Annotated in this window: 51 protein-coding genes (2 of these 51 running past the window's edge); 22 read left to right on the forward strand and 29 right to left on the reverse strand. The window is 62.5% G+C overall.

The genetic code is table 11. From position 1 onward, the window contains the following. From ACODR6_RS04880 to ACODR6_RS04890, 3 genes are all read right to left on the reverse strand, one after another. A protein-coding gene (locus tag ACODR6_RS04880) for an ABC transporter permease (protein WP_203430325.1) crosses the window boundary here: on the reverse strand, window positions 1–815 show its 5' portion. The gene continues 847 nt to the left of window position 1, outside the view; the window shows 815 of its 1662 coding nt (coding positions 1–815); the start codon lies at window positions 813–815; its stop codon lies off the left edge, out of view. 52 nt (window positions 816–867) lie between these two features. Next, window positions 868–1872, reverse strand: coding sequence for an extracellular solute-binding protein (locus tag ACODR6_RS04885; protein ID WP_246777591.1), 1005 nt, complete (start codon window positions 1870–1872; stop codon window positions 868–870). Window positions 1873–1988: 116 nt separating this feature from the next. Further along, window positions 1989–3038, reverse strand: a complete 1050-nt coding sequence (locus tag ACODR6_RS04890) for an ABC transporter ATP-binding protein (RefSeq protein ID WP_203430326.1) — start codon at window positions 3036–3038, stop codon at window positions 1989–1991. 278 nt (window positions 3039–3316) lie between these two features. Here ACODR6_RS04890 and ACODR6_RS04895 point away from each other — a divergent pair, with 278 nt between their 5' ends. Beyond that, the gene (locus ACODR6_RS04895) at window positions 3317–4519 is read left to right on the forward strand and encodes an MFS transporter (protein ID WP_489021182.1); all 1203 of its coding nucleotides are present in this window, start codon (window positions 3317–3319) and stop codon (window positions 4517–4519) included. A 104-nt stretch (window positions 4520–4623) separates the two neighbouring features. Next, window positions 4624–6762, forward strand: a complete 2139-nt coding sequence (scpA, locus tag ACODR6_RS04900) for a methylmalonyl-CoA mutase (RefSeq protein WP_489021184.1) — start codon at window positions 4624–4626, stop codon at window positions 6760–6762. 6 nt (window positions 6763–6768) lie between these two features. Here the strand turns inward: scpA and ACODR6_RS04905 are convergent, their stop codons facing one another. Beyond that, window positions 6769–7692, reverse strand: coding sequence for a LysR family transcriptional regulator (locus tag ACODR6_RS04905; RefSeq protein WP_489021186.1), 924 nt, complete (start codon window positions 7690–7692; stop codon window positions 6769–6771). A 142-nt stretch (window positions 7693–7834) separates the two neighbouring features. On the opposite strand from ACODR6_RS04905, the gene ACODR6_RS04910 reads away from it, so the two are divergent. Next, window positions 7835–10006, forward strand: coding sequence for a TonB-dependent siderophore receptor (locus ACODR6_RS04910; RefSeq protein WP_489021188.1), 2172 nt, complete (start codon window positions 7835–7837; stop codon window positions 10004–10006). Window positions 10007–10056: 50 nt separating this feature from the next. Here ACODR6_RS04910 and ACODR6_RS04915 read toward each other — a convergent pair whose 3' ends face one another. Continuing rightward, window positions 10057–10938 carry an NmrA family NAD(P)-binding protein gene (locus ACODR6_RS04915; RefSeq protein WP_413712099.1) on the reverse strand — a complete coding sequence of 294 codons (882 nt, stop codon included), beginning with the start codon at window positions 10936–10938 and terminating at the stop codon, window positions 10057–10059. Between the two features lie 79 nt (window positions 10939–11017). On the opposite strand from ACODR6_RS04915, the gene ACODR6_RS04920 reads away from it, so the two are divergent. Further along, window positions 11018–11596 carry a TetR/AcrR family transcriptional regulator gene (locus tag ACODR6_RS04920; protein ID WP_489021191.1) on the forward strand — a complete coding sequence of 193 codons (579 nt, stop codon included), beginning with the start codon at window positions 11018–11020 and terminating at the stop codon, window positions 11594–11596. 3 nt (window positions 11597–11599) lie between these two features. Here ACODR6_RS04920 and ACODR6_RS04925 read toward each other — a convergent pair whose 3' ends face one another. After that, window positions 11600–11761: a hypothetical protein gene (locus tag ACODR6_RS04925; RefSeq protein ID WP_165402686.1), complete on the reverse strand. Its 162-nt coding sequence runs from the start codon at window positions 11759–11761 to the stop codon at window positions 11600–11602. A 43-nt stretch (window positions 11762–11804) separates the two neighbouring features. Continuing rightward, entirely contained in the window at window positions 11805–12962 is a 1158-nt protein-coding gene (locus ACODR6_RS04930) for a fumarylacetoacetate hydrolase family protein (protein WP_489021193.1), read from the reverse strand. Window positions 12963–13194: 232 nt separating this feature from the next. On the opposite strand from ACODR6_RS04930, the gene ACODR6_RS04935 reads away from it, so the two are divergent. From ACODR6_RS04935 to ACODR6_RS04955, 5 genes are all read left to right on the forward strand, one after another. After that, window positions 13195–13593 (forward strand): VOC family protein, encoded by a 399-nt coding sequence (locus ACODR6_RS04935; protein WP_199625718.1) that lies wholly within the window; start codon window positions 13195–13197, stop codon window positions 13591–13593. A 112-nt stretch (window positions 13594–13705) separates the two neighbouring features. Beyond that, the gene (locus ACODR6_RS04940) at window positions 13706–13975 is read left to right on the forward strand and encodes a DUF2934 domain-containing protein (protein WP_112714845.1); all 270 of its coding nucleotides are present in this window, start codon (window positions 13706–13708) and stop codon (window positions 13973–13975) included. Window positions 13976–14057: 82 nt separating this feature from the next. Beyond that, window positions 14058–15455: a c-type cytochrome gene (locus ACODR6_RS04945; protein WP_489021196.1), complete on the forward strand. Its 1398-nt coding sequence runs from the start codon at window positions 14058–14060 to the stop codon at window positions 15453–15455. Further along, window positions 15452–15946 carry a (2Fe-2S)-binding protein gene (locus ACODR6_RS04950; RefSeq protein ID WP_449097391.1) on the forward strand — a complete coding sequence of 165 codons (495 nt, stop codon included), beginning with the start codon at window positions 15452–15454 and terminating at the stop codon, window positions 15944–15946. The genes ACODR6_RS04945 and ACODR6_RS04950 overlap by 4 nt, the downstream gene beginning before the upstream one ends. Next, on the forward strand, window positions 15946–18186 hold the full coding sequence (locus ACODR6_RS04955) for a xanthine dehydrogenase family protein molybdopterin-binding subunit (RefSeq protein WP_489021198.1): 2241 nt from the start codon (window positions 15946–15948) through the stop codon (window positions 18184–18186). Before ACODR6_RS04950 ends, ACODR6_RS04955 begins: the two co-directional genes overlap by 1 nt. A gap of 7 nt (window positions 18187–18193) precedes the next feature. Here ACODR6_RS04955 and ACODR6_RS04960 read toward each other — a convergent pair whose 3' ends face one another. The 4 genes from ACODR6_RS04960 to ACODR6_RS04975 form a co-directional block, all read right to left on the reverse strand. Then, window positions 18194–18427, reverse strand: a complete 234-nt coding sequence (locus ACODR6_RS04960) for a DUF2934 domain-containing protein (RefSeq protein WP_203430335.1) — start codon at window positions 18425–18427, stop codon at window positions 18194–18196. Window positions 18428–18446: 19 nt separating this feature from the next. Further along, entirely contained in the window at window positions 18447–18974 is a 528-nt protein-coding gene (locus tag ACODR6_RS04965) for a sigma-70 family RNA polymerase sigma factor (RefSeq protein ID WP_112714855.1), read from the reverse strand. 182 nt (window positions 18975–19156) lie between these two features. Then, complete coding sequence (locus ACODR6_RS04970; RefSeq protein WP_489021201.1) at window positions 19157–24232, reverse strand: beta strand repeat-containing protein; 5076 nt, start codon at window positions 24230–24232, stop codon at window positions 19157–19159. A 470-nt stretch (window positions 24233–24702) separates the two neighbouring features. Then, window positions 24703–25431, reverse strand: coding sequence for a Crp/Fnr family transcriptional regulator (locus ACODR6_RS04975; protein WP_199625724.1), 729 nt, complete (start codon window positions 25429–25431; stop codon window positions 24703–24705). Between the two features lie 211 nt (window positions 25432–25642). Between ACODR6_RS04975 and ACODR6_RS04980 the strand changes: the two genes are divergently transcribed. After that, the gene (locus ACODR6_RS04980; protein ID WP_489021204.1) at window positions 25643–25876 is read left to right on the forward strand and encodes a hypothetical protein; all 234 of its coding nucleotides are present in this window, start codon (window positions 25643–25645) and stop codon (window positions 25874–25876) included. On the opposite strand, the gene ACODR6_RS04985 is transcribed toward ACODR6_RS04980, so the two are convergent. From ACODR6_RS04985 to ACODR6_RS05000, 4 genes are all read right to left on the reverse strand, one after another. After that, on the reverse strand, window positions 25877–26593 hold the full coding sequence (locus ACODR6_RS04985) for a Crp/Fnr family transcriptional regulator (RefSeq protein WP_489021206.1): 717 nt from the start codon (window positions 26591–26593) through the stop codon (window positions 25877–25879). A 3-nt stretch (window positions 26594–26596) separates the two neighbouring features. Beyond that, entirely contained in the window at window positions 26597–27319 is a 723-nt protein-coding gene (locus ACODR6_RS04990) for a metallophosphoesterase family protein (protein WP_489021208.1), read from the reverse strand. Continuing rightward, window positions 27312–28091 (reverse strand): nucleotidyltransferase family protein, encoded by a 780-nt coding sequence (locus ACODR6_RS04995; protein WP_130280960.1) that lies wholly within the window; start codon window positions 28089–28091, stop codon window positions 27312–27314. Before ACODR6_RS04995 ends, ACODR6_RS04990 begins: the two co-directional genes overlap by 8 nt. A 104-nt stretch (window positions 28092–28195) precedes the next feature. Continuing rightward, window positions 28196–28402 carry a hypothetical protein gene (locus ACODR6_RS05000; protein WP_130280599.1) on the reverse strand — a complete coding sequence of 69 codons (207 nt, stop codon included), beginning with the start codon at window positions 28400–28402 and terminating at the stop codon, window positions 28196–28198. Between the two features lie 163 nt (window positions 28403–28565). On the opposite strand from ACODR6_RS05000, the gene ACODR6_RS05005 reads away from it, so the two are divergent. The 6 genes from ACODR6_RS05005 to ACODR6_RS05030 all read left to right on the forward strand — a co-directional run bounded on the left by ACODR6_RS05005 (window position 28566) and on the right by ACODR6_RS05030 (window position 34290). Further along, complete coding sequence (locus ACODR6_RS05005) at window positions 28566–30113, forward strand: putative bifunctional diguanylate cyclase/phosphodiesterase (RefSeq protein ID WP_489021211.1); 1548 nt, start codon at window positions 28566–28568, stop codon at window positions 30111–30113. Window positions 30114–30260: 147 nt separating this feature from the next. Further along, on the forward strand, window positions 30261–31562 hold the full coding sequence (locus ACODR6_RS05010) for a hemolysin family protein (RefSeq protein ID WP_112714869.1): 1302 nt from the start codon (window positions 30261–30263) through the stop codon (window positions 31560–31562). Window positions 31563–31660: 98 nt separating this feature from the next. Further along, window positions 31661–32314, forward strand: a complete 654-nt coding sequence (locus tag ACODR6_RS05015; protein ID WP_489021213.1) for a lysophospholipid acyltransferase family protein — start codon at window positions 31661–31663, stop codon at window positions 32312–32314. Then, window positions 32311–33261 (forward strand): phosphatidate cytidylyltransferase, encoded by a 951-nt coding sequence (locus ACODR6_RS05020; protein WP_112714871.1) that lies wholly within the window; start codon window positions 32311–32313, stop codon window positions 33259–33261. Before ACODR6_RS05015 ends, ACODR6_RS05020 begins: the two co-directional genes overlap by 4 nt. Continuing rightward, window positions 33258–33644 (forward strand): hypothetical protein, encoded by a 387-nt coding sequence (locus tag ACODR6_RS05025; RefSeq protein WP_489021216.1) that lies wholly within the window; start codon window positions 33258–33260, stop codon window positions 33642–33644. The genes ACODR6_RS05020 and ACODR6_RS05025 overlap by 4 nt, the downstream gene beginning before the upstream one ends. Before the next feature lies 1 nt (window position 33645). Continuing rightward, window positions 33646–34290: a CDP-alcohol phosphatidyltransferase family protein gene (locus tag ACODR6_RS05030; RefSeq protein WP_489021218.1), complete on the forward strand. Its 645-nt coding sequence runs from the start codon at window positions 33646–33648 to the stop codon at window positions 34288–34290. Between the two features lie 3 nt (window positions 34291–34293). Here the strand turns inward: ACODR6_RS05030 and ACODR6_RS05035 are convergent, their stop codons facing one another. The 7 genes from ACODR6_RS05035 to ACODR6_RS05065 are packed head-to-tail and all read right to left on the reverse strand — an operon-like array spanning window position 34294 to window position 41014. Continuing rightward, on the reverse strand, window positions 34294–35217 hold the full coding sequence (locus ACODR6_RS05035; RefSeq protein ID WP_489021220.1) for a PfkB family carbohydrate kinase: 924 nt from the start codon (window positions 35215–35217) through the stop codon (window positions 34294–34296). Between the two features lie 8 nt (window positions 35218–35225). After that, window positions 35226–36281, reverse strand: a complete 1056-nt coding sequence (locus ACODR6_RS05040; RefSeq protein ID WP_489021222.1) for an ABC transporter ATP-binding protein — start codon at window positions 36279–36281, stop codon at window positions 35226–35228. Window positions 36282–36306: 25 nt separating this feature from the next. Then, window positions 36307–37128 (reverse strand): carbohydrate ABC transporter permease, encoded by an 822-nt coding sequence (locus ACODR6_RS05045; RefSeq protein WP_489021533.1) that lies wholly within the window; start codon window positions 37126–37128, stop codon window positions 36307–36309. Next, window positions 37128–38063: a carbohydrate ABC transporter permease gene (locus ACODR6_RS05050; RefSeq protein WP_489021224.1), complete on the reverse strand. Its 936-nt coding sequence runs from the start codon at window positions 38061–38063 to the stop codon at window positions 37128–37130. The genes ACODR6_RS05045 and ACODR6_RS05050 overlap by 1 nt, the downstream gene beginning before the upstream one ends. Further along, a complete protein-coding gene (locus ACODR6_RS05055; protein ID WP_489021226.1) occupies window positions 38063–39394 on the reverse strand; it encodes an ABC transporter substrate-binding protein in 1332 nt (443 codons plus the stop codon). The genes ACODR6_RS05050 and ACODR6_RS05055 overlap by 1 nt, the downstream gene beginning before the upstream one ends. A 54-nt stretch (window positions 39395–39448) precedes the next feature. Next, window positions 39449–40108, reverse strand: coding sequence for a GntR family transcriptional regulator (locus ACODR6_RS05060; protein ID WP_112714885.1), 660 nt, complete (start codon window positions 40106–40108; stop codon window positions 39449–39451). 24 nt (window positions 40109–40132) lie between these two features. Then, on the reverse strand, window positions 40133–41014 hold the full coding sequence (locus tag ACODR6_RS05065) for a dihydrodipicolinate synthase family protein (RefSeq protein ID WP_199625734.1): 882 nt from the start codon (window positions 41012–41014) through the stop codon (window positions 40133–40135). 161 nt (window positions 41015–41175) lie between these two features. Here ACODR6_RS05065 and ACODR6_RS05070 point away from each other — a divergent pair, with 161 nt between their 5' ends. After that, window positions 41176–41880: a GntR family transcriptional regulator gene (locus tag ACODR6_RS05070; protein WP_489021229.1), complete on the forward strand. Its 705-nt coding sequence runs from the start codon at window positions 41176–41178 to the stop codon at window positions 41878–41880. A gap of 125 nt (window positions 41881–42005) precedes the next feature. Further along, window positions 42006–42968: a dihydrodipicolinate synthase family protein gene (locus ACODR6_RS05075; RefSeq protein WP_489021231.1), complete on the forward strand. Its 963-nt coding sequence runs from the start codon at window positions 42006–42008 to the stop codon at window positions 42966–42968. A 268-nt stretch (window positions 42969–43236) separates the two neighbouring features. Here ACODR6_RS05075 and ACODR6_RS05080 read toward each other — a convergent pair whose 3' ends face one another. Together ACODR6_RS05080 and ACODR6_RS05085 are read right to left on the reverse strand one after the other, a co-directional pair. Further along, entirely contained in the window at window positions 43237–44277 is a 1041-nt protein-coding gene (locus ACODR6_RS05080) for an Ldh family oxidoreductase (RefSeq protein WP_489021233.1), read from the reverse strand. 29 nt (window positions 44278–44306) lie between these two features. Next, a complete protein-coding gene (locus ACODR6_RS05085) occupies window positions 44307–45485 on the reverse strand; it encodes a M20 aminoacylase family protein (RefSeq protein WP_489021234.1) in 1179 nt (392 codons plus the stop codon). Between the two features lie 174 nt (window positions 45486–45659). On the opposite strand from ACODR6_RS05085, the gene ACODR6_RS05090 reads away from it, so the two are divergent. Both ACODR6_RS05090 and ACODR6_RS05095 read left to right on the forward strand, forming a co-directional pair. Then, on the forward strand, window positions 45660–45995 hold the full coding sequence (locus ACODR6_RS05090) for a hypothetical protein (protein WP_489021236.1): 336 nt from the start codon (window positions 45660–45662) through the stop codon (window positions 45993–45995). A gap of 119 nt (window positions 45996–46114) precedes the next feature. Then, window positions 46115–47038 carry a DMT family transporter gene (locus ACODR6_RS05095; protein WP_199625739.1) on the forward strand — a complete coding sequence of 308 codons (924 nt, stop codon included), beginning with the start codon at window positions 46115–46117 and terminating at the stop codon, window positions 47036–47038. 4 nt (window positions 47039–47042) lie between these two features. On the opposite strand, the gene ACODR6_RS05100 is transcribed toward ACODR6_RS05095, so the two are convergent. Both ACODR6_RS05100 and ACODR6_RS05105 read right to left on the reverse strand, forming a co-directional pair. Further along, window positions 47043–48653, reverse strand: coding sequence for a DHA2 family efflux MFS transporter permease subunit (locus ACODR6_RS05100; RefSeq protein ID WP_489021239.1), 1611 nt, complete (start codon window positions 48651–48653; stop codon window positions 47043–47045). Window position 48654: 1 nt separating this feature from the next. Next, on the reverse strand, window positions 48655–49818 hold the full coding sequence (locus ACODR6_RS05105) for an HlyD family secretion protein (protein WP_489021241.1): 1164 nt from the start codon (window positions 49816–49818) through the stop codon (window positions 48655–48657). Window positions 49819–50016: 198 nt separating this feature from the next. Here ACODR6_RS05105 and ACODR6_RS05110 point away from each other — a divergent pair, with 198 nt between their 5' ends. After that, window positions 50017–51027: a Gfo/Idh/MocA family protein gene (locus ACODR6_RS05110; RefSeq protein ID WP_489021243.1), complete on the forward strand. Its 1011-nt coding sequence runs from the start codon at window positions 50017–50019 to the stop codon at window positions 51025–51027. A gap of 11 nt (window positions 51028–51038) precedes the next feature. Continuing rightward, window positions 51039–52106, forward strand: coding sequence for a Gfo/Idh/MocA family protein (locus tag ACODR6_RS05115; protein ID WP_489021245.1), 1068 nt, complete (start codon window positions 51039–51041; stop codon window positions 52104–52106). A 44-nt stretch (window positions 52107–52150) separates the two neighbouring features. Here the strand turns inward: ACODR6_RS05115 and ribB are convergent, their stop codons facing one another. The 3 genes from ribB to ACODR6_RS05130 form a co-directional block, all read right to left on the reverse strand. Then, window positions 52151–53254 (reverse strand): 3,4-dihydroxy-2-butanone-4-phosphate synthase, encoded by a 1104-nt coding sequence (gene ribB, locus ACODR6_RS05120; protein WP_489021248.1) that lies wholly within the window; start codon window positions 53252–53254, stop codon window positions 52151–52153. 11 nt (window positions 53255–53265) lie between these two features. After that, window positions 53266–54363 (reverse strand): chorismate synthase, encoded by a 1098-nt coding sequence (gene aroC / locus ACODR6_RS05125; RefSeq protein ID WP_199626303.1) that lies wholly within the window; start codon window positions 54361–54363, stop codon window positions 53266–53268. 162 nt (window positions 54364–54525) lie between these two features. Continuing rightward, window positions 54526–56950 carry the 3' portion of a bifunctional diguanylate cyclase/phosphodiesterase gene (locus ACODR6_RS05130; protein ID WP_489021535.1) on the reverse strand. The gene runs 734 nt beyond the window's last position, so the window shows 2425 of its 3159 coding nt (coding positions 735–3159); its start codon lies off the right edge, out of view; the stop codon is at window positions 54526–54528.

Consider the following 56950-nt stretch of genomic DNA (forward strand, 5'->3'; position numbering starts at 1 on the left):
CGCCTCGCCCAGCGCTCGATGGCGATCAGCGCCACGACGATGAAAAGCAACGCCAGCGCAATCTGAGAGGCGCCGGGCAGGTCGGTGCGGGTGATCCAGGTCGTATAGATCGAGACGGTCAGCGTTCGCACACCAAGGAATTCGGCGGCACCCACATCGTTCAGCGTCTCCATCAGCGCCAGGCTGACGCCGACGGCAACGGCCGGGCGGGCGAGCGGCAGAGCGATGTGCCAGAAGACGCCGCGCCTGGTTATGCCGAGCATCCGCCCGGCCTCGATGAGATTAGCCGACTGCGTCAGGAACATCGCCCTGACGGGGATGTAGACATAGGGATAGAGAACGATGCCGAGCAGCAGGATGCAGCCGGTCATCGAGCGGATATCCGGCAGGCGGAACTGCCGCGGGCTCTCGTAGCCGAGCATCCAGCGGATCGCGCCCTGCACGGCGCCGATCGGGTGCAGGATATCGAGATAGGCATAGGCGATGATGTAGGTCGGCACCGCGAGCGGCAGCAGCAGCGCCCATTCGAGAATGCGGCGGCCGGGAAAATCATAGGCCGTCACCAGCCAGGCCGTCAGCGTGCCGATTGCTGCCGTCATCAGCCCGACGCCGGCAAGCAGGATCACGGTATCGGCAAGCGCGACCGGCAGGATGGTGGAGAACAGATGGCTCCAGAGCGATGGCGAGCCCTTGAAGGCCTCGAAGGCAAGGCCGCCGAAGGGCAGCAGCACGAGAAATGCAACAAGCCCGGCTCCGGAAAGCCAGGCGCTGACGGGCCGCCTCGCCGGGCGGTTTGCCGCTGATATCAGGGACATGCGATCATCCGGGAAGGGAAGGGGCGCCACTTAAGCAGCGCCCCCGATCGCCTTAGTTGTCGAAACCGACCTTGTCGACGAGCGCGCTCGCCTCCTTGCGGTAGCCGACGATCTCGGCAAGCGGCTTGCTGTCGATCTTCAACTCGCCGAAGGAGGCGATGATCGGATCGACCGAGGCGCCAGCCTTGACCGGATATTCGTAGTTGGCTTCAGCATAGATCTTCTGCGCCTCGTCGGAGACGAGATATTCGAGAAGCTTCACGGCTTCGGCCTTGTTCGGCGCGTGCTTTGCAACAGCCGCACCGCTGATGTTGACCTGCGTGCCGCCGTTCTTGAAGGTCGGCAGGACAACCTTGATCGCCTCGCCCCACTTCACCTGATCCTCGCCGCCCTTACCGGAGCGCATGAGGCCGACATAGTAGGAGTTGGCGATTGCGATGTCGCAGACGCCGCCGAGGATGTCCTTCGCGCCGTCGCGGTCACCACCGGCCGCCTTGCGGGCGAGGTTGTCCTTGACGCCGGAAAGCCACTTCTCGGTTTCGGCTTCGCCGTAATGGGCGATGTAGTCGGCAAACAGCGCCGTGTTGTACGGATGCTGGCCGGACCGGATGCAGATCTTGCCCTTCCACTTGGGATCGGCGAGATCTTCATAGTTGAAGGCGGTCAGGTCGACATCCTTGGCCGCGTAGAGCACGCGGGCGCGCATCGACAGGCCGAACCAGTAGCCCTTCGCATCGCGAAGCTGTTCCGGAATGGCGGCGTTGAGCGTTGCGGATTCGATCGGCTGGGTGACGCCCTTTTCGGCGAGATCGACCAGATTGCCGGCGTCGACGGCCATCAGGATATCTGCCGGAGAGGCTTCGCCTTCGCTTGCCACGCGTTCGGCAAGACCATCCTTCAGGAACACGGTGTTGACCTTGGTGCCGGTCTTTGCCGTGTAGGCTTCCAGAAGCGGCGCGATCAGCGCCGGCTCTCTTGTCGTGTAGAGATTGAGCTCGGCGGCCGAAACAGTGACCGGAAGAGCGCATAGAGAAACAGCGGCGAATGCCGCAGACATTTTAACTTGCATCATATCTACCCCCGTAAATGAATGCGCCCCGTAGCTGCAGTTCTTGAGGATAATAGTCAAGTTTTAAGCCGAAGCATCACGAAGACGTGATGTGCGGATGGCTCTCAGATGGAAGCGAAGACGCGGGCGTTTTCGACCGAAATCGTCACCGCACGCGCTGTCTCCGGCAGGCGCCGCATGGTCCGCGCCTTCAGTGGTGCGGCAAGGCCATCGACCGCAAGCGTCAGTTCCTCGACCTCGCCGTGGAAGGCCCGTCCCTCGATCCTGGCGGCGATGGCGCCGTCGCCGAGCGAGACCGCGACGTCCTGAAGCCGGATAAAGACCATGGCCGCGTCCTGCTCTTTGAGATCGAGCTCGTGGGCAAAGCTGCCGATCGCCGTTTCCATCCGCCCGTTCCTGTTGACCCCGGGGATCTTGTTGGAGGGGGAGAAGAAATCGGCGGCATAGGCGCAGTTCGGCCGGTCGTGCAGGTCGTAGCCGGAGCCCTGCTGGACGATCTCACCGGCGCGCATCAGCACGACACGGTCACCGGCCGACAATGCTTCCTGCGGATCGTGGGTGACGATGATCGCGGTGGTGCCGAGCGAGCGGATCAGCGCGATCGTCTCGCCGCGCACCTGGTCGCGAAGACCCTGGTCGAGATTGGAGAAGGGCTCATCCATCAGAAGGATACGCGGCCGCGGGGCAAGCGCCCGGGCCAGCGCCACACGCTGCTGCTCGCCGCCCGAGAGCATATGCGGATAACGATCGGTCAGATGGGCGATCCCGGCAATGCGGACGACCTCGTCGGCCATCGCTGCTGCCTCGGCCTTTGGGCGCTTGCGCAGACCGAAGAGGATATTCTCCATCGCCGTCAGATGCGGAAAGAGCGCGTAGTCCTGAAACACGAAGCCGATATTGCGTGCCTCCGGCTCGACGAAACGCTGCGGCCCGGATACTTCCTCGCCGTCGAGCCGCACGGAGCCGGCATCCGGCCGTTCGATCCCGGCGATGACGCGCAGCAGGGTCGACTTGCCGCAGCCGGAATGGCCGACCAGCGTGACGATCTCCCCGCGATTGACAGTCAGCGACAGTCCGGAAAGGGCAGCTTGAGCGCCGAAGCTGCGGCTGATGGTGCTGACTTCGAGAGCGGGTGAAGACGTCGGTGCCTGCATGCGGTTCCCTGAATTTGCGTTTCGATACCCCTTACTTCAGGAAGGCCGCGACATGCAAACCGCGCGCCGGCGAAACAGCCGAAGCAAAAATGGCGCAGCCGCGCAAAATTTAGGCATCGGCGTACCGCTCCTGCCCAAAGCGGGCTGTGCCGCAAAGAGAAGTTGCGATACATGCTCTGTCAGCGAACGCCATCGAGCCCATCAGCCCCCGATCCCGAACGCTTCCATTTCTTCAGCACATGACCGCAGCACAAATCTTTGCTGCAGGAGGAATACCTATGGCCGTAGTGAGCGAAACCGCGCCGCGTTTCCAGAAGACGACAATGTCGATCCTGATGGCAGTCAGCTTCTGCCACATGCTGAACGACATCATGCAGTCGCTTCTTGCGTCGCTCTATCCGCTCTTCAAGGCCAATTATAACCTCGACTTCGTGCAGATCGGCCTGCTGACGATGACCTTCCAGGTCACGGCGTCGCTGCTGCAGCCCTTCGTCGGCATCTTCACCGACCGCTGGCCGATGCCCTATTCGCTGCCCGTCGGCATGGCGAGCACGTTCTGCGGCCTGATCCTGCTCGGCAATGCCGGCAGCTTCGAGCTGCTGCTGGTTGCCGCCAGCCTTATCGGCTTCGGTTCGGCCGTCTTCCATCCGGAATCCTCGCGCGTCGCGCGCCTGGCCTCCGGCGGTCGTCACGGCTTCGCGCAGTCCTTCTTCCAGGTCGGCGGCAATGCCGGCCAGGCGATCGGCCCGCTGATTGCCGCCTTCATCGTCTTCCCGCTCGGCCAGCACAGCGTTTCCTGGCTGTCGGGCATTGCGCTGATCGGCATGATCGTGCTCGGTTGGGTCGGCAACTGGTACATGAGCCACCGCCGCCAGAATGCCGGCAAGCCCGCCGTCAGCCGCACGCTGCCGCTGCCGCAGAACAAGGTCGTCGTCGCCCTGCTCATCCTCGTGCTGCTGACCGCGACCAAGAACGTCTATATGGCAAGCGTCTCCAGCTATTTCACCTTCTATGTGATCGACCGCTTCCAGCTCGGCGTTCAGCAGGCGCAGCTGATGCTCTTCCTGTTCCTCGGCTCCGTTGCCGTCGGCACCTTCCTCGGCGGCCCGATCGGCGACCGTCTCGGCGCCCGCTTCGTCATCTGGTTCTCGATCCTCGGCGTCATTCCCTTCGCACTGCTGCTGCCCTATGCGAACCTGTTCTGGACCGGCGTGCTCAGCGTCGTCATCGGCCTGATCTTCGCCTCCGCCTTCTCGGCAATCGTCGTTTTCGCGCAGGAGCTGGTGCCGGGCCGTGTCGGCTTGATTGCCGGTGTCTTCTTCGGCTTCGCCTTTGGCGCCGGTGGTCTCGGTGCGGCCTTCCTCGGCGACTTTGCAGATAGCCACGGCATCGAATTCGTCTATCGCATCTGCTCCTACCTGCCGCTGCTCGGCCTGCTGACGATCTTCCTGCCGAAGATCCCGAAGCACGCCCACGCATGACCGGGAGCGTGACGCAGAGCCCGGCGTAAATTATCCTAAGGCCCTATCGCGCCGCATGCGTTCCAGGTGATAGCGTGCGGCGCAATGACATGCCGGAGGATGACATGACGAAGAAGACGGTTGGCGATTGGCAGGCTTTGGCCGAGAAGGAACTGAAAGCCTCGCCGGAGACGCTCGTCTGGAAGACGCCTGAGGGCATCGACGTCAAGCCGCTCTATACCGCAGGCGATCTTGCCTCCGCCGATCATCTGGACAGCATGCCGGGCCTCGCGCCCTTCACCCGCGGACCGCGCGCCACGATGTATGCGGGGCGGCCCTGGACCATCCGCCAGTATGCCGGGTTCTCGACGGCCGAAGCCTCCAACGCCTTCTACCGCAAGGCTCTCGCCGCGGGTCAGCAGGGTGTGTCCGTCGCCTTCGACCTCGCCACGCACCGCGGCTATGACAGCGACCATCCGCGGGTCGAGGGCGATGTCGGCAAGGCCGGCGTGGCGATCGACAGCGTCGAGGACATGAAGATCCTGTTCGACGGCATTCCGCTCGAAAAGATCTCGGTGTCGATGACGATGAACGGCGCCGTCATCCCGATCCTCGCCTCCTTCATCGTTGCCGGCGAAGAGCAGGGCGTGTCGCGTTCCGAGCTCTCGGGGACCATCCAGAACGATATCCTCAAGGAGTTCATGGTCCGCAACACCTATATCTATCCGCCGGAACCCTCGATGCGGATCGTGGCGGATATCATCGAATATACGGCCAGGGAGATGCCGAAGTTCAACTCGATCTCGATCTCCGGCTATCACATGCAGGAAGCCGGAGCGACGCTGGTGCAGGAGCTCGCCTTCACGCTGGCCGATGGGCGCGAATATGTGCGCGCCGCGATCGCCAAGGGCCTGAATGTCGACGACTTCGCCGGCCGCCTCTCCTTCTTCTTCGCGATCGGCATGAACTTCTTCATGGAGGCCGCGAAGCTGCGTGCCGCCCGTCTGCTGTGGACGAAGATCATGGAGGAATTCGAGCCGAAGAAGGCGTCGTCGCTGATGCTGCGCACGCACTGCCAGACGTCGGGCGTCTCGCTGCAGGAGCAGGATCCCTACAACAATATCGTCAGAACCGCCTTCGAGGCGATGTCGGCAGTGCTCGGCGGCACGCAGTCGCTGCACACCAATTCCTTCGACGAGGCAATCGCGCTGCCGACGGAATTCTCCGCCCGCATCGCCCGCAACACCCAGCTGATCCTGCAGCACGAGACCGGCGTCACTAAGGTCGTCGATCCGCTCGCAGGCTCCTATTATGTCGAGAGCCTGACGAAGGAACTTGCCGACAAGGCCTGGGCACTGATCGAGGAGGTCGAGGCGCTCGGCGGCATGACGAAGGCCGTCAACGAAGGCTTGCCGAAGCGGCTGATCGAGGAGGCCGCGACGCGCCGCCAGGCGGCTGTAGACAAGGGCGACGAGGTGATCGTCGGCGTCAACAAATATCGGCTGGAAACCGAGGAAGAGCTGGAAATCCTGGCGATCGACAATGCCGCGGTGCGCGCCGCGCAGGTCAGACGGATCGAGGATACCCGCCGCCGCCGCAACAGCGGCAAGGTAAGCGATGCGCTGGAAGCGCTCTCCGAAGTCGCCCGCACGGGCGAGGGCAATCTGCTTGCCGCTGCCGTCGAGGCGGCGCGGGCACGCGCCACCGTCGGCGAGATATCGGATGCGATGCGCCAGGCTTTCGGCGATCATGCGGCGGTCCCCGAGGTGATCAGGGATGTCTATGGCGAGGCCTATCGCAACCAGCCGGAACTCGAAATCCTGAAGGCGCGTATGGCGGATATCAGCGCCGGCCTTGGCCGCAAGCCTAAGATCATGGTCGCCAAGCTCGGCCAGGATGGACACGATCGCGGTGCCAAGGTGATCGCCTCGGCCTTCGGCGATGTCGGCTTCGATGTGCTGGCCGGTCCGCTCTTCCAGACGCCTGATGAGGCGGCCGGCATGGCGCTGAGCGAGAAGGTCAATGTCATCGGCGTCTCGTCGCTGGCCGCCGGCCACAAGACGCTGCTGCCGCAGCTGGTCGATGCGCTGAAGGCCAAGGGCGGCGGCGATGTCATCGTCGTCTGCGGCGGCGTCATTCCGCGGCAGGACTACCAGTTCTTGACCGACCACGGCGTCGCCGCGGTCTTCGGCCCCGGCACCAATGTGCTCGACGCCGCAAACTCGGTGCTCGATCTGCTGCAGGGGATCAGGCGCAATACCTGATCCGTCTCAGAAGCTGTCCTCGTCGCGCGACAGGCTCTTCTTGAAATGGGCGATGAAGCTCTTGATGATCGGCGAGGGCTCGACCTTCCGGTAGGCGATCGCTAGGTCCGAGGTGACCGAGCAGCCCTTCAGCCTGGTATAGGCAATTCCCGGCAGCTGCACGCATTGGAACGAGCGTGGCACCAGCGCCACGCCGGTGCCGAGCACGACCATGCTCGCGATGGTAATGAAGTCGCGGCCGGAGCTGTTGATATCCGGCTCGAAACCTGCTTCCCGGCAGGCGGCGATCGTATTGCGGTGAAAGCCGACATCGGGCGGCTGGCGCGGCGTGATGAAGACTTCGCCGGCCAAGGATTTCAGCGTGACGGACGGCGATGCCGCGTGAGCGTGGTTCGCCGGCAGCGCCACCACGAATTCCTCGCGCATGGCGATCTCGGCCGCCAGCCCCGCTGGCAGCGCAATCGGTGGGCGGATGAAGCCGAGATCGAGCGTCTTGTCGGCGATCTTTTCCAGCTGCTGGCGCATTTCGATCTCGATCAGCTGAAACTCGACGCCGGGCCGCGATGCCTTGAATTTCGACAGCGCATCGCCGAGCACGCCGGAATAGGCCGCCGAGGCGACATAGCCGACGGCAACGCGCTCCAGATCGCCCTTCGCCGCCCGGTGGACGGCCTCGACGGCGCTTTCCGCAAGCCCGAGAACACGCCGGCCCTGCTCGGCAAGCTCCAGTCCCGGCCGGGTCAGGCGCAGCGAGCGGCGGCTGCGATCCAGAAGCGATACGCCTAACAACGCCTCGAGCTTGATGATCTGCTGGCTGAGACCCGGCTGCGCAATCCCGAGCCGCGCCGCGGCACGCTCGAAATTCTGCTCCTCGGCGAGGGCCACGAAATATCTCAGATGCCTGAGCTCGAGAGCTGCGCTACTGACCAAATGCCACCTCTTTTCATAATCCGCGCTTCTGAAAAACGCTGATGACCTTATTGGATCATCGAAATGAATCCGTCTAGTAACGTGACTGAAATTGTCAAGTTTTGAGACGGATCGCCCCCGTCCGGGTCCCCATGAGGTTGCCGTGCGCCTGAAGAATGTTTCGCTCGTCCTGCTGTCCACCGTTTGCTCAGCAGCGCTTCTTCCGGCCGCGGCCTTTGCACAGGAGGCCACCGAGCTTGCGCCGATCACCGTGCAGGCGCAGACCAAGGAAGATCCGAAGGCGCCGGTGAAGGGCTTCGTCGCCAAAACCAGCTCGACGGCGACGAAGACGGGAACGCCGATTCTCGAAACGCAGCAGTCGATCTCGGTGATCACAGCCGATCAGCTGAAGGCGCAGAACGCCCAGACCGTCGGCCAGGCGCTCGACTATACCCCCGGCGTCGTCAGCCAGCCGGGCGGCTCGGATCCGCGCTTCGATGCGCCGCGCATTCGCGGCTTCGATGGCCGCCAGTCGCAATATCTCAATGGTCTGAGACTGATGCGCACGGCCGGCGCGCCGGCGATCGATCCCTACCAGCTGGAGCGCATCGAAGTGCTGCGCGGCCCTGCCTCCGTGATGTTCGGCCAGGGTAATCCGGGCGGCATCATCAACCTGATCAGCAAACGCCCGACCTTCGACAGCTTCGGCGAGGTGGGTCTGCAGTTCGGCAGCTACGATACCTACGGCACCTATTTCGACGTCGGTGGCCCGGTCACCGACGGCTCGGACTTCGCCTATCGCGTCACGGGTCTGGCCCGCACCGCAAGCGCCCAGGTCGACGAGCTCGACAACGACCGCTATTTCATCGCCCCCGCTTTCACCTGGCAGCCCGACGAAGACACCAAGCTGACGATCCTGACGAGTGTGCAGCACGACAATCCAAGCACGCCGTCCGGTGTCCCGGCGCTCTTCGCCGATACGCTCGGCCGCGACTTCTATGTCGGCGACAAGAGCTTCGATCACTCCAACCGGACGCTAACCAATCTCGGTTATGAATTCGAGCACCGCCTCAACGACACCTGGACCTTCCGCCAGAACCTTCGCTACTCGAATTTCGACTGGAACTATCAGGCGCTGGGGATGTCTTCGACAGTTGCAAATCCAGCCTACGGTCCGGGCGTCGGTGCGGATGGCCATTCAATTCTTCGCAACGCGACCTTTCAGGACGAATTGCTCAACACGTTCAACGTTGACAACAACCTTCTTGGTGAGTTCGAGACAGGCGATTTGGAGCATAAGCTCCTGGTGGGGCTCGACTACCGATATTTCAGCAACAACGTTCACACGCGATTCTTCCGGGCGACGCCGCTCGATATCTTGAACCCGGTCTACGGTGGTCCGATCAGTCTGCTCTCGCGAACCACTGACACGATAGTGGACACTAACCTCAGTCAGGTCGGCATCTATATCCAGGACGAGATGGCCTACGACAACTGGCGGGCGACGTTCGGGCTGCGTCAGGATTGGGCGAGTACCGAGGGCGACACGACCAATTTCCTGCCGGCAACGCCTGTCAGCAGATCACTGGATCAGAACGACCACAAGCTGACGGGCCGCGCGGGTCTGGGCTATGTCTTCGATAACGGTATTGCGCCTTACATCAACTATAGCACGTCGTTCGAACCGGTCGCGCCGTCGACCAGCTTGGCGAACCCTGTGCCGACCGAAGGCAAGCAGCTCGAGATTGGCGTGAAATATCAGCCTGATGGTTGGGACGGATTTTTCTCTGCAGCGGTCTACGATCTCCGCCAGAAGAATGTTTCGAACACCCAGAGCATTGGCGGCACTTCGGTGACCAATCAGATCGGCGAAGTCCGTGTCAGAGGTGTTGAGCTCGAAGGTGTAACGAGCCTGACCGATGGCCTGAATCTTCGCGCAGCCTATACCTACACGGATGCCAAGGCTGATGCGCCCGGGACATTGCTGAACGGCCTTCCGCTCGACAACGTTCCCGAACACGCCGCCAGCCTCTGGGTCGATTACAGCTTTGCCGAAGGCTCTCCGCTCGAAGGTGTAGGCATCGGTGCCGGTGTTCGCTATGTCGGCGAGCGCTATGGATATGCCACATACGGCAGCCCTGCAGCGCTGCATATCTACGACCTCGACGCCGTCACCCTCTTCGATGCGGCGCTGACCTACAAGAAGGAAGGCATCACCGCCTCGCTCAATTTCCGCAACCTTGCCGACAAGGACTATATCGCCAGCTGCAGCTCGTTCGGCTGCACCTATGGCGACGGGCGCACGGTGATGGGCAAGCTGACGTTCAATTGGTAACCAGCAGCCGGCTGCGATCTGCAGCCGGCCTAAGCCTCGTCGAGCGCAGCTCAGCGGAAGGCGGCGAGGTTTTCCTTCAGCCATTGCGGCAGGCTCTTCGGCGGCGTGCCGGTCAGCGCCTCGACGGTCGAGGTCGTCTCGCCGAGAACGGATTCGCGGAAGACCTGGTCGAGACCGAGCAGCAGTTCGGCGACGAAGGGCGGCAGACCGCCTGCCAACAGTGCCGCATGCTGTTGTTCCGGCGAGCGATGTCCGTAAGTGACTGGCCGTCCGAGCTGGGCGGAAAGCTCGGCGGCGACTTCCGCCATCGTCCAGGCGCGCGAACCCGTCAGGTGATAGGCGCGCTGCGACCACGGCCAGACTTCTTCCAGCAGGGCGGCGCGTGCCGCTCTTGCAATGTCGGCGGTGTCGATGAAATTCACCCGGCCGTTTCCGGCCGCGCCCGCCCATTGTCCGGTAGCGATCTCGGCCGCCGACCGTTTCAGGATATCGGGAAAGGCGGATGGCCGCAGCACGGTGGAGGCGACCGGCTGGCGCGCGAGATGCGCCTCGATCTCCATGTGCCAGGCGAAGGGGTTGAGCCGGGTTGCCGGGCCGAGTGCCGAGAGCTTGACGATATGGCGCACCCCGGCGCCAACGGCGGCATCGATCAATGCGATCTCGTTGGTCACCTGCCGCGCAGAGGTGCCATGCGAGAGAAACAGACGGTCCGCACCCGAAAGCGCTGACGCCAAAGTCTCCGGCCGGTCGAAATCGATGACGGCGATCTCCGCGCCTTCGGCTATGCCGGTGGCGTCGGGCCGGCGGGTCAGCGCCACCGGGGTCATGGGATCAGCGGTCAGAAGCCGGGTAAGTTCGGCGCCGACGCGGCCGGTGGAACCGGCGATTGCGATGCGGCTGGTCGAAGCGGATTGCAAAGATTCGTTTGGCATGGAGGCACAACCTATGTATCTTGGAACGACTGTTCCATTATAGTTGAGCCGATCGTTCCAAGATGTCAAGCGAGGATGCATGAGCGGAAAACCGCAATTCGACGAGGCTGCCGTTATCGATGCCGCCCTGATCGTCTTCTGGCGCCAGGGCTATGCGGCGGCCTCGATCAGCGACCTGACGGAGGCGACCGGCCTTTCACGCTCAAGCATCTATCAACGCTTCGGCGACAAGGACGGACTGTTTCGCGAGGCGCTGGCGGCCTATACGCGGCGCGTGCTTGCGCGCATGAACGGCGCCGAGGCGCCCTCCGCACGCGGCGCCGTCGAGGCGATCCTGCGCGGCTTCTTGCCGGAACAGCCGATAAGCCGTCCGGCCGGCTGCCTGATTGCCCGAAGCTGCGTGGAAAAGGGTGAGTTGAGCGCAGAAGGGCAGGCGGCGGCCCTGCAGGCGGCAGCCGATCAGCGGCAGATCTTCGCTGCGCTACTGCGCCAGGCGATTGCCGCGGGCGAGCTCAGTCGGGATGCGGATGTGGAGGCGCTCGCCTGGTACTATCTCGGCGTGCTGCAGGCAGTGCTGAATTTCCCGAATGCCGGCGCAGACAGCAACGCGCTCCATCATATGATCGATGTCGCGATGATGGCCTGGCCGCGCCCGTGAATCTCAAACGCCCGGCTGGGCGCCGAAATAGTTGAAATAGGCCCAGGCGATAGCGAAGAGGACCACGATGGTCAGCACCACGATCAGCTTGCGCAGCGCCGGGTTTATCTGGCGCGGGGGCTTCGGCTTGTTCGGCTTTTTGAATTTGATGACGTTGTCGTTCATGGCACGGTTCTAACCCGATTTTCTGGCGCAGGGCAATCGGCGGTCAGAGGAGACGGCGCTTTGCGAGATTGCCCATCAGCGCCGAGATGCCGAAGGTCCAGGGCGGGCATTCTGTGGAGAGGCGCACGGTATTGGCCAGCGTCCCAAGCCCCGCCGAGGAGATCTCGACGATATCGCCGATCTTGTGGGTAAAACCCTGGTTCTTGGCGTCGCGATCCTGCGTCGGTGCAAACAGCGTGCCGAGAAACAGCATGAAGCCGTCAGGATACTGGTGATGGGCGCCGCAGGTCTGCTTGACGAGATCGGCCGGGTCGCGGCTGATCTTCGACATCGAGCTTTTGCCGTGCAGCACGAAGCCGTCCTCGCCGGTTACCTTGAGGTCGAGTTCGGCCTTGCGCACGTCATCCAGCGTGAAGCTCTGGTCGAACAGGCGGATGAACGGGCCGATCGAGCAGGAGGCGTTGTTGTCCTTCGCCTTGCCGAGCAGTAGCGCCGAGCGGCCCTCGACATCGCGCAGATTGACGTCGTTGCCGAGCGTCGCGCCCTTGATCTCGCCGCGGCTGTTGACCGCGAGCACGATTTCCGGCTCCGGATTGTTCCAGGTGGAGATCGGGTGCAGGCCGACATCTGCGCCCCAGCCGACCGAGGACAGGACCGGCGACTTGGTGAAGACCTCGGCATCCGGGCCGATGCCGACTTCCAGATATTGCGACCACATGCCCTCTTCGATCAGCGCCTGCTTGACCTTGGCGGCTTCCGGCGAGCCGGCCTTGATATTGGCAAGGCTGCCGCCGATCAGCGCGCCGACGCGGTCACGGATCGAGGCGGCGCGGTCAGGATTGCCGGCCGCCTTTTCCTCGATGACGCGCTCGATCATCGACTGCGCGAAGGTGACGCCGCAGGCCTTGATCGCCTGCAGGTCGGCGGGCGCCAGGAGATAGGGCTTCGATGCATCGGGCTTGCCGATGCTGTTCTTGGAAACATCGTCGAGCGTGCCGATCGCTTCACCCTTCGCGGCGCGCACGAAGGCGGCCGGATCGTCCCGCTCGAGAAGCGAGCTCAGCGTCGGTGCATCCCTGGAGGTGATGTCGATCAGCTGTCCGTCGCGGATGGTGACGATCGACGGGCCTGAAACCTTGGGGTTCCAGACACGGCCGACGAAGAGACCGGCCGAGGCGGTGGCGTCGAGAAGCTGAGACATGATGAGCCCTCCAATGCTGATGAGCGATCGCTCATTTTATCATCTGATTGCCGCCCTCCAGCAGCGCCGGAAATCGATCACATTCGCTCCGCGGCGGCAAGGCCGGTTGCCGGAAAAACAGACTGCACGTTTGGTTGAAAGGCTAGATTTCGGACTTGCGGCAGAGCTCTCAGCGGCTAGGGTCGAGACCGGCTTTCAAACATGGACCCGGGGAGAGGAGGCCCCGTCCACAATGCTGAAATCTTTCGAACATGTCGGCATGACCGTCAGCAATATGGACCAGGCCGTTGCATTCTATTGCGATCTTCTCGGCCTGACGCTGCATCTCAGGAAAAAGACCGATGACGGCTCGGATCTCGCCTTTCTCGATGCCGGCGGCGGCATGCTGGAGATCATCGCGCCGGTGAACGGCGCCAAGCGGGCGGTCGATGTGCCCGACGACACCGCCGGGCTCCGCCATCTGACTTTCCTTTACGCAAGCGTCGACGAGACCTTTGCCAAACTCGAGGCGGCCGGCGTCGATCTCAAGGAGCGGCCGCGCTTCACCTACAATCCCGAAGTGCTGCACAAGGTGGCCTTCGTGCGCGATCCCGACGGCATCATCATCGAGCTTGCCGAGCGTAAAAACTAAAGCCCCGCGACAAGCAATTCTTGCTCGGATTTTACATGCGCAAGTAACGACTCCGTAAGTCTGCTCTGGCAGTCTCCTCTGTAGATTAAATTACATATTTCAGTTGGATACCATGAGCCGTAGCAAAGACGATTGGATCAATCAGCGCGCCTATTCCATCTGGGAAGAAGAGGGCCGCCCGCATGATCGCGGCGGCGCTCACTGGCAGCAGGCCGCCGCCGAATACGAGCAGCTGGAAAGAACACGCGCCTCGGCGGATGGAAACGAGCTGATCGAGATGCTGCGCCGCACCGGCCGGCTGATGCGCGCTGCCGAAAACGATGCTCTGCGCGTGGTCCGGCCGGAGCAGAAGCCGGCGCGCAAGGCCATCAAGCGCGCATAAAAATTCTCATATTGCGGGAACTTTAATTCTTCCTCCGCGTTTGACCGGATCGGTTTGCGCGGCTGGGAGGGCCTGATCCGCAATGCGAGCCATTCGCGTTCTCTCTACGATCATCACGCTTTTCATCATTCTCGGCCTCGCTTTCTTCTTCCTTGCCTGGAATTCGGAGATCGCGCCGCAGAAAGTCGCCGACCGGCAGCCGTTCGATCCCGCCTTGGTCGCCCATGGCGCCAGCCTTGCGGCGGTCGGAAACTGTATTGCCTGTCATACGGTTCCCGGGAAGGAGGCGTTTTCCGGGGGCCTGAAGCTGCCGACGCCTTTCGGGACGATCTATTCGACGAATATCACCCCGGATGAAGAGACCGGCATCGGTCTCTGGAGCGAGGCGGCCTTCCAGCGCGCCATGCGTCATGGCGTCGACCGGCAGGGGGAACACCTCTATCCGGCTTTCCCCTATGATCATTTCACCCGGGTCACCGACGAGGACAACAAGGCGCTCTATGCCTATCTGATGACGCGCACGCCGGTGAAGGCGACGGCGCCGAAGAACGAACTGCCTTTCCCGCTCGATGTCCGCCCGATCCTTGCCGGCTGGAAGCTGCTGTTCTTCGATGACGGCGCCTTTGCGCCCGATCCGCAGCAGAGTGATGAATGGAACCGCGGCGCCTATCTTGCCGAAGGTCTCGGCCATTGCGGCGCCTGCCATACGCCGCGCAATTCGCTCGGCGCTGAAGACAAGGCGAAGCATTTCGCCGGCGGCGAGGCCGAGGGTTGGCAGGCCTATGCGATCAATGCCGATAGCCGCGCGCCGATCCCCTGGGACAAGGATGCGATCGCCTTCTATTTGCGCCACGGCTATCACGAATTGCACGGCGTCTCGCGCGGCCCGATGGCGGAGGTCACCGGCAATCTCGCAGCGCTTCCGGATGCCGATGTCGAGGCGATCGCCACTTATGTTGCGTCCGGCATGGGCGAGCCGTCCGCCGATCGCGCCGCCAAGGGCGAGGAGCTGAAGAGGCAGTTCGGTTCGGAGGCCGATGGCATCGTCACCGCGGCCGTCGACGCCAAACCATCCGGCGATCTCGCTTCACATCCCGGCGCGCAGATCTACACGGCCACCTGCGCCAGCTGTCACGAGGCGGGCAAGAAGCCGCCCTTCGGCGGCATGAACTTCCACCTCAGCACCGCAGTCAACGCGCCGAACCCGCAGAACATCATCAACGTCACCCTGTTCGGCCTGCCGCCGGCCGATGGTCAGGCAAGCGCGGTCATGCCTGCCTTCGGCGGTGCATTGAACGACCAGCAGGTTGCCGATCTGCTCGGCTATCTCCGCCAGCGCTTCGCCGATGGCAAACCGGCCTGGGCCGATCTGCCGCAACAGGTGAGCCGCACCCGATCCGGCGATTATTTCGTCGCCGTCCGTCCTTCCGAAGGCATTGAAAGGGCGCCGTCCAATGTCGGCGCAAAGGCAGCGCAATGACGACACTCAATGTGAATGGACAGAGCCATCAGATCGACAGCGAGCCGGATACGCCACTGCTCTATGTTCTCAGAAATGATCTCGAGCTCAATGCCGCCAAGTTCGGCTGCGGTCTCGGCCAATGCGGCGCCTGCACCGTCATGGTCGATGGACAGGCGGTGCTTTCCTGCGTCACGCCGCTGATCGCGGTCGAGGGCAAGGAGATCGTCACCGTCGAGGGTCTCGGGACGATCGATAAGCCCGGACCGCTGCAGGCCGCCTTCATCGAAAAGCAGTCGGCGCAATGCGGCTACTGTATCGCCGGGATGATGATGAGCGCTGCGGCACTCCTGAAGCAGAACGCCAAGCCGAGCGACGACGAGATCCGCAACGCGCTGCGCACCAATCTCTGTCGATGCGGCACGCATATGCGCATTCTCGCCGCCATCCGGCGTGCGAGCGAGCTCATGGAGGCCGCCGAATTGCCGGCCGCAAACAGGAGTGCCGGCTGATGGATATTCTCACCAGGGACGAAATCACCCGCCGCGGCCTGCTTGCCGGAACCGGCGCCCTCGTCGTCAGCTTCTCCGTTGTCCGGGCCTTTGCGCAGGACGCGCCCGCTGCGGCACCTGACAAGCCGAAGCTGCCGGGCAGCCTTGATGACGACCGTTATCTCGATAGCTGGATCAGGATCGATGCCGACGGCAAGATCACCGTGTTCACCGGCAAGGCCGAGCTCGGACAGGGCATTCGCACGCCGCTGATCCAGGTGGCTGCTGAAGAGCTCGATGTCGAGCCTGGCGACATCACGCTGGTGACCGCCGATACGGGCCGCACGCCCGATGAAGGCTTCACGGCCGGCAGCCAGTCGATGCAGAACAGCGGCACGGCGATCCGCAATGCGGCGGCGCAGGTGCGCGAGATGCTGATCGCCGAAGCCGCGCGCCGCTTCTCGCTGCCGCCTGAGCAGCTGAAGGCGGAGAAGAAAGCGATCACCGGTCCCGATGGAAAATCGGCGACCTACGGCGAACTCGTCGCCGGGCAGTTTCTGCATGTCGAAGCGCAGCCAAAATCGAAGCTGAAGGCGCCGGATATGCTGCGCGTCATCGGCCGGGATGTGCAGCGCGTCGATATTCCCGGAAAGGTCACCGGCGGCGTTGCCTATGTTCAGGATCTGAAGCTGGAGGGCATGGTGCATGCCCGCGTCATCCGCCCGCCAAGCTATGGCGCAACGCTGAAGGAACTCGATGCGACGCCGATTGAAGCCATGCCCGGTGTCGTCTCGGTGATCCGCGACGGCAATTTCCTCGCCGTCGTTGCCGATCGCGAATGGCATGCCGTCAAGGCGATGCGCGCGCTGGAGAAAGTAGCCCACTGGGATGAACCGGCGACGCTGCCGGATCAGGCCGATCTCTACACCGTTCTTGTCGGCATGGAGAAAGAGGTCGGTACCGTGGCGGAATCGGGGGCACCCGCCTTCCCCAATGGCGCAACCTATGAGGCGACCTTCACGCGGCCCTATCATATGCATGGCTCGATCGGCCCCTCCTGCGGTGTGGCGCATCTGAAGCAGGACGGCACGATCGAGGTTTGGTCGCATACACAGGGTGTCTTTCCGGATCGCACCGCGATCGCTCAGATGATCGGCCTGCCTGAGGACAAGGTACGGGTCATCCATATGGAGGGCTCCGGCTGCTACGGCCATAACGGCGCCGATGACGCTGCCGCGGATGCGGCGCTGATCGCCATGAAAATCCCCGGCCGTCCGGTCCGTGTCCAGTGGATGCGCGAGCAGGAGCATGGCTGGGAGCCTTATGGGCCGGGTATGGTGACCAAGGTCAGGGCATCGCTCGACGCTTCTGGCAAGATCGACAACTGGACCTACGATCTCTGGAGCAACTCGCATGGCACCCGTCCCGGCGATGCCGGATCGCTGCTTGCCGGGCGCACCAAGGCCGATGCGGTGCCGCTGAAGCTGCCGAAGCTTTCGATCAATCCGAACGGCAATGGCGACCGCAATGCCGATCCCCTCTATGCGATCCCGAACAGGAAAATCCTCTGGCATTTCCTGCCGGATATGCCGATCCGCGTCTCGGCGCTCCGGGGGCTCGGCGCCTATGCCAATGTCTTTTCGATCGAGAGCACGATGGATGAGCTTGCGATCGCCGCCAAGGCCGATCCGGTCGAGTTCCGCCTGCGCCACCTTCAGGACAGCCGCGCCAGCGATGTCGTGAAAATGGCCGCGGAGAAATTCGGCTGGGGGCAGGGGGAGGTGCCGCAAGGTCATGGTCGCGGCTTTGCCTTCGCGCGCTACAAGAACCACGCCGCCTATCTGGCGCTGGCGCTCGAAGCGCGCATCGAGCCCGAAACCGGCCGCGTGCAGGTGCTCCGTGCCGTTGCCGCCATCGACAGCGGCCAGGCGGTCAACCCTGATGGCATCCGTAACCAGACTGAAGGCGGCATCCTGCAATCGATCAGCTGGACGCTCTATGAGCAGGTCACCTTCGACCGGACACGGATCACCAGCACCGACTGGTCGAGCTATCCGATCCTGCGCTTTGCGAGCGTCCCTGAAAGTATCGAGGTGCATGTGATCCACCGCCCCGGCCAGCCCTTCCTCGGCACCGGCGAGGCGGCGCAGGGGCCAACCTCGGCAGCCGTCGCCAACGCCATCCGCAACGCGACGGGCAAGCGCCTGACCGATCTGCCGCTGTCGCGCAGCCGCGTACGTCAGGCGGCGGGTTTGGGATAATAAGAGCTCAGCGGCCCGTGCTGCGATAGCGGTCGCGGGCCGAAGGCTTGGCCGTCGGTGATTTCAGGCGAAAGCGAACCAGAACCTCGGCGCCATCGAGCGAGGCGCGCGTGCGCTCCAGCTCGTCGCGTTCGCGGACGGCCTGTATCCAGTGTTCGGCATCATGTCCGCTCAGGTGGCCGGAAAGTTCCCAAAGCGCATAGGCGCGCTTGGCGATCCACTCGTCTCTGGCATCGGCCATCACGTTCTCCAGCAATGATTTAATGAATGGATGTCGCTTCCGAAAATTCGGTCTCGCCGAGCATTTCCAGCAGATGGCACCGGGCGCGATTGACCCGGCTCTTGATCGTGCCGATTTCACAATTGCAGATGACCGCCGCCTCTTCATAACTAGCGCCCGAAACGACGAGGAGAAGGGCGACGCGATGCGTGTTGCGCAGTTTGGCGATCGCCGCCTGGACATCGAGCGCCCGCATCGCCCAGTCCTGCGTCGATTTCACCGGCAGCTGGTAATCGCTGAGATCGTCGACGGAGCCGACCGGCTCGCGCCGGCGACGCCGGTAGGCGCTGCAATAGGTGTTGCGCATGATGGTGAAAAGCCAGGATTTCAGGCTGGTGCCATCGTGAAACTGGTCCATATGCCCGAGCGCCCGCGACAGCGTCTCCTGCACAAGATCGTCGGCATCGTTCTCTCCGCGCTCGAAGCGCCGGGCGAAAGATTTGAGGGCGGGAAGAAGAGAGACGATTTCGGCCTGGTGGCCGGACAAGGCAACTGCAGTCTGGGTCATGGCGGTTTCCTTCTGGTGGAAGGGTAATGCCGCTTGATGGGCCGCGTTCCGGGGGATGTGCCGTTGGGTACGAAAGCGTACTGCGATTTATTGGCCGGCGGCCGAAAATGACGGCTGCAGGCCGGAAAACAAGAAAGGCGCGGCTTGTGGCAGCGCCTTTCCGTTGTCCCTAGGGGACGTTCTTAGACTTCGCTGTAAGCAGCGAGTGCTGCAGCAACTGCCCCGACCTGAGTGTCGTTCATCGCCTGAATCTGCCCCGAGGTGAAGGCCTTCAGCGGGTCTTCGTCGAGGGCGGCAATATCCTCGGCGGCGATGCCGGAGATTGCCTTGACGTCGATTGCTGCGATGTCTTCTTCGGAGAACTCCTTGAGGTCTTCAGGCGACATGGCGGCGATCTGAACAGCGCTGAACTTTCCAGTCTGTTCCGACGTGAAGCCGCCGATCTGCTCCGCCGACATCCCGGTGATCTGGGAAGCCTTGAGGCCGGTGACAGCCGTTGCACTGAGCTTGCCGATCTGGGCTGCGGTGAGGCCAGCGATCTGCGTATCGCTCAGGGCGCCAACCTGGGCAGCGGACAGCTTGCCAAGCTGCTCGTCGCCGAATTCACCGAGCTGTTCGGCCGTGAAGCCAGCCATCTGCTTGACGGTGATCGCGCCGATCTGATCGAGCGTCAGCTTGCCGATCTGGGCGGTGCTCAGCTTGCCGATCGCCTCGTTGGTCAGGCCAGCGACCGCGGTCTTGGTGATGGCAGGCAGTGCTTCTTCGCTAAGGCCGGTGATGTTGTCGGCGTCGAAGCCGGCGGCCTGTGCCGCCGTCAGGAGACCTGCCTGCGTTGCCGTCAGGCCACCGACCTGTTCATCGTCCATGGCAGCGATCTGCGTTGCCTTCAGACCCGCCGTTGCGGTGTTGCTCAGCTGACCGATCTGTTCAGCGGAGAGACCACCGATCTGCGTAGTGTCCAGAGCGCCGACCTGTACCGCAGAGAGAGCGCCCATCTGCGTGCTGGTGAACTTGCCGAGCTGCGCGTCCGAGAAGCCCGCCATCTGGGTCGACAGCAAGCCGGCGATCTGTTCGGGGGTGATTGCGCCGATCTGTGCCTCGGTCAGAACATTGATCGCATCCGTCTTCAGGCCGTTGATGGCTTTCGGGCTGATCGCACCAATTTCATCGGCCGAGAATTTCTTGATGTCGCCAGCCGTCAGTGCACCGACCTGAACCGCAGACAGCGCGCCGGCTTGAGCCAGGCTCAGTCCTTCGAGCTGGAGGTCGGTCATGGTGCCGATCTGGGTTGCCTTCAGTCCAGCAAGAGCGGTGTTGTTGAGCTTGCCGATCTGTGCAGGCTTGAGGGCGCCGATCTGCTCGTCGGTAAGAGCACCAACCTGAGCGGCAGTCAGAGCGCCGATCTGCTCGTCGCCGAGCTTGCCGATCTGGTCCGCCGTGAGGGCGGTGATCTGCTTCACCGTGATCGCACCGATCTGTCCAGGCGTGACCGCCGCAAGCTGGTCGTCGTCGAGCTTTGCAAGTGCCTCGTTCGTAAGGCCCGGGATGGCCTTTGTGCTGATGGCGGCCACGCCAGTTGCAGAGAGACCGACGATGTTGTCGACGTTAAAGCCGGCAGCCTGAGCGGCCGTCAGCAGGCCAGCCTGGGTGTCGGTGATGCCGCCGACCTGCTCATCGTCCATGGCAGCGATCTGGGTTGCCTTGAGGCCCCCGAATGCCGTGTTGCTGAGATAGCCGATCTGATCATCAGTAAGGCTGTCGATCTGACCGGTGGTCAGTGCGCCGGTCTGAGCTGCAGTCAGTGCGCCCATCTGCTCTTGGTTGAACTTGCCGCCGATCTGACCTGCCGTGAAGGCAGCGATCTGCTGGGTCGTCATCGCGCCGATCTGGCCGGCGGTCAGCTTGCCGACCTGGCTTTCGGTCAGAGCTGTAACGGCGTCGGTCTTCAGACCGCTGATCGACTTGGTGTTGATCAGTGCAACGGCCGTGTCAGAGAGCTTGGTGACATTGGTAGCGGTGAAGCCACCGACCTGAGCCGCCGTCAGCAGGGCAACCTGGGTGTCGCTGATGCCACCGACCTGAGTGTCGGTCAGTGCAGCGATCTGCGTCGCCTTGAGGCCGGCAACAGCCTTGTCGCTGATCTTGCCGATCTGGGCAGCAGTGAGATCGCCGAACTGCTCGTTCGTGAGCGAACCGACCTGAGCTGATGTCAGCGCGCCGAGCTGCTCATTGCTGAACTTGCTGAGCTGATCTGCGGTGAAGGCGGTGATCTGCTTGGTGGTCAGAACAGCAACCTGGGCCGGCGAAAGCGCGCCAATCTGTTCTTCGCTGAACTTCGCGAGGGCCTCGTTGGTAACGCCAGTGATCGACTTCGTGCTGATCTTGGCAATGGCCGCTTCAGACAGGCCAGTGACGTTGCTGGCGGTAAAGCCGGCGGCCTGAGCTGCCGTCATGACAGCAGCCTGGGTGTCGCTGATGCCGCTGACGACCTCATCCGACATCAGGGCAATCTGCGTTGCCTTGAGACCTGCGAAGGACTTGTCGCTGATCTTGGCGACCTGGTCATTCGTCAGCTTGCCGATCTGGCCGTCCGTCATGCTGCCAACCTGAGCGGCCGTGAGGCCCGCCATTTGATCGTCACCGAAATCCTCGATCTGGCTATCGGTGAAGGCAGCGATCTGCTTGGTGGTCATTGCACCGATCTGGGCGCTGGAGAGCTTGCCGACCTGATCACCTGTCAGCGCGGCAACTGCCTCATTGCTCAGGCCGGTGATCGACTTGGTGCTGATCGCGGCAATTTCGTCGAGCGAGAACTTCTTGATGTCGTCGCCCGAGAAACCTGCGAGCTGAGCGGCCGACAGAGCGCCGGCCTGAGAAATGCTCAGGCCTTCGAGCTGCGTGTCGGTCATTGCCGAGATCTGCGTCGCCTTCAGACCGGCGACAGCCTTGTCGCTGATCTTGCTGAGCTGTTCGGCAGAAAGCTTGGCGACCTGCTCGTTGGTAAGCGAACCAACCTGAGCAGCCGACAGAGCGGCGATCTGTTCGTTGCCGAGCTTTTCGATCTGGCCCGGCAGGAGGCCGGCGATCTGTTTGGTGGTCAGAGCAGCGATCTGGCCGGGGGTCACTGCGGCGAGCTGGGTGTCGCTAAGCTTTGCCAGTGCCTCATTCTTCATGCTGCCGATGACCTTGGTGCTGATGGCAGCGATAGCGTCACCTGACAGGTCGGTGATGTTGGTATCGGAGAGGCCCGTCACCTGGGCTGCGGTCAGCAACGCGGTCTGTGTTTGCGAGAAGCCCGAAACCTGTTCGGCAGTCATCCCGGTGATCTGCGTTGCCTTCAGACCAGCGATGGCCTTGTTGCTCAACTGACCGATCTGCTCTTTCTTCAGGCCATCGATCTGGGTGTCGGCCAGTACGCTTACCTGAGCAGCCGACAGAGCGCCGGTCTGATCGGCATCGAGCTTGCCCAACTGTGCAGACGTAAAGCCGGCCATCTGCTTGGTGGTCAGGACGGCTATCTTCTCTTTGCCGATCTGTGCGAGCTGATCGTCAAGCAGAGCGCCAATCGCATCGGGGGTCAGGCCCACAATCGCCTTGGCGGTGATCGCACCGACTTCGTCAGCCGAGAACTTCTTGATGTCTTCGACCGACAGAGCCGCGACCTGAGCAGCCGACAGCGCGCCGGCCTGAGAAATGCTCAGACCTTCTAGCTGCTCGTCGGTCATGGCAGAGATCTGCGTTGCCTTCAGACCGGCAACGGCCTTGTCGTTGATCTTGCTGATCTGCTCGGCGGAAAGCTTGGCAATCTGGCCGTCGGTCAGCGAGCCAACCTGGGCGGCCGACAGGGCGGCGACCTGGTCGTTGTCGAGGCTGCCGATCTGCTCGTCTGTCATGCCCGCGATCTGCTTGGGTGTCAGAGCAGCGATCTGCGCGGTGGTCACCTTGGCGAGTTGGTCTACGCCGAGAGCGGCCAGCGTCTCGGCCTTCATGCTGCCGATGACCTTGGTGCTGATGGCGGCAATGGCATCGCCCGCCAGGTCTGTGATGTTGGTGGCGGTGAAGCCGCCAACCTGCGCTGCCGTTAGAAGCGCGGTCTGCGTTTGAGAGAAGCCGGAAACCTGTTCGGCAGTCATGCCGGTGATCTGCGTTGCCTTCAGGCCGGTGATGGCCTTGGTGCTCAGCAGGCCGATCTGCTCGTCCGAGAGGCGGTCGATCTGGGTGTCGCTCAGCGCGCCGACCTGTGCGGCTGACATCGCGCCCATCTGGTCAGTGGTAAACTTTTCGACCTGGGCCGGGATGAAGGCCGTCATCTGCTTGGTAGTGATGGCGGCGAACTGTTCCTTGCTGATGGCGGCGAGCTGGTCTGTGCCCAGAGCGGCAATGGCATCGTTGGTCAAGCCGGGGATCGCCTTGGTGGTGATCTTGGCGATGGCGTCTTCGTCCAGGCCTGTGACGTTGGTTGCGGTGAAACCAGCAACCTGCGCCGCGGTCAGGAGAGCAGTCTGCTCCGGCTTGAAGCCTGCAACCTTGGTTGCATCAAGCGCGCCGATCTGCGCTGCCTTCAGGCCGGCAACAGCCTTGGTGCTCAAAGCGCCAATTTGTTCAGCGGAAAAGCCGACGATCTTGGTGCTATCGATAGCACCAACCTGCGCTGCCGTCAGTGAAGCCGTCTGTGTCGGATCAAGTTTGCCGAGCTGCGCGGAGCTCAACGCGCCGATCTGCTTCGTGGTCAGGGCCGCGATTTGGTCGGTGGTGAGCTTGGCGATCTTGTCGTCCGTGAGGGCTGCGACCGCGTCGGTGTTGAGGCTGGCAATGGCCTTGGCGCTGATTGCGCCGATGTCGTCAGCCGAGAACTTGGCGATGTCGTCCACGCCGAGCGAACCGATCTGAGCGGCGCTCAGGCCCTTGATCTGGTCGGAGGTCAGGTTTTCGACCTGGTCGGGAGACAAAGCGGCCAACTGCGTCGTGCTGAAGGCGGCGATCTGGGCGTTTGTCAGATCCTTGAACTTGGCGGCATCGATTGCTCCGAGCTGAGCGGCGCTGAGGCCGCCGATCGCTGCTGTCGAGATGGCGCCGAGCTGGCTGGAGTCGAGCTCGCCGACATCTTCGGCTTCGAAGGCAGCAACCTGGGTCTTGTTGAGAAGTTTCAGCTGGTCGACGGAAAATGCTGCGACGTCGTCCTTCGTGAAGGCTTTGATGGTCGTCGCGGAAAGAGCTTTGACTTGATTTGCGGTGAGAGATGTAACGATCGAGGTCATGAAACGTGCCCTTGCACTGGCGTTAGCGGTGACAGTGTTTTCGTCCGCGCGTCGCTCCCAAGAAGCTGACACATTCCCCAAACTGCAAACACGAGGGTTCGTGCCGTGCACAACTGCAAGGCCGATCGGCTAAGACGAAATTTTTCGGAAGACATCGCTCGAAAGAGCAATTGCTTAGGACAAGCATCATGCACCGGCGACTTCAATAAAGTCGTCGTTTCCTAAACCGGTGATGTCCGGCAGGGTTGCCGCACATCTCTAGCCTTGGTTTTTCAGAAGACCCCCACGGCCGAAGACACGATTACGGCTCAACCACTAATTATGGGTTAATGCGCACTTAATGCTAGTAGGGATTGGGAGGCCCAAAAGTCTAACTTCTTGGATTACCCCAAAAAAGGGCAGTATAAATTCTTGTGTTATTTTTATAACACTGAAAAGGATATGGATATTAATATCTATTGAATTATGAGCTACTGATTCAGCCGCGACAATGCCACTCCGAGCAACCTGCGGTACTCCTCTTCCGCCGCGCCATAGGAGCCGTTCGCCTCTTCCATCAGGCCGCGGCGGCTGAGGATGGTGATCTGGCCGCGATTGGCGCGAACAAGGCCTTTTCCCTCGAGAATATGGAGTGCGACAGTGATGCCGGGGCGGCGGACACCCAGCATGACGGCGAGGAATTCGTGGGTCAGCGAGATGGTATTGCCGTCCATGCGGTCATGGACCATCAACAGCCAGCGCGCGAGTCGTTCTTCGAGTTTCGCATGGCCGTTTGCCAGCACGGTCGACGACATTTGCGCCAGAAAGGCCTGAACATAAGCAAGCAGCTTGGCGCGCAGCGTGGCGCTCGTGTCGATTGCCGCTTGCAGCGCTGCAGAGGTGATTCGGTAGCCTGTGCCGGAGACCTGCATGAAGGTCATGTTCGGGGATTGCTCGCCGCCGAGGACGATCGCGGCCCCGGTCATTCCCTCGCGTCCGGCAATGCCGACCTCGATGTCCCGCCCGCCCGAGAGGCGGGCGACGATCGAGGCGAGACCTGATTCCAGGAAGATGACGAAATCGACCGGCACATGCGCCTTTTCGATCTGGTAGGGGATATCGAGCGTCACGAATTCGAGATGCGGGGAAAGAAGTGCCAGATCGCTGGCATCGAGGCTTTTCAGCAGTTCATTGCGGTAGTGGCGCTCTTCAGTCGGCATTCTCGTCCCCACGGCCGGCGGGGTAAAGCCGACTCGATTGAAAAGGAACCTACCGCCTTGAAATTGCAGTACAACCGACTGTCTCTTACCGTACAAAGATGAGCGATCGCCGGAATGGAACAACATCACCGGTTTTGAAGTTCGACACCCAAAGAACGGAGTGTCCGGCGTGGCGGCGAGAACGTTCCATCGATATGCGCGATCACAGGATGTGCCTAACACAGCCGTGCGCCTGATCCTGCGGGTCATCGAGGATAGTGTCGTCGCCGATGTCGAATGGCCGGCAAATGCCGAGACGGATGGAGGAAACTATCTCTACCCGACCTATGTGCCGCTGGCGATCGAGCGGGCCGAGGATGTCCGTGTGCACTACGGATTCATCGAGGTCGCGGTCGTGACCGGCAATCCGGATCTCTGGAACGAAGCTTGGGGCAGCCTGGTCTGATCAACGGATTTTCCAGCCTAGCACGCGCTCATATTCGGCTTCCGTGCGGCCATAGCTGCCATTGGCCTGCTGCTTCAGGCCCTCGCGGTCGATGATGGTGATCTCGGAGCGGTGCGAGCGGATCAGCCCCTTGCCCTCCAGCATATGCAGCGCGACGGTGACACCGGGGCGGCGCACGCCGAGCATGATCGACAGGAACTCATGGGTCAGCGCCAGTTTCTGCCCCTCGATGCGATCATGAACCATGAGCAGCCAGCGGGCCAGCCGGTTTTCCAGCACGGTATGGCCGTTGGTCCAGGCGGTCGAGGCGACCTGCAGGTTCAGCGCCCGGGTGAAGCGGCCGAAATGGCGGCGCATCTGCGGCCGGGCGTCCATCAGTTCCATGAGCTCCCCGGACCGTATGCGATAGGCCTCGCCGGGGATCTGGATATAGGTCTTGAATGGCCCCTGGTCGTCCCAGAGCACCAGTGATGAGCCGACAAAGCCTTCCCAGCCGATGACGCCGACTTCGATATCGCGGCCGCGCGACATCGAGGCGATGGTCGAGGCGAGGCCGCTTTCCATGAAATAGGCAAATTCCAGCGGCTGGTTGGGCTTCTCCACCTCTTCGCCGAGCGGCAGTAAGACGCGCTCCAGCAGCGGCTCCAGCTTGGCGAAATCGGCGGCTGGCAGCGTCGAAATCATGAAATTCCGGAAGATCGCTTGCCGGGTATTCACAGTTCAAAGCTCCAGAAGTGCGTAGGCCTTGCCCGTCGGTTTCTCGATATGGGCAGCAACGTTGAAAACAGGGGCACCGCCCGGTGTGCGGCCCTCATAGGTGCCGCGATGGGCATGGCCGTGGACGACGGCATCGACCTTGAAACGGTCGATGGTCTCGGCAAGACGCGAGGAGCCGAGGAACGGATAGATTTCCAGCGGCTCTCCGGCCACAGTCTCGGCGATCGGCGCATAATGCAGGATCACCATGGATTTTTCGGCGCGCACCTGGCGCATGGCGTTTTCCAGCCGCATCGATTCCTCGACACTTTCGGCCACCATCGCCTTGATGGCGCTTTCGCCGAAAGAGCCCAGCATGTGGCGGCCGAAGCCGCCGGCAAAGCCCTTGACGCCGACGAAGCCGACGCCCGAAATCTCGGCGGCCTGGCCGTTGAGAAGCTTGACGCCGGCACCCGTCAGGATCTGCGTCACGTCATCGACCGAGCCGCTTTCATGGTCGTGATTGCCAAGCACGGCGACAACGGGAACGGTGCAGCTGCGCAGGTCGGCTGCAAGCAGTTCCGCTTCCTTCGGTTTGCCGAGATCGGTCAGGTCGCCGGCCATGACGAGAACGTCGGCGACGCTCGATATTTCGCCGAACAGCTCCTTGTAGGATTTCCCGCCGTCTTCCTTCACGTGCAGGTCGGCGACGGCGGCGACGCGGACCTTTCTATTCTTCTCAGCCATCTCGATCTTCCCATTCGCCACGGGGCTGGCCCTCGCCGCCGACATCGGCAAAGCCCCATTCCTTGACGTCTATTTCGAAATCGACGCGCGAATACATGCGGCCGCGGCAGATGCGCATCTGCGGCAGGGGCAGTTCGCGCTGGGCGGCCAGACGCTCCAGGAGTTCGTCGAGCAGCCATTGCGGAACCTTGTCGCGCTCGGTCGGGTAGATCCAGCGGAAGTTCAAAATGGCGATCAACAGCACTTCCCAGTGCACTTCCATGTATCCGAGCAGCTTTCGCCAATCGATCTTGTCATGGGCGCGCAGGATGACATGGGCGATGTCGGCGCCGTCATAGCGGTGGCGCAGCTGCACGAAGAATTTCGACCATAGCAGCTCGGTCGGACTGATGATCCAGACCGGAGAACCGCACATTTCCACCTGCCGGGCATCCTGAAACCAGTCGTCGCCGACCGGCATGGTGCCGTTGGTCGAGGCGAAGATCACGTCGAAGAAGTGCTTGCCCTTGAAGACCTTGCCGAGCCAGCGCTCGTCTTCGACCTCGACGACATAGCCCTTCTCCTTGAAATGTCCGAGGATACGGCCGTAGTCGCCTGCCTTGCAGAAGATGTCGAAATCCTTCGTCTGCCGGGTAATGCCGGTATAGGCGCAGACCGCATAGGTGCCGGCGACCAGGAACGGGATCTTGCAATCGACAAGTTCGCGCACGGCATCGGCGACGAAGGGCTCTGCGTCCGGATCGATCAGCTGCGGAACGGCCCGCGCCTTCATCAGCGCCGGGTTCGCCTTGCCTTTCTTTGTCGCTGTCGCCGTGGTGTTCATCACCCGTCCTTTGCGTCACAAACCGGCATGTCCGGCCGAACGGAAGGCCCGTCTCAGAGCAGGACCTGTTCAAGGCGGATCGGAGGACGGCGCTTGGCAGCCATCAGCAGATCCAGTTCGATCGACGACGGGCCGAAGCGCGAGAAGAGGTCTTCTGCCTGGTCATCTTCCAGGCCATATTTTTCCGCAAATTCGCTCAGACTGTAGGGACGGCCACGCAGGGTGCGGCCGCGGCGTTCGGTTTCACGGATCTGTGTCATGAGATAATTCTCCCCAGGCTCGTTGAGGAGAAGGAACCGGCGAGGCGGACAAAAGTTCCCTGTGGATGACGCGTCGAGTTGTGCCGGGGTGAGGCTGCACGTGCAGGAAGCGTTAACGCGCAGCCCCGATAATCGCGCAGGTTTAGGCGCTTGGAGACAAGACGTGAAGCGCAGTGATATCAGGCAGTTCTACATGCGGCATCGGGTTTCGATACACGATCTTCTCATCCTCATAGCGGCGATGTTCGTCGTCGCCTATGTCGCCTTCGAGGTCGATATCTTCGTCACCGAAGGCGCGGTCAGCGCGGCCGAGGAGACGATCGAGCTCGATGAGGCGCTGATGCTGGGCGGGCTGCTCGCCGTCGGCATGCTGGTCTTTGCCGTGCGCCGCTACATCGACCAGAAGCGTGAGACGGCGCGCCGCATCGTTGCCGAGCGCAAGGCACGCGAACTGGCCTTTCAGGATCCGTTGACGGGTCTCGCCAACCGGCGCCAGTTCGACGACGCGCTGCGCGTCGCGGCTTCCTCGCCGCCGGCGGCCGGCCAGCAGCACGGCATTTTCCTGCTCGATCTCAACGGTTTCAAGAAGATCAATGACAACTATGGCCACGGCGCCGGTGACGAGGTGCTGCTGATCGTCGCCCAGCGCCTTCTTTCCGCAGTGCGGCCCGGCGATCTCGTCGCCCGTCTCGGCGGCGATGAATTCGTCATCCTGGCGCCGCATCTCTTGGGCGCCGAAGCCGCGACGACGCTCGCGATGCGCATCGTCCAGGCCTTTGCCGATCCGATCGCCACCGGCACGATCATCCACCAGATCGGCACCGGGATCGGCATCTCGCTCTATCCGCGGGATGGCGAACAGCCGAGCGAACTGGTGCGAAAGGCGGATGTCGCGCTCTACCGCGCCAAGGGCGAGCAGCGCTCGGCGATCCGCTTCTTCGAAGAGGAAATGGATCTGCTCCTGAAGGAGCGGGGCCGCATGGAAGTGGCGCTACGCAAGGCGATGGCGGACGGCGCCATCGAACCGCGCTTCCGGCCCTCCTTCGATCTCAACACCGGGGAAGTGACCGCTTTCGAGGCCGTGCCCTATTGGGAAATGGAAGAGACAGAAGTGCCCGTCGAGCGCTTCCTGGCAATCGCCGAAGAGACCGGCATGATCCATGCGCTGTTCGAAAGCGTGCTCAAACGCGCCTGCGCCGGAGCGCGCAACTGGCCGCCCGAAACCAGGTTGTCGATCGATATCTTCCCCGGTCAGCTGCGGGATGCCAATCTCGGCCAGACCATCCTGTCGATCCTGAAGACCTGCAATTTCGATCCCCACCGGCTGGAAGTGGAAATCGCCGAGGCAACGCTGGTGCGCGATTTCGAGACCGCCAAGCAGGCGCTGGCGCCACTGCGCGAAACCGGCGTGACGATGACGCTCGACCATTTCGGCACCGGCTATTCCAATCTCTACCACATCCAGGAATTCAAGCTCGACAAGGTGAAGATCGACCGGCGCTTCACGGAAAATCTGAACGACGACCGTTCGGCGCGGATGATGCGGGCGCTTGCCGGTCTCGGCCATGGATTGGGGCTGACGGTGACCGCCGATGGCATCGAGGGCGACGCCTCGCCGCTGATCTCCTCGGGCATCGAACATGGCCAGGCGGTGACCGCTCTGGTGACCGTCGACGAGGCGGCGATGCTCTTCCGCAAGGCCAGCGTGTAGCGGTTCGAAGGCGTCCCGGTACACGCCTTCCTCCCGGAAATGTCAGAAGAGAACTGAAAAATATCCGCAATTCCGCGGATCGTTTGCTTTCATTGTCAGCGCTTTGCCCTTATCTTGGGCCATCCTTGTCGATGTTATAGGCTTCTTTTGTTAGTCGAAATCATTATCGTGGTATTGCTCACCGTTCTGAACGGTGTGCTCGCCATGTCCGAACTTGCTGTCGTTTCTTCCCGTCCCGCCCGTCTTAAAGTTCTCGCCGATCACGGAAGCCGGGGCGCTACCCAAGCTATCAGACTTGCTGAAAATCCCGGACGCTTTCTGTCCACCGTGCAGATCGGCATCACGCTGGTCGGCGTTCTCTCGGGTGCCTTTTCGGGCGCCACCCTCGGTGGCCGCCTGACACAGTGGCTCTCCGAGCAGGGCGTTGGCCCCGCACTCTCCGATGCGCTCGGCGTCGGTACCGTCGTCGTCGCCATCACCTATCTGTCGCTGATCGTCGGCGAACTCGTGCCGAAGCAGATCGCCCTGCGTGAGCCGGAAGCGGTTGCCGCCAAGGTGGCGCCGGCCATGGTCGTGCTGTCGAAATTCGCGCTGCCGCTCGTCTGGCTGCTCGATGCATCGGGCAAGCTGGTGCTGAGGCTGCTTGGCCAGTCCGGCAAGGTCAGCGATGGCGTGACCGACGAAGAGATCAAGACCGTTCTTGCCGAGGCGCAGAGCGCCGGCGTTATCGAGAGCGAAGAATCGGCAATGATTTCAGGCGTTATGCGCCTGGCCGACCGCACGGCGCGCGCGCTGATGACGCCGCGTCGCGATGTCGAGGTCGTCGATATCGACGACACTCCGGAAGAAATCCGCAAGCAGCTGCAAGAGACGCGCCGTTCGCGCGTTCCGGTGCGCCGCGGCAGTTCCGACGAAGTCTTCGGCGTGCTCTTCGTCAAGGATTACTATGACGCGATGAACAGCAACGGCCATGCGGATATCCAGGCGCTGGCCCACGAAGTCCCCGTCATCTCGGACCTGTCGACCGCCACCCACGCGATCCAGGCGATCCGCAAGTCGCCGGTTCATATGGTGCTCGTCTATGACGAATACGGCCATTTCGAAGGCATCATCTCGTCCGGCGACATCATGGAAGCGATCATGGGCGCGTTGCTCGAAGGTCCGTCCGAAGAGCAGGCGATCGTTCGCCGCACCGATGGTTCCTACCTCGTTTCCGGCTGGACGCCGATCGACGAATTCGCCGAGTTCATGAGCTTCAAGCTTGATGACGACATCGAGTTCCAGACGGTTGCGGGCCTGATCCTCGAGGAACTGAAGCACCTGCCGGAACTCGGCGAGAGCTTCGTCAAGAACGGCTGGCGCTTCGAGGTCATCGATCTCGACGGCCGCCGCGTCGACAAGATCCTCGTCTCGGCAGAGGTCGAGGAAAGCGAAGCGCGGTCGGCCTGACGCCGGCCGCCTGTGGAAATCTTACCCGGCTTACCGCGCTGCTTCACGTCCGCCTAAAACGCGGCTAGGTTTCTGCAACCCTGAATGCAGGAACCTCGATGCAAGACTTGCGACGTTTCTTAGCCAAGCCTGCAGCGGTGGCGATCGTGCTCTTTGCGCGCGCCATCACCGCCGTGCGTGCCATCTGGTCGGGCGAGGGGCTGCCGCCCCGCCGCTGCGTCTATTTTGCCAATCATTCCAGCCATGGCGATTTCATTCTCGTCTGGGCGGTGCTGCCGCCCCGGATGCGGCGGCGCGCCCGGCCGGTCGCTGGTGCCGAATACTGGCTGAAGTCATCGCTCAGCACCTTCATCGGCCGCGATGTCTTCAACTCGGTGTTGATCCAGCGTGACAGGGAGCACCGGACCGAGGACCCGATCGAGCAGATGGCAGCGGCGATCGACAGCGGTTCGTCGCTGATCGTCTTTCCCGAAGGCACGAGAAATCAGACCGAGGAGCCGCTCCTGCCCTTCAAGAGCGGCATCTTCCATCTCGCCGAGGCGCGGCCGGAGCTCGATTTCGTGCCCGTCTGGATCAACAATCTCAACCGCGTCATGCCGAAGGGAGAGATCGTGCCGATCCCGCTGATCTGCACCGTCACCTTCGGCAGCCCGATGCGGCTTGAGCCGGGAGAGGCCAAGGAGGCATTTATCGAGCGGACGCGCGCGGCATTGCTGGCGCTGTCTCCCAAACATGCAGGGGCTGCGGAATGAACGAGGCTCAATCCGATCTCATCACCCTGGTTCTCGGCATCTTTGGCATCCTGATCGTCGCTTCGGCGGTCGGCTATGTGCTGCAGAAGAAATTCTCGCCCGACGGTGCAAACAGCGCCATCGAAAACCTGAATGCCCGCATCAAGGCCTGGTGGATCATGGTGATCTTCATCGGCATCGCCTTCCTGGCGGGCCGGGCGGGCGTCATCATCCTTTTCGCCTTCTGCTCGTTTGCGGCTCTGCGCGAATTCATCACACTCACGAACACCAAACGGGCTGATCACTGGGCGCTGGCGTCGGCCTTCTTCGTGGTCCTGCCGATCCAGTACTATCTGCTTTGGGCGGAGGAATACGGCATCTATTCCATCTTCGTGCCCGTCTATGCCTTCCTGCTGATGCCGATCGTCTCGGTGCTGCGCGGCGATACCGAGCGCTTCCTGATCCGCATTGCCGAAGTGCAATGGGCGCTGATGATCTGCGTCTTCTGCGCCTCGCACGTGCCGGCACTGCTGACCTTGACCATCCCGGGTTACGAGGGCCGCAATGTGCTCCTCATCGCCTTCCTGGTCATCGTCGTGCAGCTTTCCGACGTGCTGCAATATGTCTGGGGCAAGCTGTTTGGCCGCACCAAGATCGCCCCGAAACTCTCGCCGTCGAAGACGGTCGAGGGCTTCGTCGGTGGCGTGGCGAGCGCCACGCTGATCGGTGCGGCGCTCTGGTGGATTACCCCGTTCACGCCCTTCCAGGCCGGCCTTCTGGCGCTGATCATCACGCTGATGGGCTTCTTCGGCGGCCTCGTCATGTCGGCGATCAAGCGTGACCGGGGCGTCAAGGACTGGGGCCATATCATCGAGGGCCATGGCGGTCTGATCGATCGTCTCGATTCCGTCGTCTTCTCGGCGCCGATCTTCTTCCACCTCGTCCGCTACTGGTGGTCGCTGACATGAGCGGCCTCGTCGCGCGGCTTGGCCGAAGCAGCGCCGTCCATGTTGCCTTTGCCTTCGTGGCGATGGGGAGCTGGGCGCTGTTTGCCAACCGCGCCTATCCACTGCCGCGCATGCTCCTGGCAGGTCTGGTGCAAGGCGCACTGTCGGGCTGCCTGACGCTGTTTCTGAAGCGCGTGGTCGAGAGACTGTCGGCGATATTCTCCGGCCCGCTTCGCCTCGTCGCGCCGCCGGTGATCGCCTTGTTGGGTTCGGCGACGCTGCTCGTCACCTTCCACTCGCTGAGCGGCACGCCTGAAATTCTGAAGACGATTACCGTGCCGCTTCTCGTTTCGACGAGCTATGCCGCGCTCTATAATTATTCGATATCGAAAGGGAGGAGCTGACGTGACCGAGACCGGAGACCGCCGTCCGCTGACGAGCCGCAACAGCTGGTGGGCGCAGTCGACCGCGCGCTGGCTCGCCGGAAAATCGGTCACGCCTAACCAGATCTCGCAGGCGAGCATCCTTGCTGCGGCGCTCGCCGGTCTGTTCTTCTATTTCGCGGGACAGGAGACGGGCTCCGCCCGCATCGTCTTCCTCGTTCTGGCAGCGCTCTCCTGCCAGCTCCGCCTGCTCTGCAACCTGTTCGATGGCATGGTCGCCGTCGAGGGCGGCAAGGCAGCGGCCGACGGGCCATTCTGGAACGAGTTTCCGGACCGCGCCGCCGATATCCTGATCTTTGCCGGCATCGGTCTCGGCATCGGCTATCCCGGCCTCGGCTGGGCTGCGGCCGCCTTCGCGGTGTTGACCGCCTATGTCCGCGAACTCGGTCGCGCTTCGGGGCAGGGCGCCGATTTCTCCGGCCCGATGGCCAAGCAGCACCGCATGGCAACGGTCACCGCCGCCGCCGTCCTGTCGATCTTCGAACCGTTCGCCGGGCTTCACAACGACATCCTGTGGGCAGCGCTCTGGATCGTCGCCATCGGCGCCGCATTCACGGCGCTGAGACGCAGCCGCAATCTGATTCGGGCGATGAAGGGCCGGGTCTGAGGGCTAGTGGCCGTTCATCAGCGCGAGCACGGCGGCCCGATCGGGTGCACCGAGACGTCCGCCGAAGATGGTGCATTTCAGCGCTGCCGCGGCCGATGCCATCCGGATCGACTCCTGCGTCGCCAATCCCTCGGCGGTCAGCAGTGCATAAGCGCCGTGAAAGATATCGCCCGCTGCGAGCGTGTCGACAGCCTTGACCGGGAAGGTCGCAACATGCGCGACCCTCCTCGTCGCCTTGTTCCACCAATAGCACCCATGCTCGCCTGCGGTGACCGCGACCAACGCATGCGGATAGCGTCGCTTGAGGATCGCTGCTGCTTCGCCGGGATCGGGGCTATCCGACAGCAGATGCGCGGCGGGCTCGGAGAAGAGCAGGTGGTCGCCTTCGGCTGCCAGCATATCGAGCGTGGCCGCGGGCGCGACGTCGCCGTCGAGGATTGCGGGTATTCCCGCCTGTCGGGCCGCGCGCAATACCTTGACAGCCAGCGCAGGCCAGCGGACGTCCACCATGACGGCATCGAAGCCGGCGAGGTCGCCGGGCGTGACGTCGCGGATCTCGTGGCGAAGGCGCTTGTCGTAAAAGGGTACGATCAGCCGCTCGCCGTCATCGTCGATCAGGATCGTCGACACCGCCGAGCGCGCTCCGGCCGCCTGCAGCACGCCGCCGACATTTATGCCGGCATCCGCAAGCTCCGATGTTATCTGCTGACCGGCGGCATCATCCCCGACGGCGGCCCAAAGGCTTGCGATGCCGCCAAGCTTCACGGCGGCATAGGCGGCGCTCGAAGCCATTCCCTCCGCGACCTGAAGCATTTCATCAGGCAGCACCTTGCCGGGTCGCGCCGGAATGGAGCGCACGCGAAACAGCGTGTCGAGGACGGCAGCGCCGACGAAGAGCACATGGCGGGCGTTGGCCGGGTGGTTCATCGCTGAGGTCAGATCCGGTGGCCGGTGGCTTTGTCGAACAGGTGGATATGAGCAGGATCGATCGAGACCGTCAGGCGATCACCGAAGCCGATCGTCAGCCGCTCGCGGAACAGGCAGGAGATTTCCTCGTCGCCGCAGTCGAGCTTGGCGAAAATCTCCGATCCGGTGCCTTCGACCAACCCGACCGTTCCGGCAATGCCGGTTGCGGTGCTGCGGATATGTTCCGGGCGGACACCGTAGACCAGGGGGCCGAACGATGGGGACTGCTTGATGCTTTCAGGGAGCGGCAGGACAAGACCCTTGTCCGTGCGGAATACGCCTTCCTCGATCCGGCCGTCCAGAAAGTTCATCGACGGCGAGCCGATGAAACCCGCGACGAAGAGGTTGGCGGGGCGGTCGTAAAGCTCCAGCGGTGCGCCGACCTGCTCGATCACGCCGTCATGCAGGACGACGATCTTGTCGGCCATTGTCATGGCCTCGATCTGGTCGTGCGTCACATAGATCGTCGTCGTCTTGATGCGCTGATGCAGGGACTTGATCTCGGCGCGCATTTGCACGCGCAGCTTGGCGTCGAGGTTTGACAACGGCTCGTCGAACAGGAAGACCTGCGGGTCGCGTACCAGGGCGCGGCCCATGGCAACGCGCTGACGCTGGCCGCCGGAAAGTTGCTTCGGATAACGGTCCAGCAGCTTTTCGAGACCGAGGATCGCCGCCGCCTTGTTCACCCTGCCGGAGATCTCGGCCGCGTCGGCCTTCTTCAGCTTCAGCGCAAAGCCCATGTTGTCGGCAACGCTCATATGCGGATAGAGCGCGTAGTTCTGGAACACCATGGCGATATCGCGGTCGCGGGCCGGCAGATTGCTGACGTCACGTGCGCCGATGCGGATCTCGCCGTCGCTGGTCTCCTCGAGGCCGGCGATCATCCGGAGCAATGTGGACTTGCCGCAGCCCGACGGTCCCACAAGCACAACGAATTCGCCGTCGGCGATATCGACATCGATGCCGTGGATGACGTTGACGGAGCCGAAGCGCTTCTGGACATTCCTGATATTGACGGTTGCCATGTAATCGTTCCCTGTATGCGGCCTGTCAGCCGCCCTTGACTGCGCCGGCCGTGAGGCCCGCAACGATCTGTCTCTGCGCGAACAACGTCAGCACCAGCACCGGCAGCGTGACGATCAATGCGGCGGCGGCGAGCGGCCCCCAGCTGACCTGCTCGAAGGACAGCATGTTGTAGACGGCGACCGGCAGCGTGCGCGTCTCGCGGCTTGCCAGCACGATGCCGAAGACAAAGTTGTTCCAGGAGAAGATCACCGAGAGAATGAAGGCGACGACGATGCCGGGCTTGGCGATCGGCAGCGCGACCAGCCGGAAGACCTGCCAAGGCGTGGCGCCATCGATGCTGGCGGCTTCCTCGAGCTCCATCGGCGTCGTTTCGAAATAGCCGATCATGATCCAGACGACGATCGGCACGGTGACGACGAGATGGATGATGATCTGCGGCCAGAGCGTGCCAAGCAGGTTCAGCCATTGAAACAGCAGGAAGAGCGGGATCAGGAAGGAAAGGCCCGGCGTCATGCGGGCGATCATGATCACCATCGCCGAACGCTCGGCCTTCAGCCGCGCGATGCCGTAGCCTGCCGGAACGCCGATCAGCAGGGCAAGCAGGGTCGCGCCGCCCGTCACCAGGATCGAATTCCAGAAATACAGGAAGAAATTATTCTCCTGAAAGACCTGCAGATAGTTCGACCAGGCGAAGCGTTCCGGGATCAGGATCGGCGGATAGGCGCCGTTGTCGATCTCGTATTTCAGCGACAGCGAGATCATCCAGAGGAAGAACAGGATGACGGGCGACACCATGACCAGTGCCACGAAGAACAGCCCGATGCGATCGATCGTCTTGCGCTTCATCATCGTGTCTCCACATCGGACCAGTTGGCGCGCTGGCGAACCATCATCAGCACGAAAGATAGGGCGACGATGATGACGAAAAAGATGACGGCCATCGCCGACGCATAGCCAATGTCGTAGTAGGAGAAGGCGGTGTTGTAGAGGTAGATATTGATCGTCTCCGACGCCGTGCCGGGACCGCCCTGGGTCATCGCGTAAATGATGTCGAAGCTCTTCACCGCATCGATCGAGCGGATGATGACGCCGATCATCAGGAAAGGGGCGATCATCGGCAGTGTCAGATAACGGAATTTCTGCCAGGCATTGGCGCCATCGATTTCTGCGCTCTCGAAGGGTTCGCGCGGCACGGCGGCAAGCCCGCCGAGCACGATCAGCATGATCAGCGGCGTCCACTGCCAGGTCTCGACGAGAACGAGCGACGGGATGACGCTGGTCTGGTTATATATCCATTCCTGCGGGCCGATGCCAACAAGCGACAGGAGATAGTTGAGCACGCCGAGCTGCGGATGGAACATCATCGTCCAGACCAGCGCGATTGCGACAGGCGTTGCCATCATCGGCATGACGAAAATGCCGCGCAGGAAGCCACGCAGCGGAAACTGCGCGTCAAAGATCAGGGCAGCGAGCGTGCCGAAGAAGAGAGGCGCCACGACTGCAAGCAGCGTGTAGAGCGCTGTGTGCCAGAGGGACTCCCAGAAGCGGAAATCGGTAAACAGCCTGACGTAATTGTCCAGACCCGCAAAGACGGCTGGCTGGCCAAGCGTCCAGCTGTTCACGCTCATCCAGAGCGTGAAAACCCACGGAAAGACGATGACCGCGGCAATGACGACCAGTGCCGGGATCACGAAGGGCCAGTAATTGGGAGCAAGCCGCAGCTTGCCCCCGTTCTTGGCAGCGCTATCGCTCCGCGCGGTTTCCATGCTCACGGCTGCCATTATCCCTCGCTTCGTGCCAGGACCGGCTCGAACTGCGCGGTTGCGGTCTTCAGTTCGGCAGCCGGATCGGCGCCGCCGATCATGTTGGTGAGGCCGACGCCGTAGATGTCGCGGAACTCGGTGACCGGGATGATGACCGGCAGAGCCAGCTGCGAGACCTTTGCCGAAGCGGCAACGGCATCGACCCATGCGCTCGGCATCTTGACGCCTTCGCGGACCTTCGGATCCTCGAGAACGGAGTTGCGGAACGGCACGCCGGCACCGGCCTGCAGCAGACGGGCACCCATCTCCTTGGAAATGACCCACTGGCAAAACAGGTAGGCGGCTTCCTTGTTCTTGCTGGCAGCGACCACGCCGATGCCGTCACCGGTCGTGGCAGCGGCCTGAGCCTTCGGGCCCTTCGGCATCACGCCATAGCCGACCTTGCCGACAACGCGGGACTTTTCCGGGTTCTCGATCGGCGGCGCGAAGCCGACGCCGTCGAGCCACATGCCGATCTTGCCCTGAAGGAAGGCCGACTGCGCCTCCGCCCAGTTGAAGCCGGAAACGCCGACGGGCGCGGCCTTGGTCATCAGTTCCTGATACATCTTTGCTGCAGCGACCGCTTCGTCGGAAGTCGTGCGCAGCTTGCCATCCGGGCCGAGCGGCGTCCCGCCGTAACCGAGCATGAGCGTCGTCCAGACGGGAACGTTGGCGTTTTTCAGGCCGCGGGCGACGAAGCCGTAGGTATTTGTGCTCTTGTCGGTGAGGGCTTCGGCAGCCTTGACCATTTCCTCGAAGGTCGAGGGGTAGGACAGGCCCTTCTTCTCGAAGAGTTCCTTGTTCCAGTAGACGATCCAGTAATCGACCGAGAAGGGAAGCGAACGCAGCTTGCCGTCGGAATCCTTGGCGAAGGTCAGGCCGGCTTCGGCGAAATCGCTCTCGACGAGCGACGGGTCGGTGAGCGACGGATCCTTGACGAATTCGCTGATATCGGCGAGCCAGCCGCCCTTTTCGAACTGGCGCTTCTGGACGTGATAGCTGAGATGCACGACATCGAAGCTCGGCTTGCCGGAAGACAGCTCGATCGTCGTCTTCTGACGCTGCTGCTGTTCCGGCGTTGCCTCGGCATTGACCTTGATGCCGGTCATCTCTTCGAATTCGCTGAGATACTTGAGAATGGTCTCGCTGCGCGGGCTCTTGATGAGATTGACCTCGAGCGTCGTGCCGGCGAAGCGCTTCCAGTCGACGGCTGCCGATGCCGACTTGACGCCGAGCAGACCGGCGGCGCCGATCGCGGCCGATCCCGCGAGGAACCCGCGACGTGTGGGATTGATGAATGAAGATGCCATGCTAGTCTCTCCTCCTCCTTATGCCCTGCGATCTCCTCACCGCGGGCGTTTCGTCTATAATCTCAGCGCGCGGCTCCGTGCGTGATTGATATGCGCGGCGAGCGCCTCGACCGCTTCATTTGTGTTGCGCCGTTCGATCGCTTCCAGCACCCGCAGATGCTCGCCCATGACCGGGCCGACGCGGCCGTCGATGCGGAAGCGCTCCTGACTGATCAGGCGCATCTTGATGGAATTGACACGGTAGGCGTTCGAAATGATCGTGTTGCCGAGCGCATCGATGAAGGCGTCGTGCATGCCCCAGTCGACCGCCTGCGCATAGCCTTCGAGCTCGTGCGAAGCATTGCCGCCTTCGATCGCCGCGACGATCTCACGATGGGTCGCGAGCATCGCCGCAATCGTGTCGTCGGTTGCGGATTGGGTGAAAAGCGCGACGGCTTCCTTCTCCAGAAAGAGGCGCAGTTGGAAGGCTTCGCGGATCAGGTTGAGGTCGATATGGGCGATCTGCAATCCACGCTGCGGCACGGTCTTGATCAGCCCTTCGGCCTCCAGCCGCGGGATCAGTTCGCGAATGGCGCCGAGCGTCAGTCCCGTCAGTTCCACCAGACGGCGCTGGGAGACGAATTGCCCAGGGCGGACGTCGCGGGCCAGCAGATGCCGGGTAAAGCTCTCGTAAGCTTTCTCCCGCAGCGTCGGCTGCTCGTCGGCTCCATCCATGGGCTTCTCCTCGTACATTGCCGCTCAAGCCGCCTTCGTCTGGAAAAGGCTGTCGAAGGCGGCCGCAAGCTCACGCCTGCCGTCGGCGGAGATTGACGTCAAAGGCGGACGGACTGCAAGCCATGTTTCGTCGCCGGTCATGGTTGCTACCATGACTTTTACCGCCGGCGTCACCGGATGCTTGAGAAGCTCGGCAACGAAGCGCTCGACGCGGATATCATCCTTGCCGTCGACAGCCATGGCCCGCACTTCGAGCGGCGCGAAATTCGCCATGCCGGAGATAGCGCCCTGGCCGCCGAGGCGGACACCCTTGGCGAGATGACGCTCGTCACCGATCAGGATGATGAGATCGCCATGCTGGCGCAGCAGCACTTCGGTGTAGGGCCAGTCGCCCGAGGAATCCTTCACACCTGTGACGATCGACGGGAAGGCACTGCGCAGCCGGCCGATCAGCTCGATGCTGAGCGCGACCATGGTGACCGAAGGAATGTTATAGACGAGAACGTCCCGCGCCTTGTCTCCGACCTGCGCAAAAACATCCGCGTACCAGGCATAGAGGCCGTCATCGGCGACGTTCTTGAAATAGGACGGTGGAGCAAGAAGGATGTTGCGCACACCCTTCGCCAGTGCCTGTCCCATCTGATGGGCAGCATCTTCGGCCGCATCGACCAGCACGCCAACGACGATCTGCGATGGCTTGATGCCTGCGGCCAGAAAGGCGTCGATAATGCGCTCGCGCTCCTGCGTGCCGACCGAGGCGCCTTCGCCTGTCGTGCCGAACAGCGTTACGCTCTCGCATCCGGATGCGAGGCAGCGTTTCGCCTGGGCAAGCATCACATCCGCCGCGATCGCTCCGCTGCTTTTGAAAGGCGTCGCCAGAGCGACCGACAAACCAAATCCCGCCACCGTTTCATCTCCCTGAGGTCAGTGACATGTTGACTAACATGTCAGTATGCGACTGTAAACCTGTTTGTGGTGTTCCGCCGTCGCGCGGCGCGCGTGCCGAAAAAGATTGATCCCGTCGACGCCCGCCCTTACTCGATAGATGTGAGACAAGGATTCTGCCGATGACCGATACCGACCCGGCCTCCGTACCCGAGCGCAAGCGCGGCTCCGGGGTGAAGATGGTCTATGAAGTACTGCGCGACGAGATCCTCGATCTAGTGCTGCCGCCCGGCAGCCCGATCGACGAGGTGCAGCTCGCCGAGCGCTTCGGCATGTCGCGCACGCCGATCCGCGAGGCGCTGGTGCGGCTTTCGGGCGAGGGACTGATCGATACGCTGCCGAACCGCTCGACGATGGTGGCGAATATCGATTTCCTCAACATGCACACCTTCTTCGATGCTCTGGTGCTGATGTACCGGGTGACGACGCGGCTTGCGGCGCAGTATCACCGCCCCGAGGATTTGAAGGCGATCCGGGCGGAGCAGGGGCGCTTTACCGCTGCTGCCGAGGCGCAGGATGCACTGGCGATGATCGCCACCAACGCCGCGCTGCACGCGGCGATCGCCGAGGCCGGGCGCAATCCCTATTACATCAGTCTGTTCAACCGGCTGCTCGACGAGGGGCGCCGGATTCTGAGGCTTTATTACCAGTCGTATGGCGACCGGCTGCCGCAGCAATTCGTCGACGAGCACGAGGACATGATCGCCGCCATCGAGGCCCGCGACATCGACGCCGCCGACCGGCTCGCGAAGGCGCATGCCGAGCAAATCGTCGCCCAGATCCAGACGCTGTTTTCGCGAAACCAGCGACACGATATCGATTTGTGAGGCGTAGTCGATTTCTTGTCGACAAATAAAATACAAAGTGGTAGATGATATATCAGAGCTTGAAGCGCAGTTGATTTTGCGCATTTGTAGCCACGATCATTCGCTATCCGCTGAAGGAGTTTGACATGAAGGCCAAGATCTTTTCCGGCGTCATCCCGGCGCTCATGACCCCCTGCAAGAAGGACCGCACGCCTGATTTCGATCAGCTGGTGCGCAAGGGCAAGCAGCTGATCGCCGATGGCATGTCGGCCGTCGTCTATTGCGGCTCCATGGGCGACTGGCCGCTCCTCAGCGACGTGCAGCGCATGGAAGGCGTCGAGCGCCTGGTCAAGGCCGGCGTCCCGGTCATCGTCGGCACCGGTGCGGTCAACACGGCGTCCGCCGTCGCCCATGCGGCGCATGCGCAGAAGGTCGGCGCTCAGGGCCTGATGGTCATCCCGCGTGTCCTGTCGCGCGGTTCGGTCATCGCTGCCCAGAAGTCCCATTTCAAGGCGATCCTTTCGGCTGCTCCCGATCTTCCGGCTGTCATCTACAACAGCCCCTACTACGGCTTTGCCACCCGCGCCGACCTGTTCTTCGCGCTGCGCGCCGAACATTCCAACCTCGTCGGCTTCAAGGAATTCGGCGGCCCGGCTGATATGCGCTATGCGGCTGAAAACATCACCAGCCGCGACGACGGCGTCTCGCTGATGATCGGCGTCGACACCGCCGTCTTCCACGGCTTCGTCAATTGCGGCGCAACCGGCGCCATCACCGGCATCGGCAACGTCCTGCCGAAGGAAGTCATCACGCTGTGCAACCTCTCCCAGGCTGCAGCCAAGGGTGACGTCGACGCCCGCCAGCGCGCCCAGGAACTGGAACAGGCACTCGCCGTTCTCTCCTCCTTCGATGAAGGCCCGGATCTCGTGCTGTTCTTCAAGCACATGATGGTGCTGAAGGGCGACGAGGAATACACTCTGCATTTCAACCAAAGCGACGTGCTGAGCGACAGCCAGCGCGGCTATGTCGAGAGCCAGTTCAAGCTGTTCAACAGCTGGTACGCTGAGTGGAGCAAGCTCCCCGGTGCGGTTGCGAAGTACAAGGCCTGAGGGGCTTATAGGTCCTGAATTTCAAAGGGTCGGGGTTTCTCCGGCCGTTTTTGCTTTGGGCGGCTCTCCAAGCTCTTCCCTCATTCCTGTGCTCGTCACAGGAATCCAGTCACTGCGCGTCTGCGCGGTGGGAAGAGTCTCTTCGGCCCAAGGACTTGGGCCGGCTGGATCCCTGTGACAAGCACAGGGATGAGGGGGAGTTTGCGGACGCCAGCTAGCTCCAACACGCCAGGTCGGCGTTGGTGGTGAGGTCAGGCCGCTGCGCTATTCACCCCACAGAATCCAAACCAAGCGCCAGCTGACGATCAAGCTGTTCGATCTCTGCCTTGGTCAGCACAATCCCCTCGGCAAGCGACTTCACGCGTGCCGTATAGCGCCGCTGCGAGGGAAGCCGAGCGCCCTGGCCGGCGATGGCTTCGAAGAGCAGTTCGGCGCGGGCGAAGGGATCACCGGCGCGGCCGGCGGCGAAGGCCTTCGGCGAGAAGGCAAGCACCAGTTCGCCGTGGCGCGGGGCGAGCGTCGTGGTGCCGAGATAGTCGAGGACTTCAGGGCTGGTGAGGTCGCCGATCATGATGCCGGCCAGCAGTTCGACCATCGTGCTGATCGCCGAGCCCTTGTGGCCGCCGAAGGGCAGCATGGCGCCGGCGAGTGCGGCTTCCGGCTCGATCGTCGGTTCGCCATCGGCGTCGATCGCCCAGCCCTCGGGCAGCTTCTTTCCGGCGCGGCGGTGCAGCTCGATTTCGCCGCGGGCGGCGACCGAGGTGGCGAAGTCGTAGACGTAAGGCGTCTTGTCGGGGCGCGGCCAGCCGAAGGCGAGCGGGTTGGTGCCGAGCAGCGGTTTGTTGCCGCCTGCCGGCGCAACCGTCGCATAGCTTGGGCACATAACGATGGCGGCGAGACCTTCGGCGGCGACCGCCTCGACCTCCGGCCAGAGTGCGGAGAAATGCGTGCAGTCGTTGATGACGAGGGCCGCAAGGCCGGATGCGCGGGCGCGCTCGGCAAGCAGCGGCAGGCCGAGTTCGAAAGCCGGATTGGCAAAGCCGCCCCTGGCATTGACCTTGACGATCGCCGACTGCTCCGGCTGCGGCTCGACTTCGGGCACTGCATCCGGCGTCACCTTGCCCGCCTTGATGGTGCGCAGCACACCTTCGATACGGTAGATGCCGTGCGATTTGCAGGCATCGCGCTCGCCCGCGGTGATCACCCGGGTGACGGCCGCTGCCTGGATGGCATTCATCCCGGCCTTGCGGAAAATCGCCACGACGCGGGCTTCGAGCTCGGCGAGGGTCAATGTGGAAGTGTCGGTCATCTCTGTGTCCTGTCTCTCGGCCGGCGGGATTATTTCGCTGCGGGCGCCAGCTGCTGCGCGACCAGCGCCAGCCAGTAGTTGACGCCGTGAATGATCGCGTCATCGTTGAAATCATAGGCCGGGTTGTGCAGGTCGGCGCTGTCGCCGTTGCCGAGCCAGATGAAGGCGCCCGGACGCTTCTCCAGCATGTACGAGAAGTCTTCCGAACCCATGGTCGGTGGATAGTTGTCGTCGACGCGGCCGTCGCCGGCAACGCGGCGGGCGGTCGATACGGCAACCTTGGTCTTCTCGGCATCGTTGACGGTCACAGGATAGCCCGGGCGCCAGTCGATCTCGGCTTCGGCGGCAAAGGCCTTGGCGGTCATGGTGACCACCTCGCGGAAGCGGGCCTCGACGGCCTTGCGGGTCTTCGGCTGCATGGTGCGGATCGTGCCGCCGATTTTGACGGCTGGTGGGATGACGTTCAGCGCCCGCTCGCTGCCACCGTTGACATAGGTGATCGACACGACAACCGGATCGAAGGGATCGGTGAAGCGCGAGGCGATCGACTGCAGCGCGGAAATCATATGCGCCATGACGATGACGGGGTCGTGGCTGAGATGCGGAGAGGCGGCATGGCCCCCCTTGCCGTTGATGGTGATGACGAAGCGGTCGCCGCCAGCCATCAGCGGGCCGCTGCGGATCGCGAAGGAACCGACCGCGAGACCCGGCTCATTATGCATGCCATAGACTTCCTCGATGCCGAAGCGCTCGAGCACGCCTTCCTCGATCATCACCCGGCCGCCGCCGCCGCCTTCTTCAGCCGGCTGGAAGATCAGGACGGCCTTGCCGGCGAAGTCGCGGTTGGCGGCGAGATGCTTGGCGGTCGCAAGCAGCATGGCCGTGTGCCCGTCATGGCCGCAGGCATGCATCATGTTCTCGACCTTGGAGGCATAGGGAAGGTTCGTCTGCTCCGACATCGGCAGGGCGTCCATATCGCAGCGGAGCGCAATCGTCTTTCCCGCACCGCGCGAACCGTTGATGACAGCAACGACGCCGGATGTGGCGAGCCCGGTCACCACTTCATCGCAGCCGAATTCCCTCAGCTTCTCGGTCACGAGCGCCGATGTCTTCGGCAGATCGAAAAGCAGCTCCGGGTGCTGGTGGATGGTGCGGCGCCATCCTTTGGCTTCTTCAGCAAGGGCGGAGAGGGTGGAATCGGGCGTCATGGGAGCCTCCGGAAACGCATTGGCCTTCAACTGGGTAACGGCATAGCCCGCCGCCCGGCCGTTTTCCACAGTGCAGTCGTTCCAGCCCGGACTTTTTCACCGTTTCACCCAATTGGGGGCGGTAGAATCGCGACGAATATCCGATTATACTGCAATCAGTAGACGGGGAATTTGATGTATCGCGAAGAAACAATTCCTGCACTTGTCATAAAGCTTGTGTCGGTTGCCAATAAAGTCACTGATCTTTCCGATGTCGGGAAGCGAGACCTGGTGCAGGATACGGTCCTCAAGGTCGAGAACATCTGTGAATTGCTTGGAGGCAGCCACGACAATCTGCGCGTGATCGCGGATGAGTTGTGGGATGCCGTCTTCGAACTTGGTGCCGGCAAAAGCACCGATGCACAGCTGAGAGCCGCGCTTCTGGGGCTCGCCGCCGCCGCTGCCGATCTCCACAGCAGCGCCAAACCCGTTCCCGCGACGTCCCCCACCCCGCCGCGAACCATCCACTGATCCATCCCCAAACTCTCTTCGCGCGAATTAGCATCATCGAACGCTTGACATCGCTGCGGTTAAGGACGAAGCCGCATTCGGCGCCGATTGCGCCGGCATAGCGGGGCAATGCAGGAAAAATGAAACCGAGTTCAGCGACGGCGGCAGCCGGAAATGTCATCATGACAGGCATCGTCTTCATGCTGATCGGCGATATGCTTTTCGCGCTGAACGACGCGATGGGCAAATGGCTGGTGGCGAGCTTCGCGGTCGGCCAGGTGCTTGTCATTCGCTCCGTCGGCGCCTTCATCGTGCTCGGGCCGATGATTGCCCGCCAGGGGCCGGGCGCGCTGTTCCGGGTCGAGCGGAAACCGCTCCATCTGATGCGAGTGCTGATGACCACCTGCGATGTCGGCCTCTTCTATGCGGCGGTCGCCTATCTGCCGCTCGCCGATGTCATGACCTTCTATATGGCCGGGCCGATCTACGTCGCGGCGCTGTCGCATTTCTTCCTGGGTGAAAAGATCGGCTGGCGGCGCTGGCTCGCGGTCTTCGTCGGCTTTGTCGGCGTCATCATTGCGCTGCGTCCCTCCTCGGCGATGCTGTCGCTGCCGTCGCTCTTCGGCCTGGCCGGCAGTCTCTCCTTCGCGCTGACGCTCGTCATGAACCGTTATCTGCGCTCTACCAGCGACACGACGCTGGTGACCTGGCAGACACTTGCGGCGCTGGCGACCGGTATCGCCGTGGTGCTCCTGACTGGCGACTGGCGGCAGGCGAGCATGATCGACTGGGGCGGCATGCTGCTTCTCGGTGTCGTTGCCACCTGCGCGCATCTGCTGATTACCCGCGCGCTGAAACTCGCGCCGGCTTCGCTTCTCGCACCGCTGCAATATACGCTGCTGCTCTGGGCGATCGTGCTTGGCTACATCTTCTTCAGCGACGTGCCGGATGCGCAGATCATCGTCGGCGCTGTCATCATCGTGTTTGCGGGCCTCTTCATCTTCCACCGCAAGAACCTGAAAGAAACAGTCCCCGAGGAAGCGGTGCCGGTCGACGGCCACTGAACTTTTAGTGGCCGCCGGGCGCAGCGCCGTGCTTCAGGTCGATGCGCCGCAGGATCAGCGCCAGCGGCACCATCAGCGCCGAGATCACCATCAGCACATGGAAGACGTCGATATAGGCGAGATAGCTCGCCTGCGTCTGCACCTGCGTGCCGATCCAGCCCGTCGCCTGCGCCTGCGCGTCGAGCAGGCTTGAGCCGCGCTCGGTGAAAAACTGGGTCGCCTGGTTGAAGGCGTTGGTATAGCCGGGATCCGACGGGATCACATGCTCCACGAGCCGGCTCTGATGCCATTGTTCGCGATGCGCCAGCACGTTCGAGGCGATCGACACGCCGATCGAGCCGCCGGTATTGCGGGCCGCATTGATCAGCGCCGAGGCCTGGTCGGTCTGGTCGGGGCGCAGGCCATCATAGGAGGCCGCGGTGATCGGGATGAAGATCAGCGGCAGGCCGAGGCCGAGATAGAGGCGCGACCAGACGAAGAAGCCGAAGTTCAGGTCGGCGTTCAGCCGCGTCATGTCCCACATTGCAAGCGCGATGATGCCCATGCCAATGGCGATCAGGTATTTCGGCTGGAACATGCCGGTCAGGCGGCCGGCCGCAAACATCATCGCCATCGTCACCAGCCCGCCGGGCGACAATGCCAGACCGGCCCAGGTCGCCGTGTAGCCGTAGTTGGTCTGCAGCACCTGCGGCACGAACTGCGTTGTGGCGATCAGGATCGCGCCCGTCGCCAGCATGACGATGACGCAGGCGCCGAACTGGCGGCTTGCCAGCAGACGGACGTCGATCACCGGGTTTGATTTCGTCAGCAGCCAGGGAATGGCGAGCAGAAGCGCGAGCGCCGAAATCGCCGATGTGACGATGATGAAATTGGAGCCGAACCAGTCCTCCGTCTGGCCACGGTCGAGAACCAGCTCCAGCGCGCCGAGGAAGGTGGCGACGAGCAGGAAGCCGGTGATGTCGAAACGCGTTCCCTTCCTGCGCATCTCGGCGCGCTCCTTCCTCAGCGTCTCAGGCTCCTTCACCAGCATGTAGACGAGGATGAAGGCGAAGACGCCGACTGGACCGTTGATCAGGAAACACCAGTGCCAGGAGAAATTGTCGGAGAGATAGCCGCCAAGCGTCGGCCCGATGACAGGCGCGACGACGACGGCGACGCCGAACATCGCGAAGGCCTGGCCGCGTTTGGCGGGTGGGAAGGAGTCGGCAAGGATCGACTGCGAGATCGGCACCATGCCGCCACCGGCAAAGCCCTGGATCATCCGGAAGACCAGAAGGGACTGGAGGTTCCAGGCAAGGCCGCAGCAGATCGAGGCGACCGTGAATGTCGCGAGGCAGAGCAGATAGAAGCGCCGCCGGCCGTAGCGCTTGGCGATGAAACTCGAGGCGACAAGGATGATCGCGTTCGAGACGAGATAGGTGGTGACGACCCAGGAGGCCTCGTCGGCACTGACCGCAAGCCCGCCGGAGATGTAGCGTAGCGCCACATTGGCGATCGTCGTGTCGAGCACTTCCATGAAGGTCGCGAGCGACACGACCATCGCGATCAGCCATGGGTTCGAGGTGCCGGACGCAGCTTTTGGCGCGCCTCCGGCCGTTGTTGCGGCGCCGCTCATCTCAGTTCCTCGGCCGCACCGTCACCGTTGGGATCACCGACATGCCGGGACCGATGGCGATATCCTTTGGCCAATTATCGACCACGATCTTGACCGGTACGCGCTGGGTGACCTTCACATAGTTGCCCGTCGCATTCTCGGCCGGAAGCAGGGAGAAGGCGGTGCCGGAGCCGGGCTGCACGGAATCGATCTTTCCCTTCAGCACATGGTCCGGATAGGCATCGATCGTCAGATCGACCGGTTGGCCGGGGCGCATGTCGGTCAGCTGGGTTTCCTTGAAATTGGCGGTCACCCAGATTTCGTCCGGCACGAACATCGAGATTGCCTGGCCGGCCTGTATATACTGTCCCTTCGAGCCACTGAGCTTGACGACGCGGCCCGGCTGGGCCGCGGTTATCGTCGTGTAGTCGAGGTTCTGCTGCGCGGCTTCCGCCTGTGCCTCGGCCTGATGCAGGCTGGCGATAGCGCTTGCCTTCTGCGCTTCGGCGGCTGCCTGGTTCTTGACGGCCGAGGTCACGCTTGCCTGCGACTGGGCATAGCTCGCCTGCCCCTGGCGGAGCGTCGATGCGGCCTGCTGTGCCGCCTGTTCGGAGCCCGCGCCGCTCTTCACCAGCTGCTGCTGGCGGTCGTTCTCGTCCTTGGCATATTGGAGGGCGGCGGCCGCCGATGTCTGCTGCGCCTTCGCCTCGTCGATCGCTGCACCCGCAGCCGCAATCTGCGCATCGGCGCTCGCGACCGCCGCCTTGGCAACGCCGATCTGCCCGTTGGCCTGATCCAGTGCAATCTGATAGTCGCGCGGATCGATCTTGGCGATCACCGCACCAGCCTCGACATGCTGGTTATCGGAAACCGGAACATCCGCGACATAGCCGGAAATCTTGGCGGCGACGGAGAAACTGCGCGCATCGATAAAGGCGTCGTCGGTGCTTTCATAGGGATGGAAATAGATGAGCCAGACGAAATAGCCGATCACGGCAACGGCAATGATCGCGACGACGATCAGCAGCGTCGCCAGCGGATGGCGGCGGATGATCGACGGCTTCTTCTCTTCCGTCTCGTCCGGCTGTTCTGCTTCGGGACTTGCCGTCTGCGGGCTCGTGCCCTTTCCCGTCTCCACGCGTTCGTCTTCATCCAGTTGCGGTGTCTTGCGCTTGGTCTGGGTCACGGCGGCTCTCGTTCATGAGGGAGGAACAGCCGGGAAAACGCAAAGAGCGTGGATTCAGTTCCTGCCGGGAAGGAGTGGGAATTTGTCGCATTCGTCCGGCAAACATTGCTTGACACAGAATCGACGCAAGTATCTGAATGGTTACTAGAGGAGATGGATGGTGCTGAGGTGCCGTCCGAGCAGGAGGAAGATACCAAAATGTTGAGATTTGCCGTCGTCGGGATCGACCATGGGCATACGTTCGATCACGTGAAGGGATTGCTTGCGGCGGGTGGGGAGTTTGTCGGCTATTGCCCGAAAACTTCGGTCCCGGCGCTGCTCGATAATTTCAAGAAGACCTATCCGGATACGCCGCAGATCGACCGCGAGGCGCTGTTTGCCGATCCGTCCATCAATGTCATCTGCATCGCCGCGATCCCGCGCGATCGCGCCGGTCTGGCGATCCGCGCCATGAAGGCCGGCAAGGACGTGATGACCGACAAGCCTGGCGTCACCACTTTCGCGCAGCTGGAAGAGGTGAAGAAGACCGTTGCCGAGACCGGCCGCATCTTCTCGATCTGCTTCTCCGAGCGTCATTGCGTGCGCTCCGCCGTCAAGGCGGGGAAGCTCGTCAAGGAAGGCGCGATCGGAAAGGTCATTCAGACGATCGGGATGGGACCGCATAAGCTGCAGCTGCCGACCCGGCCGGACTGGTTCTTCGATCCGGAAGCTTTCGGTGGCATCATCGTCGATATCGCATCGCACCAGGTCGACCAGTTCCTGTTCTATACCGGCTCGACCACAGGCGAAGTCGTCGCCAGCTCGATCGGCAATTTCGGCATGCCGGAAAAGCCGAAATTCGAGGATTTCGGCGAGGTGTTGCTGCGCTCCGATCGCGGCTCCGGCTATGTCCGCGTCGACTGGTTCACCCCCGAAGGTCTCGGCACCTGGGGTGACGGGCGCCTGACCATTCTCGGCACCGAAGGCTATATCGAGCTGCGCAAGTACATCGATATTTCCGGCCGCCCCGGCAAGGACCACCTGTTCCTGGTCAACGGCGCGGAAAACAGGCACATCGATTGCAGCGACGAGAAGCTCGATTACTTCGACGCTTTCACCGCTGACGTTCGCGACCGCTCCGAAACGGCGATGACCCAGGCGCATGTCTATGAGGTCTGCCGCCTTTCGCTGGAAGCGCAGACCAAGGCCGTCCGGCTCGGCGGACGCTAGGAGGAGATATCATGACCAAGAAATTGCGCGTTGGCGTCATCGGCGCCGGTATCGCCGCCCGCCACATGATCGGCTACGACTGGAACAAGGATCTCTTCGAGGTTCCCGTTCTCTGCTCTCTCGATGAAGATCGCGGCCGCGAACTGTGCGCCAAGCACGGCATCCCCGAATATACGCAGAATGCCGACGAGCTTTTTGCCCGTGATGACCTCGACATCATCGACGTCTCGACCCCGCCGGATTCGCATTTCGAGCTCTGCAAGAAGGGTATCGAGTCAGGCAAGCATATCATCTGCGAGAAGCCGCTTTTCGGCTCGATCGCCGATGTCGACGAGATGAGCCGCATCGTCGCCCGCTCCAATGGCAGGAAGCTGATGCCGATCTTCCAATATCGCTATGGATCCGGCCTGCAGAAGCTGAAGCGGCTGATCGAACTCGGCCTGACCGGCCGGCCGTTCATGACGACGATCGAGACCCATTGGTGGCGCGGTCCCGCCTATTACGAAGTTCCGTGGCGCGGCAAGTGGAAGAGTGAACTCGGCGGCGGCCTTCTCGGACACGCGATCCACGCCCATGACATGCTGAACTACGTGCATGGCGCCTGCGCTGAAGTTTTCGCCTATGGCGCGACGCTGGTGAACAAGATCGAGGTCGAGGACACGATGGCGCTTGCCGTCAAGATGCAGAACGGCTCGCTGGCAACGCTGTCGATGACGCTCGGTTCCCGCAAGGAGATCTCGCGCCTGCGTTTCTGCTTCCACGATCTCGTTGCCGAAAGCATCCTTGAGCCCTACACGATGGGCCGCGATCCCTGGACCTTCATCGCCGGGACCGAAGAGCACCAGAAGCGGGTCGATGACGCGCTTGCCGGCTATGAGCCGACGGAAGACGGCTATACCCGCCAGTTCGAGCTGTTCCATCAGGCGATCATGGACGGGAAGGAGCCGCCGGTGACGCTGCAGGATGCGCGCAATTCGCTGGAACTCGTCACCGCTGCCTATTATTCGCAGCGCACCGGCAAGCCGACGCCGATGCCGATCACGGCGGAGCACCCGCTCTACCGCTCGTGGCTGCCTTAAGCACCAGCAATCATCGAGTGGCAGAGGCTTCTAGAAGTCTGGCCTCAATAAATCTCAGTCTTGGTGATCTTGATCCCAAAACCCTCGAGCCCGACATAGTGCCGCTCGCGGGTGGTCAAGAGCTTGATCGAGGTCACGCCGAGATCCTTCAGGATCTGTGCGCCGAGACCGATTTCCAGCCATTCGCTCTCGCGCGTTGCTGCCTCGGCGTGCGACTCGCGGCCCTGGCTGCGGGCTTTGCGGCCGTTGTCGATATGGCCGACGCCGACGGAGCCTTCGCGCAGATACACGATGATGCCGCGGCCTTCCTCGGCGATCTTCTGCATATAGTGGTCGACAGGGCTCTTCTTGCCGAACAGGTCCTCGGCGACGTTTTCAGGATGCAGGCGCACCGGAATGTCGATGCCGTCGCGGATGTCGCCGAAGACGACGGCGAGGTGCTGCATCGGGTCCCAGGGCAGCGAATAGGTATGGGCCTTGGCCTTGCCGAAGGGGGTCTCGATGTCGAAGCTCTGGCCGAGCTCGATCAGCGTTTCCTTGCGCTGGCGGTAGGCGATCAGATCGGCGACCGACACCTGCTTGAGGCCGTGTTCTTCCGCAAAGCTGCTGACCTGGGGGCCGCGCATCACGGTGCCGTCGTCATTGACGAGCTCGCTGATGACGCCGATCAACGGCAGGCCGGCGAGCTTGCAGAGGTCGACTGCGGCTTCCGTATGGCCGGAGCGCATCAGCACGCCGCCTTCGCGGGCGATCAGCGGGAAGATGTGGCCCGGGCGGACGAAATCGGCCGCACCCACATTCGGGTTGGCGAGGTTGCGCACCGTCAGCGTGCGGTCGTCGGCGGAAATGCCCGTCGTCGTGCCATGCTTGAAATCGACCGAAACGGTGAAGGCCGTCGTGTGCGCCGAGTCGTTTTCGGCGACCATGGCGTTCAGGTTCAGGCGCTTGGCCTCTTCCTTCGGCATCGGCGTGCAGACGATGCCGGAGGTGTGGCGGACGATGAAGGCCATCTTCTCCGGCGTGCAATGCACGGCAGCGACGATCAGGTCGCCTTCGTTCTCACGGTCGTCGTCGTCCATGACGACGACGATCTCGCCGGCCTCGAAGGCACGGATGGCATCGACGACACGCTTCTGATCGTAAGGCATGGGGGTAATTCCTATTTCAACCGGCCGGTCTGGCCGCGGTCGCGGAGATAGTGATCGGCAATGGCGCATGCAACCATCGCCTCGCCGATCGGCACGGCGCGGATGCCTACGCAGGGGTCGTGACGGCCCTTGGTGCGCACATCGACATTCTTGCCATCGGCATCGATCGACTGGCGCTCGGTCAGGATCGACGAGGTCGGCTTGATGGCGAAGCGGGCGATGACGGGCTGGCCGGTGGAAATGCCGCCCAGGATGCCTCCGGCGTGGTTCGACAGGAAGAGCGGCTTGCCGTCATTGCCCATTCGCATCTCGTCGGCATTCTCTTCGCCGGTGATTTCGGCCGCGCCGAAGCCGTTGCCGATCTCGACGCCCTTGACGGCGTTGATCGACATCAGCAGCGAGGCGATGTCCTGGTCGAGCTTGGCGTAGATCGGCGCACCCAAGCCCGCCGGCACATTCTCGGCAACCACCTCGACGACGGCGCCGACCGACGAGCCGTTCTTGCGGATGCCGTCGAGATATTCTTCCCATACCGGAACGATCGCCGCGTCAGGCGCAAAGAACGGGTTCTGGTCGACCTGATCCCAATCCCAGTTCTGGCGGTTGATCTTGTGCTTGCCGATCTGGATCAGCGCGGCGCGCACCTTCATGTCAGGAACGACGAGACGGGCGATGCCGCCGGCGGCGACACGGGCCGCGGTCTCGCGCGCCGAGGAGCGCCCGCCGCCGCGATAGTCGCGGATGCCGTATTTCACGTCATAGGTATAATCGGCATGGCCCGGCCGATACTGGCGGGCGATCTCGCCGTAATCCTTGGAGCGCTGGTCGGTGTTCTCGATCAGCATGGAGATCGGCGTGCCCGTCGAGATCATCGTCTCGCCGTCCTCGTCCAGCATCACGCCGGAGAGCACCTTCACCAGATCGGCCTCGCGGCGCTGGGTGACGAAACGCGACTGGCCGGGCTTGCGCTTGTCGAGCCAGACCTGGATGTCCTCGAGCTTGAAGCGCAGGCCGGGCGGCGTGCCATCGACGACGCAGCCGAGGGCCGGCCCATGGCTTTCGCCCCAGGTCGTGACGCGGAAAAGATGACCGAATGTATTATGCGACATGTGGTACCGACCAATGCGCGCCGCACGGACCGTTGCCGGCAGCGCCAACCTTTAGAATTCGGGGTCACTCATAGGCCAAAAAGCCAGGCGGGCAAACGCCTTTCTTTGCCGAAATGCGGGCGGATCTGAGAATGATGTTTCCGCAATTTGGAAACGATGGGCTCAGGAGGCGAGACGCCACGCGGTGCCGAGTGCTGCCTGCGTGAAGTCGTCGAAGGAGAGGGGACGCGAGAAGGCATAGCCCTGCAGCATGTCGCAGCCGAGATCGCGCAGCATGTCGGCATGGTCGATGGTCTCGACGCCTTCGGCCACGGTCTCGACGCCGAGCGAGCGGGCAATGTCGATGATCGAGCGCACCAGCGTGCGCTCCTGCGAGGAATGCAGGATCGGCTGCACCAGCTGCCGGTCGATCTTCAGCCGCTTCGGCTTCAGCTTCAGGAGCGAGACGATCGAGGTGTGGCCGGTGCCGAAATCGTCGATCTCGATATCGATGCCGAGCGCCTTGATGCGGTCGAGGTTCTGGGCGGCGACGTCTTCGCTTTCGTCGAGGAAGATCGATTCCACCAGTTCGAAGGAGAGTTCGCCCGGGCGGATATGCAGGTGGCTGAGCGACTCGAACAGGCTGCCGTCATGCAGGCGCCGCGCCGAAACGTTGACCGAGACCTGCGGCACGATGAGGCCATGGGCCGTCCAGCGCATCTTGTCCTTCAGCGCCGTTTCCAGAACGATGCTGTCGAGCGTCTGGACCACGTTGATCTCGTCGGCGATGCGCAGAAACTTGTCGGGCGTCAGCACGCCGCGGGTCGGGTGGTGCCAGCGCACCAGCGCTTCCACACCGGCGAGCTTCATCGTGCGGGCGCAGAACTGCGGCTGGTACCAGGCGGTAAACTCGTTGTTCTCGATACCGGCGAGAATCTCGTCGGCGGTGCGCTTGTTATTGATGATATCGGCCTGGAGGTTCTGGTTGAAGAACTCGTAGCGGTTCCGGCCCATGCTCTTGGCGCGATAGAGCGCGATATCGGCATTGATAAGCACCTTGCGCGCATCGACATGGATGCCGTTCGCCAGTGCAATGCCGATCGAGACGCCGCAGCGGCAGGAGAAGCCCTGGAAATCGATCGGCTGGCGCATCTCCTCGATGACGCGTCCCGCAAGCTCCGCCATATCCACGTCGCTGACGTCATGCGCCAGGATCACGAACTCATCGCCGCCGATACGCGCCACGAGGTCGCTGCCGCGCACGTTCTTTGACAGAACCTTAGATGCATGGACCAGCATCGCATCACCGGCCGCATGGCCGAGCGTGTCGTTGATTTCCTTGAAGCGGTCGAGGTCGATATGCAGGATCGCGAATTTCTGGCGCTGCGAGCGGGCATCGACCGTCAGGCTTTCGAGCGCGATGTCGATCTTGCGGCGGTTGGCGAGGCCGGTCAGCGGGTCATGCAGCGAATTGTGCTCGATGCGGTTCTTGGCGAGCTCCAGCTCGATATTCTTGGCGACGGCCTCGTCCTTGGCTGCCTTCAGTTCGGCGGTCAGCAGCGAATCTTCCGTCACGTCGAAGGCGACGCCGATGATTTTCGTGGTGCCCGACGGCGTCTGGTGCACCTTGCCGGTGGAGCGCACGTAGCGGACGCTGCCATCATCGCAGGGAACGCGGCAGATCAGCGTGTGGGTATCGCCCGGCTGCTTGAAGTAGCGCGCACTCTCGACGGCGGCAGCCCGGTCGTCAGGATGCACGCGCGAAAGCCAGAGTTCTTCGGGAACGAAGCCGTACTGCGCCGGCAGGCCGTAGAGCTCGTGCATGCGCTCGTCCCAGAGCGAGCCCTGCTCACCGCAGGTCGCGTCCCAGATGCCGCACTGATAGGCGTCGAGCGCCAGATCGAGCTTGCCGGAGATTTCGGTGAGCTGCGCCTCGCGCCGCGAGATTTCGTCCAGCGCCAGCTCCAGCTCGGCATTCTTGATGTCGCTGACATCCTTGGCGTGACGCAGCGTTTCGGCCGCTTCCGCATCCGTTGTCACGTCGGCGACGATGCCGATCGTGCGCCCGACGCCACCGGCATCGGTATAGAAGGAGCCGACGGAGCGCAGGTAGCGAACCGTGCCGTCATCGAGAAGGATGCGGTACTGCGCGGTGCAGGAAGCCCCGGCAACGCTGCAGTTGAAGAAATGCATTTCGGCGATATGCCGGTCGTCGGGAGCGATCCGCGAGAACCAGTTCTCCAGCGGATGGCTGCCTTCGCCTGCCGCTTCGCCTGCCGCTTCGCCGTGCAGCGCCGAGGCGCGCCCGTCCCAATAGAGGCTGTGGCCCCCTTCTTCGAGCTCCCAGATGCCGATGTTGGACGAATCGAGCGCCAGGTTCAGGCGCTGCGAGAGCTCCAGAAGCTTTGCTTCGCGGCGTTCGAGCTGCGAGATGTTACGGTTGCGTTCGCCGAGCAACAGCGTGGCGAAGAAGATCGGGATGATGATGACGCAGCCCGCGGTGATGATGATGACGCGCAGCTGCGACTGGTTCGCCGGCGCCTCGTTCCAGCCGGTGGTCGGCACGGCCGAGAGTTCCCAGCGGCCGCCGGCAAAGGCGATCTTGCGG

It is taken from the genome of Rhizobium sp. FG96, from assembly GCF_057808655.1.

What these genes read in the sequence shown, in the direction of transcription:
- ACODR6_RS04885 (WP_246777591.1), bottom strand. Translation starts at nt 1,872, where the DNA reads ATGTCTGCGGCATTCGCCGCTGTTTCTCTATGCGCTCTTCCGGTCACT.
- ACODR6_RS04890 (WP_203430326.1), bottom strand. Translation starts at nt 3,038, where the DNA reads ATGCAGGCACCGACGTCTTCACCCGCTCTCGAAGTCAGCACCATCAGC.
- ACODR6_RS04895 (WP_489021182.1), top strand. Translation starts at nt 3,317, where the DNA reads ATGGCCGTAGTGAGCGAAACCGCGCCGCGTTTCCAGAAGACGACAATG.
- scpA (WP_489021184.1), top strand. Translation starts at nt 4,624, where the DNA reads ATGACGAAGAAGACGGTTGGCGATTGGCAGGCTTTGGCCGAGAAGGAA.
- ACODR6_RS04915 (WP_413712099.1), bottom strand. Translation starts at nt 10,938, where the DNA reads ATGCCAAACGAATCTTTGCAATCCGCTTCGACCAGCCGCATCGCAATC.
- ACODR6_RS04920 (WP_489021191.1), top strand. Translation starts at nt 11,018, where the DNA reads ATGAGCGGAAAACCGCAATTCGACGAGGCTGCCGTTATCGATGCCGCC.
- ACODR6_RS04925 (WP_165402686.1), bottom strand. Translation starts at nt 11,761, where the DNA reads ATGAACGACAACGTCATCAAATTCAAAAAGCCGAACAAGCCGAAGCCC.
- ACODR6_RS04930 (WP_489021193.1), bottom strand. Translation starts at nt 12,962, where the DNA reads ATGTCTCAGCTTCTCGACGCCACCGCCTCGGCCGGTCTCTTCGTCGGC.
- ACODR6_RS04935 (WP_199625718.1), top strand. Translation starts at nt 13,195, where the DNA reads ATGCTGAAATCTTTCGAACATGTCGGCATGACCGTCAGCAATATGGAC.
- ACODR6_RS04940 (WP_112714845.1), top strand. Translation starts at nt 13,706, where the DNA reads ATGAGCCGTAGCAAAGACGATTGGATCAATCAGCGCGCCTATTCCATC.
- ACODR6_RS04945 (WP_489021196.1), top strand. Translation starts at nt 14,058, where the DNA reads ATGCGAGCCATTCGCGTTCTCTCTACGATCATCACGCTTTTCATCATT.
- ACODR6_RS04950 (WP_449097391.1), top strand. Translation starts at nt 15,452, where the DNA reads ATGACGACACTCAATGTGAATGGACAGAGCCATCAGATCGACAGCGAG.
- ACODR6_RS04955 (WP_489021198.1), top strand. Translation starts at nt 15,946, where the DNA reads ATGGATATTCTCACCAGGGACGAAATCACCCGCCGCGGCCTGCTTGCC.
- ACODR6_RS04960 (WP_203430335.1), bottom strand. Translation starts at nt 18,427, where the DNA reads ATGGCCGATGCCAGAGACGAGTGGATCGCCAAGCGCGCCTATGCGCTT.
- ACODR6_RS04965 (WP_112714855.1), bottom strand. Translation starts at nt 18,974, where the DNA reads ATGACCCAGACTGCAGTTGCCTTGTCCGGCCACCAGGCCGAAATCGTC.
- ACODR6_RS04970 (WP_489021201.1), bottom strand. Translation starts at nt 24,232, where the DNA reads ATGACCTCGATCGTTACATCTCTCACCGCAAATCAAGTCAAAGCTCTT.
- ACODR6_RS04975 (WP_199625724.1), bottom strand. Translation starts at nt 25,431, where the DNA reads ATGCCGACTGAAGAGCGCCACTACCGCAATGAACTGCTGAAAAGCCTC.
- ACODR6_RS04990 (WP_489021208.1), bottom strand. Translation starts at nt 27,319, where the DNA reads ATGGCTGAGAAGAATAGAAAGGTCCGCGTCGCCGCCGTCGCCGACCTG.
- ACODR6_RS04995 (WP_130280960.1), bottom strand. Translation starts at nt 28,091, where the DNA reads ATGAAGGCGCGGGCCGTTCCGCAGCTGATCGATCCGGACGCAGAGCCC.
- ACODR6_RS05000 (WP_130280599.1), bottom strand. Translation starts at nt 28,402, where the DNA reads ATGACACAGATCCGTGAAACCGAACGCCGCGGCCGCACCCTGCGTGGC.
- ACODR6_RS05015 (WP_489021213.1), top strand. Translation starts at nt 31,661, where the DNA reads ATGCAAGACTTGCGACGTTTCTTAGCCAAGCCTGCAGCGGTGGCGATC.
- ACODR6_RS05020 (WP_112714871.1), top strand. Translation starts at nt 32,311, where the DNA reads ATGAACGAGGCTCAATCCGATCTCATCACCCTGGTTCTCGGCATCTTT.
- ACODR6_RS05025 (WP_489021216.1), top strand. Translation starts at nt 33,258, where the DNA reads ATGAGCGGCCTCGTCGCGCGGCTTGGCCGAAGCAGCGCCGTCCATGTT.
- ACODR6_RS05035 (WP_489021220.1), bottom strand. Translation starts at nt 35,217, where the DNA reads ATGAACCACCCGGCCAACGCCCGCCATGTGCTCTTCGTCGGCGCTGCC.
- ACODR6_RS05040 (WP_489021222.1), bottom strand. Translation starts at nt 36,281, where the DNA reads ATGGCAACCGTCAATATCAGGAATGTCCAGAAGCGCTTCGGCTCCGTC.
- ACODR6_RS05045 (WP_489021533.1), bottom strand. Translation starts at nt 37,128, where the DNA reads ATGAAGCGCAAGACGATCGATCGCATCGGGCTGTTCTTCGTGGCACTG.
- ACODR6_RS05050 (WP_489021224.1), bottom strand. Translation starts at nt 38,063, where the DNA reads ATGGCAGCCGTGAGCATGGAAACCGCGCGGAGCGATAGCGCTGCCAAG.
- ACODR6_RS05055 (WP_489021226.1), bottom strand. Translation starts at nt 39,394, where the DNA reads ATGGCATCTTCATTCATCAATCCCACACGTCGCGGGTTCCTCGCGGGA.
- ACODR6_RS05060 (WP_112714885.1), bottom strand. Translation starts at nt 40,108, where the DNA reads ATGGATGGAGCCGACGAGCAGCCGACGCTGCGGGAGAAAGCTTACGAG.
- ACODR6_RS05070 (WP_489021229.1), top strand. Translation starts at nt 41,176, where the DNA reads ATGACCGATACCGACCCGGCCTCCGTACCCGAGCGCAAGCGCGGCTCC.
- ACODR6_RS05075 (WP_489021231.1), top strand. Translation starts at nt 42,006, where the DNA reads ATGAAGGCCAAGATCTTTTCCGGCGTCATCCCGGCGCTCATGACCCCC.
- ACODR6_RS05080 (WP_489021233.1), bottom strand. Translation starts at nt 44,277, where the DNA reads ATGACCGACACTTCCACATTGACCCTCGCCGAGCTCGAAGCCCGCGTC.
- ACODR6_RS05085 (WP_489021234.1), bottom strand. Translation starts at nt 45,485, where the DNA reads ATGACGCCCGATTCCACCCTCTCCGCCCTTGCTGAAGAAGCCAAAGGA.
- ACODR6_RS05090 (WP_489021236.1), top strand. Translation starts at nt 45,660, where the DNA reads ATGTATCGCGAAGAAACAATTCCTGCACTTGTCATAAAGCTTGTGTCG.
- ACODR6_RS05095 (WP_199625739.1), top strand. Translation starts at nt 46,115, where the DNA reads ATGAAACCGAGTTCAGCGACGGCGGCAGCCGGAAATGTCATCATGACA.
- ACODR6_RS05100 (WP_489021239.1), bottom strand. Translation starts at nt 48,653, where the DNA reads ATGAGCGGCGCCGCAACAACGGCCGGAGGCGCGCCAAAAGCTGCGTCC.
- ACODR6_RS05110 (WP_489021243.1), top strand. Translation starts at nt 50,017, where the DNA reads ATGTTGAGATTTGCCGTCGTCGGGATCGACCATGGGCATACGTTCGAT.
- ACODR6_RS05115 (WP_489021245.1), top strand. Translation starts at nt 51,039, where the DNA reads ATGACCAAGAAATTGCGCGTTGGCGTCATCGGCGCCGGTATCGCCGCC.
- ribB (WP_489021248.1), bottom strand. Translation starts at nt 53,254, where the DNA reads ATGCCTTACGATCAGAAGCGTGTCGTCGATGCCATCCGTGCCTTCGAG.
- aroC (WP_199626303.1), bottom strand. Translation starts at nt 54,363, where the DNA reads ATGTCGCATAATACATTCGGTCATCTTTTCCGCGTCACGACCTGGGGC.